A 55,163-nucleotide genomic window follows, 5' to 3' on the forward strand; every position below is an offset into this window, starting at 1 on the left:
GGCATCTGGGTTAGCAGAGCGCATTCGAGCTGCGGACGTCTTAGAGGTCGATGAGGATCAGGCAGAAGCACTCTCAGACTTCCCACGTCGGCTAAAGCTGCTGCACAGCGAAACATTGCCGCACATGTTCAATGGAAATGGCCATCAGGCCATTCCCGCGTACATCGGCACCCTTGAGGTGATCTCAGGTTTGCTGGCGCCACAAATCGGTTGGGTGCCAAGTCCCGAGCACCGGATGATGCCCGCACCTCTTGCTAGGCGTCTGCGTTCATACCACTCAACGCTGGATCAACTGGCGCCAAATGCTGAGCAGCTGCGCCAGCAGATCGCGCAGATCGAGGCGGCTACGGCGGCGGCAGAGAGCCTGCCCACGGACTTACAAGACTTGGCTGACGCTAGGAAGAAGATCGAAAAGTCCGCCACCGAGGCCTCTGAATTGTGGGGCAAGTTGGATGAGCGTGGCCGCGAAATCACGCAACTTCTCGAGAAGGCGAAGAGCCATGAGCAGGCTTCAGCCAAATTGGTGGACCAATGCGAGCAGGCCTATCGCATCACCACTACTAAAGGGCTTGCTGCAGCATTCGACCAGCGTGCGTTCAAGATCGCATTCTCAATGTGGGTTTGGGTGGTAGGACTGCTCGTGGCACTCGTAGCAGCCAACTATCTTGGTGCAGAGCGAATGAAGCTGCTCTCAGCAGCCCTTGAGGGAGATGACCTCAAATGGGGAGTCATATGGATGCATGCCCTGATTTCTGTACTCAGCGTAGGCGCCCCGTTGTGGTTTGCATGGGTGGCAACGAAGCAACTGGCGCAGCGTTTCCGGCTTGCTGAGGATTACGGATTCAAGGCATCCGTTGCAAAGGCTTATGAAGGCTACCGAAAGGAAGCTGCCCGAATCGACCCTGTATTTGAGGCCCGCCTCTTCGGGGCAGCGCTTACCCGCCTCGAGGAGCCCCCGCTGCGCCTGGTGCAGGATGAGATTCATGGCAGCCCGTATCAGGAGCTGATCGGCTCCGAAGCATTTCAGAAGGCGCTGCAGCAGTTTCCCGAATTGCGCGACAAGTTCTTCGAAATTGCGCAGCGCGGAGTGGCAGCTGCGAAGCAGTTAAGCCGTTCGAAAGACGAGCCGCGTCAGGAAACTCCAGGCGCCCCCTGACATGAGCCCCTCGCGTACGGTCCTCCGATATTCCGGGCTTCCGATGCTGCCGTATGCGAGACGCGCGGTGCCCTTGCAAGAACAGGCCATGACCGGATCGTTGAAGCAATAGCACGCCTGCGAGCGCTGAACGGCAACCCGATCAGCAACTCGTGGTGGGCAAGCTGCAGGAAGAGCTGAAGCGGTTTCACACCCCGTCCTCGGATAAGACGAAGCGCACCTTCCTGGAGTACCTTGAAGTGGACGTGAAGGCCGGATGGAGGTGGCTGAACTACGATCATCAGTCGGCGAGGCGCACGCTGGACGAACTCGTCTCCAAGCGCGGGGATGCGGTACACCGTTCCCGGCCGCTCGCAGAGAACGAACGCCGGCCATCTGGTGAAGCGCGAAGAGCTTGAGAAGGCGATCCGCTTCATGAAGGGCTTGGTCGCTGCAAACGAAAAAGCTCTAGCGGAGCCTTGAGCGGGCTGAACGTCTGTGTGGCACCTGCTATCGCCCCAGGCTGGCTCGGAATGACTGCTCATGCCGGGAGCGGACAATGAGGAATGGGATACCCAAGCAATAGCGATTTCACTTTACCCGAAGACGTGATACCTCGAGGCTTCCATGCTCTTGCCCGTTCAGACGCTCGGGTTCTGGTACTGGGGACGCTGCCAGGGGAGCGCTCCCTCGCGTGCAGCGAGTACTACGCCCATCCGCAAAATCGATTCTGGAGCATTGTGGGCGACATCCTGGGATTCGACCCACTCGGGTCGTATGACGCTCGCGTGCAGCATCTTCTCGACCATCGAATCGCACTCTGGGATGTCTGTGCCGCGGCCGAAAGGCCAGGCAGCCTGGACTCCAGCATTCGCTCAGAGACCGTGGCGCCGAATGATTTCTCCTCCTTTTTCGCCGACCACCCCGGGATTGTCCGGGTCTGCTTCAATGGGCAGCACGCAGCTAAGCTGTTCCAGCGACTTGTACGCGAGACTCTTCCTGCCGATTTGCCGTGCGACTGGGTATTGCTGCCCTCCACCAGTCCGGCAAACGCGTCGACACCACTTGAAGAAAAGCGGCGTGCGTGGGCTCAGGCGCTTCTGAGCTGAGCGCGCTGCGACGGCCGATCTAAAGCACTTCGTGGATCTGATAGATCGGCCCGCCAGCCTCGCGGCGGCCGGTGCCGATGGCGATGATCCGGTGCAGCCACTGCAGCCGGGGCGCACCGGTTTCGAACGTGGGCACGATGCGGAAGTAGTAGCTGGCCGGGTCCACGGCCTCGCCCGCGGCCAGGCGCGCCATGACGTCGGCGGGCCCGTGGCGCAGACCGCGGTAGGCCATGTGGATCAGCTCGCCCTCGCGCGTGCGAAGCTGAAGGCGCACGTCGAGCACGAGCACGCCGTCGGGCCGTGCCAGCATCCAGTCGCCCCCGGCCGAGCCCAGCACTTCGCCGCCGAGGCGCTCGCCTTCGAACGTGCCGCCCGCCACCGTAGCGACGCGTCGGCGCCCGGCCGGCGTGTCGCCGACGTCGACGATCTCGGGCACCGAGAAACGCACTTCGAACAGGGGTCGGGTCTGGATCATGGGACTGGCCTCATTCGCAACAGGGGGCGGCCGCGAAACTGTAGTCGCTTTGCGGCCGCGCCGCCGCGACCCCTGCCCGTTCGCGAGCAGGAGCCACGCCGTCATGGCGGTGTCCACGTCGACAGCGCGTCAGTCCGGACGGATGGCGCGGGCCTTGATGACCGCGGCGTAGCGGTCGCTGTCCGCGACCATCGACGCGCGGAACTCGGCCGGCGTACCGAGCGCGGGCTCGGCACCGATCGCGCGGATCTGCTGCGCGATCTGCGGGTTGGCCAGCAGCTTGTTGACCTCGGCATTCACGCGGTCGACCACTTCCTTGGGCGTGCCGGCCGGCGCGAACAGGCCGTGCGTAGTGCCGGCGTCGAAACCCTTCAGGCCCAGTTCGTCCATCGTGGGTGTCTCGGGGAACTGGCTGGACCGCTTGGTGCCCGCCGTGGCCAGCAGCTTGAGCTTGCCGCTCTTGATGTGGGTGACCGACGCGCCCGAGTCGAACGAGTAGTTCACGTTGCCCGCCAGCAGGTCCTGCAGCGCCGGCGTCGTGCCGCGGTACGGGATGTGCACCGTGTGCAGGCCGGCCATCGCCTTGAGCATCTCGCCGGCGATGTGCGGCGAGGTGCCGTTTCCGGCGCTGGAATAGCTCAGCTTGCCCGGGTTGGACTTCGCGTACTTCACGAACTCCTGGAAGTTGGCGTACGGCTGGTCGTTGCGGGTGACCAGGAAGATGTCGATGCGGCCGATGCCGGCGACGGGCACGAAGTCCTTCACCGGGTCGAAGCTCATCTTCGGCATCATGTGCGGCACCATCGTGAACGAGCTGCCCGCCGACACCAGCAGCGTGTAGCCGTCGGGCGCGGACTTGGCCACCGCCTCGGCGCCGATCAGGCCGCTGGCACCGGCCCGGTTGTCGATCACCACGGGCTGGCCGAGCGCCTGCGACAGCGGCGTGCCGATCGCGCGCGCCACCACGTCGGGCGAGCTGCCCGGGGGGAAGTTCACGATCAGCCGGACCGGCTTGCTCGGCCAGGCCTGGGCCATCGACATGGCGGGCGCGAGCGCCGCGAAGGAAGCCGTGAGGGCGATCGCGGCCGCGTGCAGAGCGAAGCGGCGGCGGACCGGCGTGCGCTGCGGGGTGGTGGTTTCGAAGGACATGGAAACGCTCCTGGTGAAGGGATTTGCAATCAAGCGCCGGTGAGGGCGACGGAAGAACCTTGGCTCGGATGGGTTCGCAACTTCTGTGCCGCTGGCAACGCCGTCATGCCGCGATGCCGATGCTCTCGGCCACCGCATTCCACGGCGCGACGTCCGCGTACTTGCTGCGCATGTCGAACAGATTCGCGTCGTGCGGACCGATGGCGCGATCGCCCACGCAGTCCTCGACGACGATGGGACGGAAACCCCACGACATCGCATCCACCACGCTGGCGCGCACGCACCCGCTGGTGGTGCATCCGGCCACGAGAAGGGTGCGCACGCCGCGCGCGGTGAGCCACGGCGCCAGTGCCGTGCCGAAGAAGGCGGAAGGCGCGGTCTTGCGCACCACCAGCTCGCCGGCCATCGGCGCGAGCTGCGGCACGAACTGGCTCGCGTCGGCCTCTTCGTGCAGCACGCGCATGCCGGGGATCTTCTCGCTGAAGACGTTGTGGTCGCTCGCGTCGTCCGCATAGACGATGCGGCTGTGCGCGATGGGCCAGCCCTGCGCGCGCGCGGCGGCCAGCAGCGGCACGCTGGCCTCGATCGCCTGCGCGATGTTGCCGCCGCCCAGCTGCGCCGGGTCGGCGAATCCGCGCACGAAGTCCACCACCAGCAGCCCGAAAGGCGGCTGCCGCCCGAGGGAGCCGCCCAGGCCCTGTCGACGGTAGACCTCCAGGTCCTTCGCGGCCTCCAGATCGCGCCCGCTCATGCTTCGCCTCCCTTGACCATCAGTTCCTCGCACACCCTGCCCTCGCGCACCACGACCAGGTCGTCCAGCATCACGGTGCAGTTGCGCATCGGGATGTCGATGTGGCAGGCCGTCGTGCGGCTGCCGCCCACCTCGTTGTTCGGGCCCAGGGACCACAGGAAGTTGCCGTCGAAGGCGCGCGCATCCATCCCGATGCTGGCCTCGCGGTCGTACAGGCCCAGCGTGCTCCAGCGGGCGCGCTTTTGCAGGCCCCAGCCGATGTGCGACAGCGCGTAGGCCTCCGGGTCGTGGAAGGACTCGACGTAGTCGCGCAGCAGCTCGGCATCGAGCCCGCCTTCGATGGCGCGCACGTAGCCGCCTTCGACCTGCAGGGTGACCGGCGCCTGCACGTAGCACTTCTGCGGCAGCAGGATGTCGCCGCGGTCGAGCACCACGGTGCCGTCGCTGCCGCCTTCGTCGGCCCACGTGAGGATGAAGCCGCTGGGCCAGTGGTCCCAGCGTCCCGGCTGGTCGACCAGGCCGTATTCCTGCACCACCGGGTACTGGCCCAGCGAGCAGGTCAGGTCCGTCCCGGCCCGGGAACGCACGCGCATCGTCTTGCGGCCTTCGAACAGGCGCGCGGCCGACTGCACCCGCTCTTTGTCGGCGAGCGTGGGCACCATGCGCACCAGCACCTCGGGCGGTTCCACCGCCAGCAGGATGCGCGTGCCCGAGGACAGGATGTCGTGCTGCTCGGGCGAGAACAGCAGCGTCATCAGGTCCAGCACGTAGTCGCTCGCCTTCAGGGCGGCGATGGCCGGGCGGTTGCCGGTCAGCGGCGTGGTGCCCAGGTACGCGAGCGGATCGCGGCTGAGGGATTTCTCCGCGTTGACCGACGAGAGGTCGAGGCGGCTCACGCAGGCGCCGCGCGCGCTGGCCGAGGCGATGGCGCAGCGCAGGGTCTGCGGGTGCGTGCTTTCGCTGGTGAGCACGGTCACCATCTGCCCGGCGCGCACGCCCGACAGCGACAGCACCTGGTCCCAGGCGCGGACCAGGTCCGCATCACTCACGGCCATGGGAGCCTCCGTCGAAGGTGCATCCCAGGTGCTCGCCGAGCAGGCGCAAGAACCCCTCCTCGTCGTCCCAGGGGATCATGTGGCCCGCGTTCGCCGCGGTGGCTTGCCGCAGCCCGGGTGCGAGCCGGGCGATCTCGGCCAGGTCCTGCGGCAGGATCACGCCGCCGCGGCCAGCGGCCATCAGCAGGCCGGGCGTGCGCAGCCTGGGCAGGTCGGCATGGATGTCGTCCTCGTGGAAACCGTTGTAGGCCTGGACCACGGCGGCCTCGTCGCAGGTGTGCAGCCATTCGGCGCGCAGCTGCAGCTGCTGCTCGGTCCAGGTGGGCGAGAACGCGCGCAGCCCCTGCGCATCGGTGCCCTGCGTCGCGAGGCGGATGGAGTCCACGTACCACGACAGGGGCGCGGGGTACGGCCGGCGGCCGGGTCCCGTCACCGGCGGGTCCACCAGCAGCAGGTGACCGATGCGTTCGGGGTTGCGCGCGGCGGCGCGGATCGCCACGCGCGCGCCCATGGAGTGCCCGAGCACGATCGCCTCGCGCCACTGCAGCGCGTCCAGCAGGCCGGTCACGTCGGCGGCCATCGCGTCCAGGCTGGCGTCCAGCCCGGGCCGGCTTTCGGACAGGCCGCGGCCGCGGAAGTCGAGCACGTGCACGTCGTAGTGCTGCGCGAGACGTTCCGCCACGAAACCCCAGGTGATCGCCGGGCTGGTGATGCCGGGCAGCAGCAGCAGGCGCTTGCCCTGGCCGCCGTAGCGCAGCAGGTGCAGGCGCACGCCGTTGGCTCGCACTTGCAAGCCGTGGCAGAACCGGGTCATGACGCCACCGCCGCGGAGCGCGCGTACGCGCCGGACAAGAGGGCTCCGGCGTTGGGCACGACCGGGTCGAGCCCCAGTGCGCCGAGCATGCTGTAGACGGTGCACACCGCGGCCGACACCACGGGGATGCCGATTCGGTCCTGCACCGGCTGGATCGACGCCAGCGAGGGCATCTGCACGCAGGCCGAGAGCACCACGGCGTCGCAGTTGGCGGTGTTGAGCTTCCTGGACAGCTCGATCGGCGCGCGCGGGTCGCGGGCGCCGACGGCCAGGTTGTCCTGGATCTCGAGAGAGACCGCGTCCTGCACCTCGAACCCCTCGTTCTCGATGTAGTCCACGACCAGCGCCGTGAGCGGCTTCATGTAGGGCGTGAGCACCGCGATCTTGCGGGCGCCCAGCGTCCGCAGCCCATCGATCAGCGCGCCGGCGCTGGTGACCACGGGCGCCGCCGCGCCGTTCTCCACCGTCAGCGAATGCAGGCGCTGCTCGGACTGCCGGTGGTAGCCGCGGCCCATGCTCATGATGGCGACCAGGCAGGCATAGCCCAGGACATCCACGCGCGCATCGGACAGCTCGAGCGCGCAGCGGCCGGAGTCGCCGTCCATCTTCGCCAGTTCTTCCTTCGTCACGTGCTTCATGCGCATGCGCGAGGAGTGGAAGCTGAAGCGCTCGGGCGCCACGGCCTCGCGGGCGCGCAGCATGGCCGGGATCTCCGTCTCCATGGTGGTGTTGGAACTGGGCACGATCTGGCCGACGCGGAAGTTCTTCATCGCGAGACTCCTCAGGCGGCCAGCGGGGTGTCGAAGCGGCTGGTGCAGGACACCGCGTCGTACTCGTAGATCCATTCGGCGCGGATGCCCACGGCGTTGGGATTGCGTTCCTGCTCGCGCTGGTACTCGAGGTCGCGCTTGCGCTGCTCTTCCGGCGACGACAGGTGGTAGGTCCGGCCGCGTTCGCGCGCCTGCAGCTGCACCCGGCTCGTGCGCGGGCGGCGCTCGGCCTCGTAGGCGGCCAGCGCGGCGGGCACGTCGCTGCGGAAGTGGTCCAGCGCGCAGGCCAGCACGTAGCCGTCCTCGATGGCCATCGCGGCGCCCTGCGACAGGAAGGGCAGCATCGGGTGCGCCGCGTCGCCCAGCAGCGTGGCGTGGCCGACCGACCAGCGGTCCATCGGGTCGCGGTCGAACAGGCCCCACTTGAAGGTCTGGGTGCGGTCCGTGTTCTCGAACAGGCGGATCAGGTTCTCGTGCCAGCCGGCGTAGAACGACAGCAGCTCCTCGGTGGTGCTCGGCTCGGTCCAGCCTTCCTTCACCCAGGCCGGCGACTCGCCCACGGCGACGATGTTCACCGCCGCGCCGCCCTTCACGTAGTAGGTGACGACGTGGGCCTTGGGGCCCATCCAGAAGGAAGCGTCGGGGCTGACGTAGGGCAGCGGGTGCCGGTCCACCGGGACCAGCGCGCGCCAGCACATGTGGCCGGTGTAGCGGGCCTTGTCCGCGCCCCACAGGGCGTCGCGCACCGCCGAGTGGATGCCGTCGGCGCCGACCACCACGTCGGCCAGGTAGCGGGTGCCGTCGTCAAGGACCACGGTCGCGCCGCCCGAAGTGGTTTCCACGCCGGTGCAGCGCACGCCGAAGCGCACCGACTCGGCCGGCAGGCCCGCGCACAGGATCGCGTGCAGGTCGGCGCGGTGCACGTGGTAGAACTCGGCGCCGAACAGGCCCGGGGCCGTGGCCTTCAGCGGCGTGCGGAACAGCTCGGTGGCCGTCTCCCAGTTGCGGCCCACCATCGCCTCGGGCAGGAAGCCCACCCGCGCCAGCTCCTTCTCCAGGCCCAGCGCCTTGAGCACCTTCACGGCGTTGGGCGTGATCTGCACGCCGGCGCCGATCTCGCCGAAGGCCGACGCCCGCTCGAACAGACGGAACTCGATGCCGCGCGCGTGCAGGGCCCGCGCCAGCGTCACACCACCGATGCCGCCGCCGACGATGGCGACGCGCAAGACTTTGCTCATCCAGATCTCCTGAGTTGCCGATGCGGCGGGCGGAAGGCTCGCCGCGTGCCTGCATTGAAACGGAAATTAAACGATCGACCAAATCAATTTAAATGGTCGACCAAATAGTGGGGTTACAGGCCCTGGCCGCGGGGTGCGCGCGCAGGCGCTTGGGTAGACTGGGCGGCTTGCCTGATCCCATGACCGCCCGCCCCAAATCCGCCCCCCGCCCCGCCCCCGTCGCCGCGCCCGTCGGCCGCAGCGGGGTGGCCACCCCGGCCCGCAAACGCGGTTCGGCGCGCACCGGTCCGGGCCGTCCGGAAGGCGAATCCAACCTGCGGGAAAAGATCCTGGACGCGGCCGAGATCACGTTCGCCGAGCTCGGCTACGCCGGCACCACCTTGCGCCTGGTGGCCGACGCCGCCAGCGTGACGCAGGCGCTGATCAGCTACTACTTCGGCTCCAAGCACGGCCTGTTCGAGGCGACTTTCCTGCGCCGGGGCCTGCCGATCTCGCAGCAGCGCACGGCCAACCTCGAGGCCCTGCAGGCGAGCGGCAAGCAGATCCGGTTGCGCGACCTGGTGCAGGCCTTCCTCTCGCCGGTGCTCGCGCTGCGGGCCACGCCGGAAGGCCGCCCCTTCCTGCGCCTGCAGGCGCGGCTGCACACGGAGCCGCCGAGCGTTTCGTACGAGCTGCGCACGCGGGTGTACGACTACTCCACCCGCCAGTACGTGGAAGCGCTCAAGCTCGCCCTGCCCGACCTGCCCGAACAGGACGTCTACTGGCGGATGGCGCTCATGGTCGGCGCCTACATGTACGCCTTCTCGGACACGCACCGCCTGGAGGTGACCGCACCCGGGCTGGTGGACCTGGACGACACCGAGGCGATCCTGGACCAGATCACCGCATTCGTGGTCGCAGGTCTTCAGGCGCCGCCGAGCACGGCCGCTACGGCAGCGGGCTCGCCGCGGCGGGCGGCCTCAGCACGCTGACCACCCTCCACGCGCGGGCCGCCAGCCCGGCGGCCGAGACGCTGGCCCAGACGAGCACGAGGGTGCCGGGGTCGACGAGGTTCATGATCACGGCCGTTCTTTCGGGGGACGGGCGGCAGCGGACCCGAGCGCATGCCCTGCTGTCCTGCACGTGGCGCCGGGCTTCGTGGCGGCCGTCAATCCACCTTCAACCCCGCGTCGCGGATGACCGGGGCCCAGCGGGTGATCTCGTCGCGGGTGATCGCGGCGAGTTCCCCCGGCCCCGCTTTCATGGCGGTCGCGCCCTGCGCGGCGAAGAAGGCTTCCATCTCGGGCAGGGCCTGGACGGACGCGACGGCCTTGCGCATCTGTTCGATGTGCTCCTTGGGTACCCCCTTGGGCGCATACATGGCCACCCACAGCTCGCCGACCAGGCCCGGCACCGTGTCGTTGGCGAGCGGGACATTCGGCAGCGCCGGCGCGCGCTGCAGCGAGGGCACCGCCAGGGCCTTGAGCTGCCCCGACTTCACGAACTGCAGCGAGGCCGGGATGGTGCTGACCATGATGTCGAGGTTGCCGCCGATCACGTCGGTGAGCGCCGGCGCGACGCCCTTGTAGGGCACGTGCGTGATCTGCACGCCCTGCGACTTCTTTGCCATCTCCATCAGCAGGTGCGAGAACGTGCCGTTGCCCGACGAGCCGTAGCTCAGCTTGCCCGGGTCCTTGCGGGCCAGCGCGATCAGTTCGGCCAGCGTGTTGGCGGGGAATTTCGGGTGGACCACGATCGCGTGCTGCACGACGGCGATGCCCGACACCGGTTCGAAGTCGTTGATCGGGTCGAACCCGGTGGACTTGTACAGGCTGGGATTGACCGCCTGGGCGCTGTTGACCGTGACCAGCCACACGCTGCCGTCCTTGGGCGCCGACTTCGCCACCCATGCGGACCCCACGTTGCCGCCCGCGCCCGGCCGGTTCTCCACGACCACGTTGGTTCCCGGCAGGAATTGCGGCAGGCGGGCCGCGACGTTGCGCGCCATGACGTCGTTCGAGCCGCCGGCCGTCTGCGGCACCAGCAGGACGATCGACTTGGGCAGCTGCCCCTGTGCGAACACTGGCACGCTGGTGGCGAGCGGCGCCAGCGCAAGGGCGGCCGCGACGCGGCGGCGCAGAGGATCGATCTGGCTCATGGTTCTGTCTCCTGCTGGCGGGTTGGCGGCGTGACCAGGTGCTGGTCCTGCCCGATCTGCGGCGCCGTGCTGCGGATGCGTCCCGGCGTGCGGGACAGGCGCGGGAACACGTTGTGCATCACGACGCTGCCCAGCTCTGGGTCGGGCACCTCGACCAGCACCTCGCGCTCCCTGACGTGCGGGTGCTGCATCAGTTCGTCGACGTTCAGCACCGGCCCCACGGTCACCTCGTGCCGGCCGAAATGGGCCAGGTTCTCCTGCAGCGTCCGCTGTCCGATGAAGCCGCCGATCAACTCGTCGAGCGCATCGACGTTGGCGATGCGCGCGGCGTTGTCCACGAAGAGCGGATCGCGCGCGAGTTCGGGCCGGCCGATGGCCGCCAGCACCCTTTCGGCCATGCGCTGGGTGGAGCCCGACATCACCATCCAGTGCCCGTCGCTGCACAGGTAGGCGTTGCGCGGCGCGGCATTCTCCGCGCGGTTGCCCAGCCGCCGCGGGCGCCTGCCGGTGTGCTGGTAGATCGCCGCATCGGGGCCGAGCACGCCGATCATCGGCTCCAGCAGCGAGAGGTCGACGACCTGCCCCTCGCCGCCATTGACTTCCACCTCGCGCACGGCCGCGAGCGTGGCGAAGGCGCCCGAGAGGCCGGCGATCATGTCGGCCAGGCCCAGGTTGGGCAGGGCGGGCGGCTTGTCCGGAAAGCCGTTGCGTTCGGCGAAGCCGCTGAACGCCTCGACCAGCGTGCCGAAGCCCGGCCGCTCGGCGTAAGGGCCCGTCTGGCCCCAGCCGGAGATGCGGACGATCACCAGCTTCGGGTTGACGGCGTGCAGGTCGTCGGGACCGAGGCCGAAAGCCTCCATGCCGCCATGGCGGAAGCTCTCGATCACCACCTGCGCCTGCGGCACCAGCTGGAGCAGGGCGTTGCGATCGCCTTCGTCCTTGAGGTCGAGCCGGATGCTCTTCTTGTTGCGGCCGTAGACCTTCCACCACAGGGCCTTGCCGCCGTTCTTCCAGTCGCGAAGGGTGTCGCCCTGCGCGCTTTCCACCTTGATGACTTCGGCGCCGAAGTCGGCCAGCTGCAGCGTGAGCATGTTGCCTGCCATCAGGCGGGACAGGTCCAGCACGCGGATGCCCGCCAGGGGCAGGCGGCTGGTGGCGCTCTCCTTCATGCGGCCTCCTTGCGAGCACGCGCGCGGCGTGCCTGCAGGGCATCGTAGCGCGCGAGGAACCTGCGCGCCTTCACGGCGATCGGCTCGTCGATCATGCGGCCCTCGTGCGCGACGGCGCCCCGGCCCGCGGCCACGGATGCGTCGAAGACCTCCAGCAGGCGGCGCGCCTTATCGGCTTCCTCGGCAGTCCCGCCGAACACCTCGTTGACGATCGGCACCTGCGCCGGATGGATGCAGATGGCTCCGCGCATGCCGATCGCCTTGGCCTGGAGGGCCACCGCGCGGTACGCGGCGGTGTCGGTGAACTCGGCCACGGTGCCGGGCAAGCCCATGGGTTGCAGGCCCGCGGAAGCGGCGGCCAGCGCCAGCATCTGCGCCGGGACCGCCATGCCTTGCGGGGCCGAGGCGATCCCCATGGAGGCGCCGAAGTCCTCGGTGCCGAAGAGCAGGCCGGCCAGCCGGGGCGAGGATTGCGCGATCGCCTGGGCATTGCAGATGGCCAGCGCCGATTCCAGCAGCGCGACCACGCGGACGCTGCCGGCCACGCGCCCCAACCGTGCTTCCAGCGCCCGCATGTCCTCGTCGAGCTGCACGACCTGAGCGGGCGTCTCCACCTTGGGCACCAGCAGGCCGTCGGCGCCCGCGGCGATCGCCGCCTCCAGGTCGGCCGCCAGCAGGTCGGGCTCGTTGTTCACGCGGACATGGATGGGCACGCCCGCGCTTTCCTGCAGTCGAGGCACGAAGGCCGCGAGGTTGGCGCGGGCGGCCGCCTTGGCAGGGCGGGCCACCGCGTCCTCGAGGTCCAGGATCAGCGCGTCGGCACCTCGCTGCCCGGCCTTGGCGAGGAAGCGGTCCGTGTCGGCCGGCACGAACAGCATGGAACAGGGTTCGACAGGGGTGGGGCTCATGCGGCCATTTTGGCGCGCCTTTGCGCTGGCGCCACGAGTTGCCGTCCAGGGGCGAGCGCCGTGGGCAGTCAGCTGACCGGTGGCTCAGCGCGTTGGCCGCGAGACGGCTCAGGTCCTAGTGCGCGACGCTGAGGGCCTGCAGCTGGTCGACTTTCCTCTGTGCATCCACCAGCAGCTTCCTCACCTCCTCGATGGAACTGCGCTTGATGCTCCCGTCCTTCACGAGCGAATCAAGGCTGCGGAGCATGTCCTGCAGCTCATCGCGCTTCTTCACGGCGTCCTGCCACTCGTCCCGTCTTGCCTTGCCTTGTTTCCGAGGATCCATCAGCTGTCCCTGTCAGGTTCCGAACTCCAAACCCTCCCGCACAGCCTTGTTCAGGTGCCCAGCACGGTGCAATGAGGCCTTGGAGATGAACGCTGGGGGCCGCTGGTTTATTCCCTCCGTTCCGGGCGATTCAGGGTCGCGATAGTCGAGCTGGCCTGGAAGCGCTGGTGCGACGTCATCCTGATGGTGAGTCCCGGGAACCTGGACGCATAGGAGAGACACGTCTCCCGTTCCAGAATGCCGGGGTCTGGAGGTCTTTCCATGCTAAAGCTCAACGCGGTGCTGCTGGCTTCGGCCCTTGCGGGATGCAGCACTCCAATCAGTCAAGGCGGCAAGTCCGAGATCGTGTCTGCCGCTAACGAGACGATCCGCATGCGCTGGAATCCGCAACTCACGAACGAGCGCGAGATGCGGTCCGTAGCGATCGCCTTCTGTGGCGGCCGGGATGTCGACGAGCTCCAGTCCTTGCCGGACACCGATGCTTCAAGCGGCCTGCAGGCGAAGACCTGGCGCTGCAAACTGTTCCCCGGGTTCGCTGGCGGTCGGTAGTGGTTCTGTGATTCGGCCTATTGGCTCAGGAGCGAACGCCGTCGCCTGGCACCCCGACGCCGGCTACCACCGGTGCGAGCGGTGTGCCGTCCGCGCCGACGAGTTCTATGCCCACTCCGGGCCCGCCCGTGTCAGTGTCGTCCACGCGGCTCGTTTTCGGCGCCCTCATGGACGGCGCGCGTTCGGCGGCCAGCGATTGCTGCAGCGCGACGCCCGCGGCGACGCCTGCTAGGAAAGTAAACAACCTCATTGCATGCTCCTGGTGACGGCATCATTTAGCCGCCCCGCAGCAGCACTGTGTATCGGACGCAGCCGGGCCGTCTGTAGGAAAAGGCGGTTTCAGAGAGCCGAGCATCACCACCCGGTCGAACGGCGTGAAGTGGCCCACCGTGCGCTTGGAGCGAGAACAGTTTCAAGTCGCTTGGACTGCTTGCCGTGCACGAGCATCTCGATCGACTATAAGAACGGAATGCTGACTTCAGACCAGGTTTGCGAACCGGGTTTTTACCGGTACTACGACGCCGGGGGCCACCCGGTAGTGGTGGTTGAGATTGCTCCCGCTGAGGCGCCGGAGCCGCACCTGGAGGTGCGATTCGAAGGGCGGGAGGAGTGGGTGATGCTCGCCGACCTGTCTGGCAGGTTCGAAGGCCCGCTCAGGAGCGTGGGCGGATCTTGACGACCGTCTTCAAGGCAGGCGGCGGGGTGGCAACCTGCCGGCCATGAACTCCCTGCAGCCCTTGCGAACCCTGGAAGCCGGCGTGCTCGCCGTCGCGTTCCACGAGTCGGGCCCGGCGGACGGCCCGCCGGTGTTCCTCATGCACGGCTTTCCGTACGACATCCATGCGTACGCCGAGGTCGCTCCCGCACTCGCGCAGGCCGGCTGCCGGGTCATCGTTCCCTACCTGCGCGGCTACGGGCCGACGCGGTTCCTGCAGGCGTCCACGCCGCGCTCCGGCGAGCAGGCCGCGCTCGGTGCGGACCTGCTGGCCCTGATGGACGCGTTGGCGGTCCCGCGGGCCGTGCTGGCGGGGTACGACTGGGGCGGGCGCGCCTGCTGCGTCGTGGCGGCCTTGTGGCCACAGCGCTGCGCCGGCCTGGTCTCGTACAACAACTACAACATCTTCGACCACGCGCGGGCGATGGAACCCGACACGCCCGGGAGCGAGCGCCAGCTCTGGTACCAGTACTACTTCCATTCCGAGCGCGGGCGCGAGGGCCTGCGGCGCCACCGGCGTGATCTCGCGCGCCTCTCTGGGAGACCTGGTCGCCGAGCTGGCGGTTCGACGACGCGACGTTCGAGCGCACGGCGGCCGCCTTCGACAACCCGGACTTCGTCGACGTGGTGATCCATTCGTACCGGCACCGCTACAACCTCGTGCCCGGCGACCCGGCCTGCGCCGACATCGAGCGGCAACTGGCGATGCAGCCGCCGATCACGGTGCCGACGATCACCTTCGACGGCGCCGACGACGGCGTGCGCCCGCCCTCGCCCGCCTCCGCGCATGCGCACCGCTTCACCGGAACGCGCGAGCACCACGTGGTGCCCGGCGCGGGCCACAACCTGCCACAGGAAAAGCCGGCAGTGTTCGCGCAGGCTGTGCTGCGGCTGGTGCGCGGGGGCTGAAGGCCGCCGCTCAGCCGCGCGCCTGCCTGGCCAGCTTCATCAGGTTGCTCTCGCTGGTGGTCGCGCCGATGGTGCGGGCCAGCTGCCGGCTGGTGGTGATATAGGCGTGGCCGAGGCGGCTGTCGAAGTAGAGCGAGTCGCCACGCGCCAGCTTGACCACGCGCCCGTCCTCGAAGTGCACCTCCACGGCGCCGCTGAGGACGTACACCCACTCCTCGCCCTCGTGCCGCGCGAAATCGTCCGGCCCCTCGATCCGCCGCGCATGCACCGTCCCGAGGATGGGGCTCATCTGCTTGCCGGCGGCCTGGGTCGCGAGGAATTCGTAGGTGAACGCCAGGCCGCGGTAGACCACGCCCCGGCCGGAGCGCGTCACCACCGGCCCCTGCAGCTGCGCCGGCTCGCGGCCTTCGACGAACATCGTGCCGATGTCCATCTTCAGCGCGTGCGCCAGCGCCGAGAACTTCTCGTAGCTCAGCGCGAGCTGGCCGCGTTCGGCGCGCGAGATGGTGGTGATGGAGATGCCGGAGCGCTGCGCGACTTCCGCCAGGGTCCAGCCGTACTTCTTGCGCGCCGTGCGGAGGCGCCGGCCGAAAGCCTCGCGGTCGGAGGTCGGCGTGGGCGCGGCGGCCGGCGCCGGTGGGCGCGGCGAAGGCTTGCGGGGGGTGGTCGTCTTCATACGGGACTGGCGCGCATTTTGCGTTAACGCAAATCTTTTGACTACCCGGCAGCCGCTCACCAATGGGAGGCAAAGAAAGAATTTGCGTATCCGCAAATCTGGCACTACGATGCCCCGCATGTCGCAACACGCGGACTTCCTCGTCGTCGGCGCGGGCATCGCGGCGGCGTCGGTCGGCTACTGGCTCGCGCCCCACGGGTCCGTGCTGCTGCTCGAGCGGGAGTCGCAGCCCGGCTACCACTCCACCGGGCGGTCCGCCGCGCTCTTCATGGAGAGCTACGGCACCGCGCAGGTGCGTGCGCTCACCATGGCCAGCCGGGCCTTCTTCGAGTCGCCACCCGCCGGCTTCAGCGAGCATCCGGTGCTGGGCGAGCGTGGCGCCATGATGGTCGCGACGCATGGGCAGGAAGAAGCGCTGCACGAGCACTGGGAGATCCTGCGCGGCATGTCCCCAACCGGCCGGCTGTTGAGCGCCGCGCAGGCTTGCGAGCTCACGCCGGTGCTGCGCCCCGGGCTCGTCCTGGGCGCCGTTCACGAGCCCGATGCGATGGACATGGACGTGCACGCCATCCACCAGGGCTTCCTGCGCGGCATCCGCCGGGCCGGCGGCCGCATCCAGCCGGACGCGCAGGTCACGGCCCTGCGCCGTGACGGCGGCGTCTGGCAGGTGCAGGCCGGCGGACAGGCCTACGAGGCGCCTGTCGTGGTCAACGCCGCCGGCGCCTGGTCCGACGTGGTGGGCGCGCTTGCCGGCGCGAAGCCCATCGGCCTGCAGCCGCGCCGCCGCTCGGCCTTCATCTTCGCGCCACCGGCGGGCGTCGATGCCTCGCCCTGGCCGATGACCGCCGGCATCGCCGAGGACTGGTACTTCAAGCCGGACGCCGGGATGCTGCTCGGTTCGCCCGCCAACATCGACCCGGTCGAGCCGCACGACGTGCAGCCGGAAGAGCTGGACGTCGCCGTCGCGATCGACCGCATCCAGACGATGACCACCCTCACCATCCGCCGGCCGACCCGCACCTGGGCCGGGCTGCGCTCCTTCGTGCCCGACGGCGACCTGGTCGGCGGCTGGGACCCGGAGCTGCCCGGCTTCTTCTGGGTCGCCGCGCAAGGCGGCTACGGCATCCAGACCTCGCCGGCCATGGGCGAAGCGTGCGCGGCGCTCGCGCGCGGCGAGCCCCTGACGGCGCGGCTCCAGGGCTTCGGCCTCACCGAAGCCATGCTCGGCCCCCGACGGCTCTTCACCCCCACCGCGGCCGTCGGCCACTAGGAAAGCCCCATGCGCGTCTTCAGCGGCGGCATCGCCACCGAAACCAACACCTTCGCGCCGATGCCCACCGGGCTCGCGTCGTTCCGCGACCGCGGCTACTTCCCGGCCGGCAAGCACCCGGACCACTTCAACTTCTTCGCCGGGCCGCTGTGGGCGGCGCGCCTGCGCGGCAAGGACAGGGGCTGGGATCTCCGGGAAGGGATGATCGCCGCGGCCCAGCCGAGCGGCACCACCACCCGCGCCGCCTACGAGGAACTGCGCGCCGAGCTCCTGGCGGACCTGCGCAACGCCATGCCGGTCGACATGGTGGTCCTGGCCCTGCACGGGGCCATGGTGGCCGACGGCTACGACGATTGCGAGGGCGACCTCCTGATGCGCGTGCGCGAGATCGTCGGGCCCGACGTCGTGGTCGGGGCCGAGCTGGACCCGCACAACCACCTCACCAGCACGATGGTGGAGAACGCCGACGTGCTGGTCTGCTACAAGGAATATCCCCACACCGACGTGCTGGAGCGCGCGCTGGAGCTGGTGGACCTGTGCGCGGCCAAGGCCGAAGGACGCATCAAGCCCGTTGCCGCGGTGGTCGACTGCCAGATGGCGGTGACGATCCACACCTCGCGCCAGCCGGCGCGCGCCTTCGTCGACCGCCTCCAGGCGATGGAAGGCAAGGACGGCGTGCTGTCCGTCTCCATCACGCACGGCTTTCCCTGGGGCGACGTGCCCGACATGGGCACCAAGGTGCTGGTCTACACCGACGGCGACGCCGCCCAGGCCCGGTCGCTCGCCCGGCAGGTGGCCGACGAGCTGATCGTCATGCGGGACCAGCTGCAGCCGCCCAACCCGGGCATCGACGCGGCGCTCGACCAGGCGCTCGCCTTCGAAGGCGGGCCGGTCGTGATCTCCGACGGCGCCGACAACGCCGGCGGCGGGGCCGCCAGCGATGCCACCTTCTTCCTGCAGCGCATGGTGGAGCGCGGCGTCACCAGCGCGGCCATCGGCCCTTTCTGGGACCCGATCGCCGCGCGCATCGCCGGCGAGGCCGGTGAAGGCGCGCGCCTGCACCTGCGCATCGGCGGCAAGGTCAGCCCGCTCTCGGGCGCGCCGCTCGATCTCGAATGCACCGTCAAGCGCGTGGTCCACGAGCACATGCAGACCGGCCTCGCCAACACACCGACGGCGATGGGCGAGAGCGCGCTGGTGGAGCACGACGGCATCGAGATCCTGCTGTGCTCGCTGCGCAACCAGGCGATGGGCACCGACCTCTTCACCGGCATCGGCTGCGACCTCGCGGCCAAGAAGATCATCGTGGTGAAGTCCTCGCAGCACTTCCACGCCTCCTACTCGCAGGTGGCCAGGCACGTCATCTACGCGGCCGCGCCCGGCGCCGTGACGCTGGACCTGACCACCCTGCCCTACCGCAAGATCAAGCGGCCGAAGTGGCCGATCGACGCCTGAAGAAAACCGAAGGAGAACGCCATGCAAAGACGCACCCTCGCCGCACTCGCCCTCGCAGTGGGCGCCACCCTCGGCCTGGCCAGCCCCGCCAGCTTCGCGCAGGGCAAGACCCTGAAGGTGGTGGCGCACGCCGACGTGAAGATCCTCGACCCGACCTTCACCACCGCCTACATCAGCCGCAACTTCGGCTACATGGTGTACGACATGCCGTTCGGGCTGGACGAGAAGGGCGAGCCCAAGCCGCAGATGGTCGAGAAGTACACGACCTCCAAGGACGGCCGGCTGTGGACTTTCACGCTGCGGCCCAACCTCAAGTTCTCCGACGGCAGCCCGGTGCGCGCCGCCGATGCCGTGGCGTCCATGCAGCGCTGGACCTCCAAGGACAGCGTCGGCCGCGCCATGACCGCGATCTCCTCGCCCGAGTGGAAGGCGGTGGACGACAGGACCTTCACGCTCACGCTGAAGGAGCCCTTCGGCATGGTGCTGGAAGGGATGGCCAAGCCGTCCGGCTTCCCGCCGGTGGTGCTGCCCGAGCGGCTCGCCAAGTTGCCGACCACGCAGCCGCTCACCGAGGTGCTGGGCTCCGGTCCCTACATGTTCAAGCGCGACGAGTGGGTGCCCGGCAACAAGGCGGTGTTCGTGAAGAACCCGCACTACGTGCCGCGCGCCGAACCTGCCAACGGCCTGGCGGGCGGCAAGAAGGTCACCTTCGACCGCGTCGAGTGGCTCTACATCCCGGACTCCAACAGCGCCGTGGCCGCGCTGCGCAAGGGCGAGGTCGACCTGATCGAGCAGGTCCCGCCCGACTACATCAACCCCCTGCGCGGCGACGCCAACGTCAAGCTGCTGCCCTCGGGCTCCTGGCAGGGCTGGATGGTGATGAACCAGCTGCACCCGCCGTTCAACAACCCGAAGGTGCGGCAAGCCGTGCTCAAGGCCGTGAACCAGGACAAGTTCATGGCCGCCATGGGCTACCCCAAGGACCTGCGCGTGACCCAATGCGCCACGTTCTTCATCTGCGGCAGCGCGAACGAGACCTTCGCCGGTGCCGAGCCCTGGCGCCAGTCGGACGTGAACAAGGCCAAGCAGCTGCTGGCCGAGTCCGGCTACAAGGGCGAGAAGGTCGTGCTGCTGGTCCCCAGCGACATCACCTACCTCAACGCCGAGGCGCTGATGGCCGCGCAGACCATGCGCAGCATGGGCATGAACGTGGACATGCAGACGTCCGACTGGGCCACCATCGGCGCCCGCCGCGCCCGCAAGGACGCGCCCGACGCCGGCGGCTGGAACATGTACGTCACCGTGGCCGGCAGCTTCGACGCCGACTCGCCGATCACCAACGCGTACCTGAGCGCCGCGTGCGGCACGGCCCTGCCGGGCTGGCCCTGCGACAAGCAGCTGGACGAGCTGCGCACCGCGTGGCTGAAGGAGACCGATCGCGCCAGGCGCAAGCAGCTGCTCGACCAGTTCCACGCCCGCGCCTTCGAGGCCCTGCCCTACATCAACGTCGGCCAGTACTCGCCGGCGATGGCGGTGCGCAAGGAGGTCAGGGGCAGCGAGAAGATGTGGGGCGGCCTGCCCCTGGTCTGGAACCTCGACAAGTAAACCCCGCGCATGGGCTACTTCCTGCGGCGCCTGGCCGCCACCCTGCCGGTGATGGCGGTGGTGGCGGTCGTGGTCTTCCTGCTGATCCACCTCTCGCCCGGCGACCCCGCGGCGCTGATCGCGGGCGACCTCGCCACCACGGAAGACATCGCCCGGCTGCGCGTGGCGCTGGGGCTGGACCAGCCGCTGTGGAAGCAGTTCCTGCTGTGGACCGGGCGCATCCTCACCGGCGACCTGGGCACGTCGATCTTCACCAACGTGCCCGTCACGCAGCTGCTCGCGCAGCGGCTCGAGCCCACGCTGTCGATCGCCTTCATCACGATGGCGCTGGCGATCGTGCTGTCGATCCCCCTGGGCACCCTGGCCGCCTGCAAGGCCGGCGCCTGGATCGACCGCGCGGTGATGGTGTTCTCGGTGCTGGCGTTCTCGGTGCCGGTGTTTCTGGTCGGCTACCTGCTGATCTACGGCTTCGCCATCCAGCTCGGCTGGTTTCCGGTGCAGGGCTACGTGCGCCTGGCCGAAGGCGGGGTCGGCGGCTGGCTGCGCAGCCTGGTCCTGCCCTGCACCAACCTCGCGCTGCTCTACATGGCGCTGCTCACGCGCATGACGCGCGCGACGGTGCTGGAAGTGCTGCAGGAGGACTACATCCGCACGGCCCGCGCCAAGGGCCTGGGCGTGCTCGCCGTGGTCGGCCACGCGCTGCGCAACGCGGCCGTGCCCATCGCCACCACGATCGGCGTGGGCATCGCGCTGCTGATCGGCGGCGTCGTGGTCACCGAGACCGTCTTCGCAATCCCCGGCGTGGGCCGGCTCGTGATCGACTCCGTGCAGCGCCACGACTACCCGGTGATCCAGAGCGTGCTGCTCCTGTCGGCCGGCGTCTATGTCTTCATCAACCTTCTGGTCGACCTGAGCTACCGCTTCTTCGACCCGCGCATCCGCTACTGACCCGAATGTCCGCCGTGCTGCCGCCCACCCCCACCGTGCCGCAGGACGAGGGCTTCGCCCCCGCGCCGCCGCGGCGCTGGCGCTGGCTGCGCAAGAACCCGACGCTGGTGCTCGGGCTCGTGCTGCTGGTCCTGATGGCCGCCCTGGCCCTGGCCGCGCCCTGGATCGCCACGGCCGACCCGCAGGAGATCGATCCTTCCGCGCGCCTGCAGGCGCCCGATGCGCAGCACTACTTCGGCACCGATGCCCTGGGGCGCGACGTGTTCAGCCGCGCCGTGCTGGGGGGGCGCGTCTCGCTCATCGTGGGGCTCTCGGTCGCGGTGCTGGCCTCGGTGCTGGGCGTCGTGCTGGGGCTGGTCGCGGGCTTCGTGCGCTGGGCCGACGGACCGATCATGCGGGTGATGGACGGCCTCATGGCGATCCCGGGCATCCTGCTGGCCATCGCGCTCATGGCCGTGACCCGGGCCAGCCTCACCACCGTCATCGTGGCGATCACGGTGCCGGAGATCCCGCGCGTCGTGCGCCTGGTGCGCTCGCTCGCGCTCACGCTGCGCGAGCAGCTCTTCGTCGAGGCGGCGCATGCGGTGGGCACGCGGTTGCCGGCCATCCTGTCGCGCCACGTCCTGCCGAACATGATCGCACCGCTGGTGGTGCAGGCGACCTTCGTGGCCGCCTCGGCCGTGCTGATCGAGGCGTCGCTCTCCTTCCTGGGCGTGGGCGTGCCGGCGCAGACGCCCAGCTGGGGCAACATGATGGCCGAGGGCCGCAACGTGGTGGCCGTCGCCTTCCACATCATCCTGTACCCCGGCCTCCTGCTGGCGGCGACGGTGCTGGCGATCAACATGGTGGGCGACGGGTTGCGCGACGCCCTCGACCCGCGCCTGGCGAGGCAGCTGTGAGCACGACCGCCCCCCTGCTGGAAGTCGACCGGCTGCGCACGCACTTCGACACGCTGTCCGGCACGGTGCGCTCCGTGGACGGCCTGTCGTTCACGGTGGACGCCGGCCAGACGCTGGGCATCGTGGGGGAATCGGGCTGCGGCAAGAGCGTGACGGCCATGTCCATCCTGCGCCTGGTGCCCACGCCGCCGGGGCGCCATGCCGGCGCCATCCGCTACCGCGGCACGGACCTGCTGTCGCTGTCCGAACGGGAGATGCGCCGCATCCGCGGCGACCGCATCTCCATGATCTTCCAGGAGCCCATGACCTCGCTCAACCCGGTGCTCAGCGTCGGCCGCCAGATCGCCGAGAGCGTGCAGCAGCACCAGAAGCTGAGCCGCGGCCCGGCCATGGAGCGCGCGGTGGAGATGCTGCGGCTGGTGCAGATCCCGGAGCCGGAGCGGCGCTCGCGCGAGTACCCGCACCAGCTTTCGGGCGGCATGCGCCAGCGCGTGATGATCGCCATGGCGCTGGCCTGCCGCCCGGACCTGCTCATCGCCGACGAGCCCACCACGGCGCTGGACGTGACGATCCAGGCCCAGATCCTGGACCTGATCCAGCGGCTGCAGAAGGAGCTGGGCATGGGGATGATCCTCATCACCCACGACCTGGGCGTGGTGGCCGAGACCTGCGACCGCGTGGTCGTGATGTACGCGGGCCGCAAGGTCGAGGAAGCGGCAGTGGTCGAGCTTTTCGAGCGGCCGCTGCATCCGTACACGCGCGCGCTGATGGCCTCGATGCCGGCCATGAACACCCGCGCGACGCGGCTGACGGAGATCCCGGGCATCGTGCCGGCGCTGCACGCGCTGGGGCAAGGCTGCGCGTTCGCGCCGCGCTGCCCGCTGGCGATGGACCGCTGCCGGCAGGAGGCCCCGGTGCTCACCGAACACGGCCACGGGCACGTGGTCGCCTGCCATGCCGTGCAGGCCCAGGGCGAAGGAGTGTCCGCATGAGCCGCGCCCGGTCGCCCGAAGCGGCTCGCACCGCAGTGCGCAGCACGGAGGTTGTCCAATGACCGCGCCGCTGCTGGCCGTCGAGAACCTGCGCAAGCACTACTTCGCGCCCCGGCAGTGGCTGCGCGCGGCCAGGCCGCCGATCCAGGCGGTCGATGGCGTGTCCTTCCAGGTCGCCCGGGGCGAGACGCTCGCACTGGTCGGCGAGTCCGGCTGCGGCAAGACCACGACGGCCAAGTCGGTGATGCGGCTGATCGAGCCGACCTCGGGCTCCGTCAGGCTGGACGGCGAGGAACTCACCACGCTGGACACCGAGGCCATGCGCAAGCGCCGGCGCGACGTGCAGATCATCTTCCAGGACCCGTACGCGTCGCTCAACCCGCGCTGGCGGGCCGGCGACATCGTGGCCGAGCCACTGCGCAACTTCGGCGGCATGACGGCGGCGCAGCGGCGCGAAAGGGTGCAGTGGCTGTTCGCCCGGGTCGGCCTGCGGCCGGAGTCGGCGGCCCGCTACCCGCACGAGTTCTCCGGCGGGCAGCGGCAGCGGCTGGGCATCGCCCGCGCGCTGGCGCTCAATCCCAAGCTGATCGTCTGCGACGAGCCGGTGTCTGCGCTGGACGTCTCGGTGCAGGCGCAGGTGGTGAACCTGCTGATGGACCTGCAGCAGGAGTTCGGCATCGCCTACCTCTTCGTCGCCCACGACCTGGCGGTGGTGCGCCACATCAGCCACCGCGTGGCCGTGATGTACCTCGGGCACATCGTCGAGCTGGCCGACCGGGACACGCTGTTCGCCGCGCCGCGCCACCCCTACACCGAGATCCTGCTGTCCGCGGTGCCCGTCCCCGACCCGCGCACGCCGGCCCGGCGCATCCTGCTGCAGGGCGACCCGCCCAGCCCGGCCAACCCGCCCAGCGGCTGCCGCTTCCACACGCGCTGCCCTCTCGCGCAGGAGGTCTGCCGCCGCGACAAGCCCGAACTCACGCCACGCGAGACGGCGGCCGGCGGCACCCAGTGGGTGGCCTGCCACTTCCGCTGAAAGGAACCCCATGCACTACGACCTGCTGATCCGCCGCGGCACCGTCATCGACGGGACCAAGGCGCCGCGCTTCGAGGCCGACGTCGCCGTGGAGAACGGCCGCATCGCCCGGGTCGGCGACCTTGCGGGGGCGACGGCCGACGTCGTGATCGATGCCGCCGGCCAGGTCGTCGCGCCCGGCTTCATCGATTCGCACACGCACGACGACCAGGCGGTGCTCTCGCGGGCCGACATGAGCTTCAAGGTCTCGCAGGGGGTCACGACCGTGGTGGCCGGCAACTGCGGCATCAGCGCCGCGCCGCTGCGGCAGGACATGGCGCTGCCGATGCCGCTGGACCTGCTGGACGCGCCGCCCGGCCAGCGCTACACCACCTTCCGCGCCTACCTGGAGGCGCTGCGCCACCAGCCCTCTGCCGTGAACGTGGCGGCGCTCGTCGGCCACTCCACGCTGCGGGCCGTGACCATGGAATCGCTGGAGCGCGAGGCCACCGGCGCGGAGATCGCCGCCATGCGCGGGCTGCTCGAGGAGGCGCTGGAGGCCGGCGCCATCGGCCTGTCCACCGGCACCTTCTATCCGCCCGCGGTCAAGGCCACGACCGAGGAGATCATCGAGGTCGGCCGGCCGCTGACGGGCGCCCAGGCGCTCTACGTCACCCACATGCGCGACGAGTCCTCGCGCGTGATGGAGGCGCTGGAGGAAACCTTCCGCATCGGGCGCGAGCTGGGCATCCCGGTGGTGGTGTCGCACCACAAGGTGCAGAACAAGCCCAATTTCGGCCGGTCGCGGGAGACGCTGCCCTTCATCCGCGAGACGATGGGCCGGCAGAAGGTGTGCCTGGACTGCTACCCGTACACCGCCGGCTCCACCATGATCCGCACCGACCGGGGCATGCTGGACGGCCGCGTGCTGATCGCGTCCAGCGAGCCGCACCCGGAATGCGCGGGCCGCGACCTCGGCGACATCGCCCGCGAGTGGGGCGTGCCGGAACCCGAAGCCGCGCGCCGCCTGCAGCCCGGCACGGCGATCTACTTCCTGATGGACGAGGACGACGTGCAGCGCATCCTGGCCTTCGACGAGACCATGGTCGGCTCCGACGGCATCCCGGTCGGCGACAAGCCGCACCCGCGCCTGTGGGGCACCTTCCCGCGCGTGCTGGGCCACTACTCGCGCGACGTGTCGCTCTTCCCGCTGGAAACCGCGGTGTGGAAGATGACGGGCCTGACCGCCCGCAACTTCGGCCTGGCCGGCCGCGGCACCATCGCCGAAGGACAGCACGCCGACCTGGTCGTCTTCGACGCCGCCACGATCCGCGATGCCGCGACCTACGAGAACCCGACCCAGCCGGCCGACGGGATCCACAGCGTGGTCGTGAACGGCACCGTCGCCTGGCAGCAGGGCCGCCACACCGGCGCGCGCTCCGGCCAGGTCATCACCCGCCAGCCGACCACCGCCTGAGGAGCCCCCCATGCCCGCCATCCAGCGCTACCCCACCCCGTTGCCCGTCCCCTTCTCGAAAGCCGTGCGCGCCGGCGACTTCCTCTTCCTGTCCGGCGTGCTGGCCATGGACGCGCAGGCCAACATCATCGAAGGCGACGTGCAGGTCCAGGCCCGCGCCATCCTGGAGCGCATCGCGGCCACCCTCTCCGAGTGCGGCGCCGGCATGGGCCAGGTGGTGAAGGCGACGATCTGGCTGGCCGACCTGGGCGACTTCGCGGCGTTCAACCAGGAGTACGCCAAGCACTGGCCCCAGGGCGGCCTGCCCGCACGCTCTTGCGTGCAGGCGCCGCTGTACAAGGGGGCGAAGGTGGAGATCGAGGTGCAGGCTTACGTCGGCTGAAGCTGCCGGCAGCCTTGCGGCGGTCCGCAGGGCTGCAGATCGCGTTCAGCCGAGCCAGCGCTTGATGCGGCTCGTGAGCGCTTCCCGGCTGATGCCGTAGCGCTCATGGAGCGTGGGCAAGGCGCCCGCGTCCAGGAAGGCGTCCGGCAGGCCGGCCAGTTCGAACCGCGCGGGTTGGACACGGTTGCGCAGCAAGGCGCTGGCCACCGCTTCGCCAAGCCCGCCGACCACCGAATGGTTCTCCGCCACGACCACCAGCCGGTGCTGGTACCGCACCGCCTCGACGATCGCGGCCTCGTCCAGCGGCTTGATGGTCGGGCAATGCAGCACCGCCACGCCGATGTTGTCGGCCGCGAGGTCCTTGGCCACCTCCAGGGCGCGCATGGTCAGGATGCCGCTGGAGATCACGAGCACGTCCGCGCCCTCGCGCAGCATCTTGGCCTTGCCCAGTTCGAACCGGTAGCCCTCGACCTCGTCGAGCACCAGCGGCACGCTGCCGCGCAGGAGGCGCATGTAGACCGGCCCCTTGTGCTCGGCGATCTGCGGCACGGCCTGCTCGATGTCCAGCGCGTCGCAGGGATCGACCACGGTCAGGCCCGGGACGGCACGCATCATCGCGAGGTCCTCGGTCGCCTGGTGGCTGGGCCCGTAGCCCGTGGTCAGGCCCGGCAGGGCACAGCAGATCTTGACGTTCAGGTTCTCCTCGGCGATCACCTGGTGGATGAAGTCGTAGGCGCGCCGCGTGCCGAACACCGCGTAGGTGGTGGCGAAGGGCACCAGGCCCTCCTTGGCCAGGCCGCCGGCGGCGCCCATCAGCAGCTGCTCGGCCATCCCCATCTGGAAGAAGCGCTCGGGATAGGCCTGCGCGAACAGGTGCAGGTCGGTGTACTTGGCCAGGTCCGCCGTGAGGCCTACGACATGCGGCCGGGAAGCGGCGTACTCGACCAGCGCCTTGCCGAACGGCGCGGCCTTCACCCGCTGACCCTCCGAGGCGATCGAGGCGATCATGGCCGAGGTGGTCAGCCGCGGCTTCTTGTCTGCGGTGACGGTGTTCATGCTGCGACTCCTTCGGTGAGGGGCTGGCTCTGGTCCAGGATTTCCAGTGCGCGCTGCCACTCGGGCGGGTCGACGCGGATGAAATGGTTCTTCTCGCGCTGCTCCAGGAAGGGCACGCCCTTGCCCATCAGCGTGTCGAACAGGAGGACGCGCGGCTTGGCCTCCTTGAGCGAGCGCGCGGCATCGAACGCCCGGGCCACGGCGGGCAGGTCGTTGCCGTCGAGACGCTGGACATGCCAGCCGAAGGCCGCCCACTTGTCCGCCAGCGGCTCGAAGCCCAGCACCTTGCCCGACGGGCCGTCGGCCTGCTGGTTGTTGATGTCGACCAGGCACACCAGGTTGTCCAGGCCGTGGTGGGCCGCCGACATCGCGGCCTCCCAGGTCGAGCCTTCGTCGAGCTCGCCGTCGGACATCGAGTTGTAGACGAAGGCCGGGTTCTGCTTCTGCTTCAAGCCCAGCGCCATGCCCACCGCGATCACCAGGCCCTGGCCCAGCGAGCCGCCGGAGATCTCCATGCCGGGCGTGTAGGTGGCCATGCCCGACATCGGCAGGCGGCTGTCATCGCTGCCATAGGTGTCCAGCTCGGACTCGGGAATGATCCCGGCCTCGATCAGCGCGGCGTAGTGCGCGATCGCGTAGTGGCCGTGCGAGAGCAGGAAGCGGTCGCGGCCCTCCCACTCGGGTTCCTGCGGGCGCAGGCTCAGGGCGTGGCGGTAGGCCACCGCCAGCACGTCGGCCCAGCCGAGGGCCTGGCCGATGTAGCCCTGGCCCTGGACCTCGCCCATGCGGACCGCGTAGCGCCGGATGCGCCAGGCCGCAGCGGCCAGCGCGCCGAGTTTCTCGGAAGTGAGAGTCATGGAACTTTCCTTGGGAAGCAGGTGGAGGGATCAGCGCAGGATGCTGGCCGGCACGTACGAGACGAGCGCCAGCACGGTGAACGCGACGAAGTAGAAGGGGCCCAGTTCGCGCACGGTCTGCCCGACCTTGACCTTGGCCAGCGCGCTGGTGATGAAGAGCGTGGTGCCCACCGGCGGCGTGTACAGGCCGATGGCGAGGTTGACGACCATCATGATGCCCAGCTGGATCATGTCCATGCCGATCGCGTTGGCCAGCGGCACGAACACCGGGGTAAGCAGCAGGATGGCGGCCGGCAGGTCGATGAACATGCCCAGGAACAGCATGAGCAGGTTCATCAGCAGGATGATCAGCCACTTCGCGTGGACGTTGGCCTGCACCCACTGGGCCACGCCCTGCGGCATCTGGTCGAACGTCAGCAGCCAGCCGATGGCGGCCGAGGCCATGATGACCAGCAGGACCACGCCCGTGGCGAGGCCGGCGTGCACGATGGCGTCGTTCAGGCGCTTCCAGCCGAGGTCGCGGTAGATCAGGACCGAGACCAGGCCGGCGTACAGCGTCGACAGCACGGCCACTTCGGTCGGCGTCGCGATGCCGAAACGCAGGAAGACCAGGATCAGCACGGGCAGCAGCACGGCCGGCGAGGCATAGGCCATGTGGCGCCTGAAGGCCTGGGTGTCGAACGGCGCCGTGTCGCGCGGGAAGTTCCGGCGACGTCCCACCCACCAGCAAGCGGCCATGAAGCCTCCGCACATCAGCAGCCCCGGCAGCACGCCCGCCACGAAAAGCGACGCGATCGACGCGTTCGAGCTCAGGGCGAACAGGATCAGGGGGATCGACGGCGGAATCAGGATGTCGATCGTGGCCGCGGCCGCCAGCGTGGCCGCCGAGAACGCGGCCGGATAGCCCAGGCGCTTGTGCCAGGGGATCATCAGCGAGCCGATGGCCGAAGCGTCCGCCACCGCCGAGCCGGACACGCCGCCGAACAGGGTGGACGACAGCACGCCGACCTGCGCCGGGCCGCCGTGGAAGCGGCCGATCAATGCCGACAGCACGCCGACCAGCGCCTCGCCGAGCTTGCCGCCCATCATGAGCGTGCCGGTCAGCATGAAGAACGGGATGGCGATGAGGGGGAAGCTCTGGACCTGGGCGACCATCTGCTGCACCAGCAGATCCAGCGGCACCTTGTCGGAGCTGGCCGCGGCGGCGAGCGCCGCGACGAGCAGTGCATGGGCGATGGGCATGGCGGCCACGGCCGCGCCCATGAAGACCAGAAGAATGAGTGCGCTCATGAGGAACTCCTGCGGTGGATCACCAGTGGGCGGCGCGCACTTGCGCTTCCGGATCCGAAGACACTTCCCCGGGGACCGCACGCCACGCGCGCCAGGCATCCCCGAGCGCCAGCACAGCCAGCAGGACCATCCCGCCCAGCACGCATGCGTAGGTGATGGAGCCCGGCAACTGCAGGATGGGCGACTTCTCGTCGTGCACGATCTCCAGCATCCGCCAGGTGGCCACCGACAGCGTGGCGTACAGCCCGGCGACGACCAGCCAGCAAAGCGTCGCCACCACGCGGCGCGCCCGGGCGGGCAGGGTCTCGACGAGGAACGTCGTGGTGATGTGGGCCCCCTGCAGGGCGCCCAGCACCACGCCTGAAACAACCAGCCAGGGGAAGAGCAGCTCAGGCACTTCGCTGGCCCACTGCAGGCTGGCGCCGGTGGCGTAGCGCAGCACGGTGTTGGCCACCAGGATCAGGAAGATCACGGTGAAGGACAGCCACAGCACGGCACGGCAAAGGCCGGCCACGCCGCGCTCGATCGCGGTCGGGTTTTGCATCTCTGGACTCGGTGGGTGGCAGGCCCGGCGGACGCCGGGCCACCGGGATCACTTCGCGCGGGCGGCCGCGACGACCTTCTTCACGTAGGGGCCGATGGGGCCGGAGGCCCACTTGTCGGTCACTTCCGCCGTCGCCTTCTCGAAGGCCGCCTTGTCCGGCGTGCTGACCTGCACACCCTTGGCCTTGAGGTCGGCCAGCAGCTTCTCATCGGCTTCCTGCGACAGCTTGCGCTGCAGCGCCGTGGCCTCGGCAGCGGCTTCCTGCACGGCCTTCTTGTCCGCATCGGACAGCTTGTCCCAGGAGCGCTTGCTCATGAGCAGCGGCGTCATCTGGAACTGGTGGTTGGTGATGGCCAGGTGCTTCTGCACCTCGTACAGCTTGCTGGCGTGGATGTTCACCAGCGGGTTCTCCTGGCCGTCCACCACGCCCTGCTGCAGCGCGACGTACAGCTCGGCGAAGCGGATCTGCTGCGCCTCTGCGCCCAGGGCCTTGGTGATGTCGACCAGCGTGGCGTCGGGCGGCACGCGCATCTTGAGGCCCTTCATGTCCTCGACCTTGGTGATCGGGCGTTTGCTGTTCGTCATCTGGCGGATGCCGTTGTCCCAGGTGCCCAGCAGCACCAGGCCCTTCTCCGCGGAGCGGTCCGCGAGTTCCTTGCCCAGGGGACCGTCGAGCAGCTTGAAGGCGTCCGCGGCGCTGGAGAACATGAAGGGCATGCCGAACGCGGCGTATTCCGGCACCGCGGCGGACACCGCGCCCTGCGAGTTCGCGGACATGTCCAGCGCTCCGGTGCGCAGCGCCGTCACCATCGCGGCGTCATCGCCCAGCTGCGCCGAGGGCGCAACCTGCACCTCGATGCGGCCGCCCGTCTTGGCCTTGAGCACTTCGGCGAACTTCATCGAGGCCACGTGCCTCGGGTTCTCGGGCGCAGCACCGTGGCCGAGCGTGATCTTCGTGGCCTGCGCCTGGGCCGCCAGCGGCAGCAGGGCGGACACCGCCATCGCGGCGAGGGTGCGGGTGAAGGTCTGGCGTTGCATGGTCGCTTGTCTCCTTGTGTGTGATGGGTTGCCGGTCAGTGGATCAACATGCCGCCGTTCACGTCGAGCGTGATGCCGGTGCAATAGGCGGAAAGCTCGCTGCCCAGGAAGACGCAGGCGCCCGCCACGTCCTCGGCGCGGCCCAGGCGCGCCAGCGGGATCGATTCCGAGATCTCCTTCTTGCGCTCGGGGGTCAGCTTGCCCTGCGTGATGTCGGTCTCGATCAGGCCGGGTGTGATGCAGTTGACCCGGATGCCCTCGACGCCGAATTCGCGCGCCATCGCGCGGGCCAGGCCGAGCACGCCGGCCTTGGCCGCCGAGTAGTGGGGGCCGCCGAAGATCCCTCCGCCCCGCTGCGCGGACACCGAGGAGATGCAGACGATGGAGCCTGATTGCTGCTTGCGCATCGCCGGCAGCACGGCCTGGGACATGTAGAGCGTGCCGCGCAGGCTGACGTCCAGGATGCGGTCGTAGTCGGCGCCCGTGATGTCCAGCGTCTTGACCGGCTGGGTGATGCCGGCGTTGTTGACCAGGATGTCGATGCGGCCCAGGGCCTCCACCACCTTGGCGGCGGCCGCGTCGCACGAAGCCTTGTCCGTGACGTCGGCCACCAGGCCGATATGGCCGCCGCCGAGCCGGGCCGCTGCGCCAGCCGGTTCGGCCCGGGCCAGGTCCAGGATCGCCACCCGCGCGCCCTGCGCCGCCATCTGGCGCGCGGTCGCGAAGCCCAGCCCATTGATTCCGGCGCCGCCGGTGATGACGGCGACCTTGTCCTTGAGAAGCATCTGCTGTGTCTCCATGAAAGTGGAACTCCTGAACGAGCCGCGATCATGGTTTCGCAGGGGCAGTACAACAAGCGAAGTCTCTTCAGCCTAAGATGACGATCCGTCATCTGACCTCCGGGTTGACCCGATGCCTGCCGTCCCTCCCGCCCCCAATCTCCTGGCGTTCGAGGCCGTCGCCCGCCGCCGCAGCTTTGCCCTGGCCGCCGCCGAGCTGCACCTGACGGCTTCCGCCATCAGCCACCAGGTGGCGCGCCTGGAAACGCACCTGGGCGTGCGGCTCTTCGAGCGCAGCGCCCACGGCGTGCGCCTGAGCGCGGCCGGGGAGCAATACCTGATGAGGGTGGGCGGCGCGCTGGCGGCCATCGCCGCCGCCACCGAGGACCTTCGCCAGGGCGTGGGCAACAGCCTGTACGTGCATTCCGCGCCGAGCATCGCCAGCCTCTGGCTGATGCCCCGGCTTCGCGGCTTCGCGCAAGCGTGCCCCGGCATCGCGCTGAACCTGTCCGCCGCGCACACGCTGAGCGACTTCGCCCTGGGCCAGGCGGACATCGATATCCGCTACGGCGTGCCGCAGTGGGGCGACCTGGTCGTCGAGCCCCTGTTCGAGGAGAAGATCGTTCCTCTCGCCAGCCCCGGTTTCATCCGGGAGCACCGGCTCAAGCGGCCGGACCAGCTGGTGGAAGTTCCGCTCATCCAGAGCAACGTCAGCGTCGTGCAGTGGCCGGACTGGTTCTCGGCGTTCACCAACAAGCGCGCGCCGGATCGCTTCCCGGTGCGCTTCGACCGGGCGCAGATGTCACTCGACGCGGCGACGCAGGGGCTGGGCGTCGCGCTCGAGAGCACGACCGTCGGCGGCCTGCACCTGGCCGAGGGGAAGCTGAGGCCCGTGTTCAGCCTCGACAGGGCCATCCGCGTGAAGGCGCACTTTGCCGTCTATCCGGCCCGGCACGCCAAGCGTCCCGCGGTCGAGGCCTTCCTGTCCTGGCTGCACGGGGAGGCCGCCAGGACGAAGCCCGCCGCACGGACTTGAGGCCTGTCGAGGCTTTCCGGCTCATGCCGCCAGCGGCAGGTCCACCTCGTCCCCCATGGGAACCGCGTAGGCCAGCGGCGCCAGCGCGGCCTCGATGCGCTGGCGCTGCTCCTGGCCGACGAGGCCGAACAGCACCTGCTGGAAGCGCGGCTCCATGGCACCGGAGACGATGTACTGCCACCGGTAGGCCTTGAGCATCTTCTCGTGGACCTGGACGCGCTGCATCGAGGTGAATGGCGATGACGCCACGCTGGTGAAATAGGTGGCGTCGGCCGCGGCCTGGGCCTGCAGGATGCCGTCGATCGCGCCCACCAGTTCGATCAGCTCGCCCACGGCGGCCGACCGCTGCGCGGGGTCCAGCCGGGCGTCTTCGCGCCGCAACTCCATCTCGTCGAGGATCGCGTGCTGCGACTCCTCGCGCCAGTGGAACAGGAACACGTCCTTCCAGAGCTCCGACAGCCCGGCCTGCGGCCCGATGCTGGCGCGGTAGTGGGCCTGCGACATCAGCTCGATGTCCAGCGTGAGGGCCAGCACCGCCCAGGTGCTCTTGCCCAGCACCACCTGCGCGACTTCGTTGGCAGCGGCCGTCTGGACGTAGCCGGCGGGCATGTCCTGCGCCATCTGCGACTCGAGCCGGCGGAACAGCTCCTGGTGCTTGATCTCCTCGTCACTCATCCGCACCAGCGCCTCGAGGGCGACCTGGTCCCCGAAGCAGTGGTCGCGGCTGACGTCCAGGACCTTGGCGTTGATGAAGCGCTCGACCAACCCGAACATGTAGGCGTAGGTGCGGCCCTGCACCTGGCTGAACAGCCGCGCGTCGGCCGCGCCCAGGAAGGGGAGTTCCCGGACGAGCGACAGCCCGTCGGGCATGAAGGTCTTGGCATGGTCGAAGCGCCGGCCGCGGATGACGTCGCGCTCGATCTCCCATCGCACGCGCTTGGAGACTTCGATGACCCGGGCATAGCGCTCGGTGCTGGTGGGGGTGTTCATGGTGCATTCCTTTCGCAGTCGTGGAGGTTCCGGCCCACTCCCACTTGCGGGACAGGCCGGCCGGCAGTCTGGAAAACGCCGGTAACCGGCACGCTTCGGGCGATGGCGCGTGTGTTGCCGTTCCGTATCCGCCACGCGAACGGGCCCGGCGTATCCGGTGTCGATGACACGTCGGAAACACGCCCATACAGGGCGAAAACGCGGGTTCAACAAACTGCGGAGCGCGCGATACAGCGGTGGCCAAGACTTGTCCCAACCAGGAGTTGCGACATGGACCCGAACCCCGGCAACCGCTCCTTCGTCACGGCTGATCTTTCGGTGGAGTCCATCCGGCTGGCGGTCCACATCGCCCAGTGCGAGTGCGTCTGCCAGCTTCACCTGACCGTCTGCCTCCTGACCGATGCCGGAGAGCGGGCCGGCCTCCAGCCCTTCCTGTACGAACCCGGCACGCCGGCCTGAGCACGGCCGACTCAGCCACCCAGGGCTGTCAAGAGGGGAAGCTCTTGGTTGATGGATCAACGTTGCTACATCAACATTGATCCATCAACCAGGAGATGCAGCTTGCACGCTCTCTCGTTCATGGCACTCCCTCGCGGCGGGGTCCGCACCACTCCGCTGCCGCCGCTCCCCTCGACATCGCCCAGGCTCGTGCGATCCCCTTCCTGAACGAGCCGAATCCCCCGCCCGCCATCGGTACACCACTAGGAGACACCATGCACCAGCGACGCAACTTCCTGAGGACCTGTGCTGCCGCCACCCTTGCGCTGCCGATGTTCGGCGCGATGGCCCAGCAGCCCGTGACGACGTTGAAGTTCCACACGTTCATGGCGCCCACGTCGAACGTGTGGACGATCATGCTCAAGCCCTGGATGGAGAAGGTCGAGAAGGAATCGGGCGGCCGCATCAAGTTCGAGGCCTACCCGGCGATGCAGCTGGGCGGAACGCCTCCGCAGCTGTATGACCAGGCCCGCGACGGCGTGGCCGACATCGTGTGGACGCTGCCGGGCTACACGGCGGGCCGGTTCGTGCGCACCGAGGCCTTCGAGCTGCCCTTCATGATCCCCGAGGCGGAATCGGCCTCGCGCGCTTTCTGGGAGTACATCCAGGGGTACGCGCCCGAAGAGTTCCAGGACACCAAGGTGCTGGCGCTCCACGTGCACGGGCGCGGCGTCCTGCACACCAACAAGATGCTGCGCGCTCCCGCCGACATGAAGGGCATGAAGGTTCGCGCTCCGAACCGGCAGGTCACCAAGCTGCTGAGTGCCTACGGCGCGATTCCGGTCGGAATGCCGCTGCCCGCCGTTCCCGACGCGCTGTCCAAGGGAACGATCGACGGCGTCGCCACGCCCTGGGACGTCGTCCCTTCCGTCAAGGTGCACGAGCTCACCAAGTTCTCCACGGAGTTCCCGCGCAGCGCGCCGGCGCTCTACACCGGCACCTTCGTCATGGCCATGAACCGGGCGAAGTACGAGTCGCTGGCGCCGGACCTCAAGAAGGTGATCGACGCGAACTCCGGCATCGACACTTCCGCGCTGTTCGGCAAGATCACCCAGGACAGCGACGCGATCGGGGTGAAGGCCGCCATGGATCGGGGCAACACCATCCACACCTTGTCGCAGGCCGATGCCGCGGAGTTCATCAAGCTGGCCGCGCCCGTCGAGGCCGACTGGGTGGCGGACATGACCAAGCGGGGCCACGACGGCAAGAAGCTGCTCGGGGCGGCCAAGTCCCTGATCGCCAAGCACGGCAAGTGACGGCGCCGCCCATCCCCGGCACACACAGGAGTAGAGAAGCATGTTCATCCTGAACACCTGGTACATCGCCGCCTGGGGCAGCGAGATCGCCGACAAGCCCCTGGGGCGGCGGATCTGCAACGAACCCATCGTCTTCTTCCGCGACCAATCGACCGGAAAGGTCGCCGCGCTGGAGGACAAGTGCTGCCACCGCGCGGCCCCCCTGTCCATGGGGGTGGTCGTCGAGGCCGGACTGCAATGCGGCTACCACGGCGTCGTGCACGACTGCAGCGGCCGGTGCGTCCACATCCCGGGCCAGGAAAAGATCCCGGCCCGCGCGAAGGTGCGCGCCTACCCGGTCGTGGAGAAGAACGAGTTCGTGTGGGTCTGGATGGGAGCGCCCGAGCTCGCGGACGAGTCCCGGATCGTCGACTACCCGTACAACGACGACCACGCCAACTGGCCGCACCACAAGGGCTTCTATCACATCAAGGCCAACTACATGCTGATGGTGGACAACCTGATGGACCTGACCCACCTGGGTTATGTCCACGGTTCGACCATCGGCGGCAACCCGCAGACGCACGTGCAGGCGCTGATGGACGTGAAGAAGACGGACGACAGCCTGAGCTACGTGCGCTGGATGCTCAACTCCATCCCTCCGCCCACTTACCTGGCCGCCGTGCCGTTCAAGGGTCGCGTGGATCGCTGGCAGGAGTTCGATTTCGCGCCGCCCAGCAACGTGCTGCAGTGGAGCGGCGCGGTCGACGCGGGGACCGGCGCACGGGAGCACGGCAACCGCACCGGCGGGTTCTCCCTGCGCATCTTCCACGGGCTCACGCCGGAGACGGAATCGACCTGCTTCTACTTCTACGCGCCGGCGAACGGCTATCGCCAGGACGACCCGGTGGCGACCAAGGAGCTGATGGAGCACATCTCCCACGCCTTCCTGGAGGACAAGCTGATCTGCGAAGGGCAGCAGCAGCGCATCGACGAGCTGGGCGAGAAGGGGCTGATCGACATCGTCTCCGACGTCACGCGCGTCCAGTTGCGAAGGATCATCCAGCGCATGGGCGATCGCGAACGCCTCCAGGGCGAGGCCGCCCCCGCGGCACGGCCCGCGGTCCCCGAGGCTTCGGCCGCGGCCAGCTGACGGCGGCCGACGAGTTGCGCCATGACCAGGACCATCGACGTTCGCGTCACCCGCCGCCGCCAGGAGGCGGAGGGTGTGTGCGCGATCGAGCTGCAGGATGTGGCGGGGCGTGAGCTCCCCGCCTTCACGTCCGGAGCCCACGTCGACCTGGTCGTGCGCGACGGCCTCGTTCGCCAGTACTCGCTGTGCAGCTCGCCGCAGGAACGCAGCCGCTACGAGATCGGCGTGCTGCGCTGCCCCCGCTCGCGCGGCGGGTCGGCGGCCGTCCACGAGACCTTGCACGAGGGCGCGATTGCCCAGATCAGCGAGCCGCGCAACCTGTTCCCGCTGGTCCCGGCCCGCCGGAGCCTGCTCCTGGCGGGCGGGATCGGCATCACGCCGATCCTGTCCATGGCCGGTACGCTGCATGGCTCGGGAGCGCAGTTCGGGCTCCACTACAGCGCGCGCTCGCCCGCGCGCGCGGCTTTCCGTGAACGACTCCTGCGAGCACCGTTCTCGGACCGTGTCCGCTTTCATTTCAGCGACGGCGGGAACGAGCACAAGCTCGATCCCGCGGCCCTGCTCGCGCAGTGCGAGCGGGACACCCACCTCTACGTCTGCGGCCCGGCGGGCTACCTGGAGGCCATCACCTCCTGCGCGCGCCAGCTCGGATTCGGCGATGCCCAGATCCACCTGGAGCGGTTCGCGCCGGAGTCCGCGGCCAGCGCCGATGGCTCCGCTTTCGAACTGCAGATCGCCAGCAGCGGGCGGCGCTTGAGCGTCCCGCCGGGACGGACCGCACTGGAAGTCCTCACCGAAGCCGGCATCGACGTACCCATGTCGTGCGAGCAGGGGATCTGCGGCACCTGCCTGACGCGCGTTGTCGCCGGAGTGCCGGACCACCGCGACACCTTCCTCACCGACCAGGAACACGCACGGAACGACCAGATGGCGGTCTGCTGCTCCCGGGCGCGCAGTCCCGTGATCGTGCTCGACCTGTGACGCGCCCCTTCTTCCGCTTCAACTTCCCACCATTCCTTTTGCCAGGAGAGATCGAATGAGCACCACGCAACACCAGCCGAACCACCGCGTCATGCACACGATGATCCGCGTTCGCGACCTGGACGCGTCCCTGGACTTCTACACCCGCCTGCTGGGCATGAAGGTACTGCGCCGCAAGGACTATCCGGAAGGCCGCTTCTCGCTCGCCTTCGTGGGATACGGCGCGGAGATCGACCACGCGGTGATCGAACTGACGCACAACTGGGACCAGGACAAGCCGTACGAGGTCGGCAGCGGCTATGGCCACATCGCCATCGCGGTGGACGACATCTACGCCACCTGCGCCGACCTGAAGGAGAAGGGCGCGAAGCTCACGCGCGAGCCGGGCCCGATGAAGAACGACACCTTGCACCTGGCCTTCCTGCAGGATCCGGACGGCTACAAGATCGAGCTGATCGATTCCAAGACGGTCGCCGCCTGAGGAGGGACATTCGCATGATCACCTTCTACACGTACCCCGGGCCCAACAGCCGCAAGGCGCAGATCATGCTGGAGGAGTCCGGTGAAGCGTACGAGACGCGCACCGTCGACATCACCAAGGGCGAGCAGTTCGATCCCGCCTACCTGCGCATCTCCCCCAACAACAAGATCCCCGCCATCGTCGACCACACGCCCTCCGGCGACGTGCCGGTCTTCGAGACGGCGGCGATCCTGATCTACCTGGCCGAGAAGACAAGGCGCCTGCTCCCTGCCGCCGGCCCCGGCCGCATCGACGTGATGGCCTGGCTCGTCTGGGGCACCGGTGGGGTCGGCGGCACCCTGCCGCAACTGCACCACTACGCGGACCTGCCGGAACGCGTGCCGGGGACCGTGGAGCGCTTCGCCACCGAGGCCGTCCGCCTGTTCAACGTGCTGGAGCGCCGGCTCAAGGACCGGGAGTACATCTGCGGGGACTACTCCATCGCCGACATTCCCACCTTCTGCTCCGCCGCAGGCTGGCTGGGCCGCGTGCGGGAGCTTTCGGACGGCAAGCTGGGCGAGACCCCGGCCATCGACCGCTGGCTCAAGGCGGTGGCCTCGCGTCCTGCCGTCAAGCGCGTGGGGTGATCATGAGCACCGCCCCCACCACCCCCCGGGCCACGCCCTTCACGCCACGAGCGGACCAGAAAATCCTGGCGCGCATCGAACGCCGCGTGGCCGAGTTCGAATGGCCCAAGGTCCCCGCCGGCGCCGGCTGGGAGCTGGGGACCGACCCGGCGACGCTGCAGGCCGTCGTCGAGCACTGGATCAAGCGGTTCGACTGGCGCGCCGAGGAAGAGAAGCTGAACCGGCTTCCGAACTTCCTCGCGCGGGTTGGCGGGATCGACCTTCATTTCATCCACCTGCGCGCCGCCGCCAACCAGGATCGCCCGCCGATCCTGCTGCTGCATGGATGGCCGGGCAGCATCTTCGAGTACGTCGAGGTGGCCTCCCGGCTCTCCGAGGGCCCCCAGGCGCGGGATGTGGTCGTGGTGTCCCTCCCCGGTGTGGGCTGGTCCGGTGCTCCGGAGAAGCTGATGGGTCCGCGCGCCATGGCGGCGCTGATGCACCAGCTCCTGACGGAGGTGCTCGGCTACCGCCGCTACTACGCCCACGGAGCCGACTGGGGCTCGATCATCTCGGCCTGGCTCGGCTTCGACCACCCGGACGCCTGCACCGGCGTGCACATGACGATGGCCAGTCCCCGCTTCATCGCCGGCGCGGCCACCGCCCCCGAGGAGCAGCAATGGCTGGCCGGTTTCCGCGAGCGCTTCGAGGACGACGGGGCGTATTTCCGGCTGCAGACCTCGAGGCCGCTGACCGCGGGCTACGCCCTGTCGGACAACCCGGTGGGCCTGCTCGCGTGGATGCTCGAGAAGTTCGCAGCCTGGGGCGACCCGGCGGCCGGTGACAAGCGCGATCTCTACCAGGCGCCGGAGAAAGCCGCGCTCGTGATCCGCAACGCCATGCTGTACCTCGCCACCGGCAGCGTGGCGACCTCGATGTGGATCTACCGCGGCCTGGCGACGGAAGGCCCACCGGGCTATCCCGGCGGCAAGCGCGTCGAGGTTCCGGTGGCTTTCGCCGCCACCCGCGACCCCGTGTTCGTCCCCCCGCCACGCAGCCTGCTGGAGAAGGCGTACAACGTCACGCGCTGGACCGAATTGCCGGCGGGCGGGCACTTCCCGGGGTACGACGTGCCGCAGCTGCTGGCCGACGACATCGCGGCGTTCGCTGGCGGAACATGAACGATCTCGACGATCGCCAGCCTGTAAAGTACCTCCCAGTCCACGAGATCGACAGGGAGATGCAGATGCCACGGCCGGCGGCGAAACGCCCGGAAACCTCGCGCAGGAAGAACGAGAAGCGCGAGGTTCTCAATCTCTCCCACTACGTCACCTACTTCTTCACGGTCCTCGCCAACAAGCTTTCGACGGGCGCCTCCCGCCTTTACCTGAAGCGCTTCGGCATCGGGATCATCGAGTGGCGGATCATGGCGATGCTGGCGATCGAGCCGGGCATCCCGCCGGCCCGCATCACCCAGGTCATCGGCCTGGACAAGGGCGCCGTCAGCCGCGAGTCGCGCCGGCTCGAGGAGCGGGGCTACCTGGTGCTCGAGGACGTCGACGACAACCCGCGCCGCAAGAGGCTTTCGCTGACGCCCCTGGGCTACGAGCTGCACGACCAGATCATCCAGGTCGCGCTGGAGCGCGAACGCAGGCTGCTGTCGGACCTGTCAGAGGACGAGGTCGAAGTGCTGGTGGACCTGCTGGCCCGCACGACGGCCAAGATCCCCTACGTCAATGAGTACGACCCGGGTTCGACCGCCGCGGTGAAGACCTCCCCGGCCCGGCAGCGGAAGAACACGGCCCTTCGCTAGCGCGCCTTCGGCGCGCTCCCCGCTCTCATCCCACAAGGAGTGCGCATGAAGATCATCGTCGCAGGCGCCGGCATCGGCGGCCTCGCTGCTGCCCTGGCCCTGCTCCGAAGGGGCATCGACGTCGTCGTGCTCGAGCAGGCCTCGGCGCTGCGCGAGGTGGGCGCCGGCCTGCAGCTCAGCGCCAACGCCACGCGGATCCTGTTCCGCCTGGGGCTCGAGGACGCGATCATGGCGAAGGCCTCCGAGCCGAAGGGCAAGCAGGTCCGGCTCTGGAGCACGGGCCAGCGCTGGAAGCTGTTCGACCTGGCCGCCGCGTCTCGCCAGCGCTGGGGCGCCCCCTACATCACGATGCACCGAGCCGATCTCCATGCCGTGCTCGCGGCGGCCGTGCAGGCGGCCGACCCCCAGGCCATCCGGCTCGGAGCCCGTGTGCAGGAGGTGCAGCAGGACGACAACGGGGTGCGCGTGCGGACGGGATCGGGCGAAGTGTTCGAAGGCAGTGCGCTCATCGGGAGCGACGGGGTGCACTCCCTCGTGCGGCGCCAGCACTTCGGCGCGGACCAGCCCGCCTACTCCGGCATCCTCGCCTGGCGCGGCGTCATCGAGGCACGGCAACTTCCCCCCGGCCTGCGCGAACCCTACGGCTGCAACTGGGTGGGACCCGGGGCCCACGTCGTCCACTATCCGCTGCGCAACGACACGCTGATCAACTTCGTCGGTTGCGTGGAGAGCAAGGCTTGGGAAGTGGAGTCCTGGTCCGCCCGGGGCAGCCGTGACGAATGCCTGCGGGACTTCACGGGATGGCATGAAGACGTGCAGACCCTCATCCGCGCGATCGAGACCCCCTTCAAATGGGCGCTCATGGTCCGGGAGCCCATGCGGTCCTGGACCCGTGGACGCATCGCGCTGCTCGGGGACGCATGCCATCCCACGCTGCCCTTCCTGGCGCAGGGCGCGGCGATGGCCATCGAAGACGGCTACGTGCTGGCGCAGTGCCTTGGCCGGACGGGCGAGGACGTTGGCGCTCTCCTGGCCCGCTATGAAACCGCCCGCATCGAGCGGACGACGCGGATGGTGCGAGGCTCCAACGAGAACGCCAAGCGGTTCCACAACCGCGAGTTGGCGAACGCGCAGGGCGCGCAGGCGTACGTGGACCGCGAGTGGAGCGAGGACAAGGTGATGGAGCGCTACGACTGGCTGTTCCGCTACGACCCGGAGCAGGCGCTCGCATGAGCTGCCGGCCTGACCTCCGCCCCCGCCGGACACGCCCCTGACCCTCCGCCGCTTGTTGCCATGCCCCTCATGAAACTCACCACGGGGCGGATCTACTTCCGCCTCGAGGGCGAGCCCGGCCTTCCGGTGCTCGCCCTGCTCCACCCGATCGGCGCCGACCACAGCCTCTGGGACCAGGTCGTGCCGCTGCTGCTGCCCACCCACCAGGTCCTGCGTCCCGACCTGCGCGGTCACGGCGGCAGCGACACGGAGCCCGGCGACCGCTCGCTGGACCAGTTCGTCGGCGATGTCATCGACCTGTGCGGGGCTCTCGGCATCTCCTCGCTGCACCTGTGCGGGATCTCCCTGGGCGGTTTCGTGGCGGCTTCGGTGGCCAAGCGCCGGCCGGAGCTCGTCCGCTCTCTCACGCTGTGCAGCACGGCCGTGAAGCTGCTGCCTCCGCCGGGCGGCTGGGACGGCCGCGCGGCTGCGGTGCGCGCCCAGGGCATGGCGTTCCTGGCCGACGGCATGGTCCAGCGGATGGTCAGCCCCGGGCACCGGCAAGAAGCGGCCGTGGGCACGCTGCGCACGGTGTTCGTCCGGACGGACCCGGAAGGCTACGCGGGCGCATGTGCCGTGCTGGGCGAGGCCGACCTCTCGCAGATTGCGCCAGGGGTGGCGGCTGCGACCCTGATCGTGACGGGTGAGCAGGACGCACTCGTTCCCGCCGACGCCGGCAAGGCATTGCTCTCGCATCTTGCCCAAGCCGAGCATGTGAGCCTGCCCTGCGGACATTTCCCCCCCATCGAAGTTCCCGCTGCCTTCGCCCGGGAGCTCCTGCGCTGGACCGGCCAGCGCACGGGCGTCGGCGACTGCTAGAGTCCAACGTACAGACAGCACCCAAGGAGGGGCGCGAAATGGCCGAAGACTCACGAGGCAACCGCTCCGGCACGGGGGCCGCCAGCATCCTTCCCCACATCGCGGCGGAAGCGGCCGATCCGAAGAAGTGGCGGGCGACGCAGACCGTCCTGGTCGTGGACGACATGGACGGGCAGCGGTATGCGATGGCCCGCAGGCTCAAGGAGGATGGCTTCAAGACCATCGAAGCCGCCTGTGGACGCGACGCCATCGCGATGGCTGCGGCCGCGACAGCCGTGGTGCTGGACGTCAACCTGCCCGACATCAATGGCGTCGAGGTCTGCCGCGCGCTGAAAGCTGCGCGGCCCTCCCTGCCGGTGGTCCTGGTCTCGGCGGTGTACGACGGCGAGCTGCACCGGATAGCGGCAGCCACGGCAGGCGCGGACGCCTACCTTGCACCGCCGCCCACTTCGCCCAGCCTCACCGCAACGATCGACCGCCTTCTTCAATGAAGGCCAGGGTCCTGTCAAAACGATGGCTTCCATCCAACCGTCCCACGGAGACTTCATGCTGACCCGCCGTTGCATCACCCTGGCCGCCATCGCCCTGGCGGCCACCCTGCCACTGGGCGCAGCGGCCCAGGCCTTCCCGCCGACGCGGCCCATCTCCCTGCTGGTCGGCTTCGCGCCCGGGGGCGCGGCCGATGCTGCCGCGCGCCTGATCGCGAAGAAGCTCTCCGAGAACATCGGCCAGAGCGTGGTGGTCGAGAACAAGGGCGGTGCAGGGGGCAACATCGCGCACCAGCAGGCCGCGGCCGGCCCCGCCGACGGGACGCTGCTGCTGCTCGGCTCCGTGGGGCCGCTCACGATCGCGCCGCACATGGGCAAGCTGCCGTACGACCCGTTCAAGGATCTCGCCCCCGTGTCCGGCGCGGTGTTCTTCCCCAACCTGCTGGTCGTGCACCCCTCGTCGGGCATCAGGAACATGCAGGACTTCGTGGCGGCGGCGAAGAAGGCTCCCAACAGCGTCTCGTACGCCTCCACCGGCCGGGGCTCCGCGTCCCACCTGGCGGGCGAGCTGTTCGCCGCGCGCACCGGCACCGAGATGCTGCACGTGCCCTACAAGGGCGGCGCACCGGCGATGAACGACCTGCTCGCCGGCCGCTTCACGGGCTACTTCTCGGCGCCCCCGACCTCGCTTCCGCAAGTGGAAGCGGGCAAGCTGGTCCCGCTGGCGACCACGGGGCCCACCCGGCCGGCCTACATGCCCAACATCCCCACCGTGGCGGAATCCGGCCTGCCGGGTTTCGAGGCCCTGAACTGGTACGCGTTCGTGGCGTCCTCCAAGGTCCCCGCGCCGATCCTGGACCGCTACAACACCGAGATCGTCAAGGTCCTGAACGACCCCGGGGTGCGGGACGCACTGACGAAGCTCGGCCTCACGCCCCACCCCACCACGCGCCCCGAACTGCTGGACTTCATGCAGAAGGAATCCACCAAGTGGGCGCAGATCATCCGGGACCGGAAGATCACGGCCGAATAAGCAAAGGACCCGGGAGAGCGGCCATGGCGCAATCGACTCCAGGCCCCGCGGATGGCGGGAGCGACCGCGGCAGGCGTGCGGCAAACATCACGTCGATCAGTGCCGTGACGCTGGCGACCCACGACATGGCGCGGGCGGTTCGGTTCTACGCCGCGCTGGGCTTCGCGTTGCGCTACGGCGGGGCCTCCGCGGCCTTCAGCAGCTTCAGTGCCGGCAACGGCTGCCTCAACCTCACGACCGAGGGCAGCGAGCGCAGCTGGTCCTGGTGGGGCCGGATCGTCTTCCATGTCGCGGATGTCGACCTGCTCCACGCCCAGGCCCTGGCCGCCGGCCTGCAGCCCCAGGCACCGCCGCACGACGCCACGTGGGGCGAGCGCTACTTCCACATCACCGATCCCGACGGGCACGAACTGAGCTTCGCGACGCCCATCCCGTAGCGGCAGCCGAGCTACACGGCCGATACACAGACAGCCTCCGCCGACACGGCACGATTACATCGTTCCGGCAGAGTCTCCCTGAGCTTGACGCTCCATCGATGAAGGAGAACACCATGTCGGACCAGATCGTCTCCACCTTGCAGCAAGGCTTGCGCGGGCGTGTCATGGGGCCGGACGACGCCGACTACGACGCCGTGCGGGCCCTCTACAACGGCATGATCGACAAGAAGCCGCGCGTGATCGCCCGCTGCGTCGATGCGGCGGACGTCATCGCCGCGGTCAACCACGGCCGCGACCAGGGCCTGCTGATCGCGATCCGCGGGGGCGGACACAACGGGCCGGGCCTGGGCAGCTGCGATGGCGGCCTGATGATCGACCTGTCCTTGATGAAGAGCGTGCGGGTGGACCCCCAGGCCAGGACGGTGCGGGTGGACCCCGGTTGCACGTCGGGTGACGTGGACCACGCAACCCACGCTTTCGGCCTCGCCGTGCCGTTCGGCATCGTCTCGACCACCGGCGTGGCCGGGCTGGCGCTCGGCGGCGGCACCGGCTACCTCACGCGCCAGCATGGGCTGACCAGCGACAACCTGCTCGAAGTGGACATGGTGCTGGCCGACGGCAGGTTCGTGACGGCCAGCGAGCGCGAGCATCCCGACCTGTTCTGGGCCGTGCGGGGCGGCGGCGGCAACTTCGGCGTCGTGACCAGCTTCCTGTTCAAGGCACATCCGGTCCGCATGGTCTATGCGGGGCCGGTCTTCTGGGAGGCCACGCACGCGAAGGAAGTGATGAGCGCCTACCGCGACTTCCTGCCCACCGCGCCGGAAGAGCTGGGCGTGTTCGTCGGGCTCAAGACGGTTCCGCCCATGGACCCGTTCCCCAAGGACTACTGGGGACGCCGCGCCTGCGCCGTCATCGGCAGCTACAACGGCAGCGCGGCCGAAGGCGAGAAGATCATGGCCCGGCTGCTGAAGGGGCTGCCGCCGCCCATCTTCAACTGGATGAGCGAGATGCCCTTCCCGGCGATCAACTCGCTGTTCGATCCCTTCTTCCCGAAGGGCCTCCAGTGGTACTGGAAGGGTGACTTCGTCAAGACCTTGTCCGGCTCGGCCATCGACACGCACATCGCGCAGGCCGCCGCCGCGCCCAGCGACCTGTGCCTGATGCACCTGTACCCGATCGAGGGAGCGGTCAAGCGCGTCGCCAAGGACGCCACGGCGTGGAGCACCCGCGACGCGACCTGGTCGATGGTGATCGCGGGGATCGATCCGGACCCGAAGAAGGCGCAGGCGCTGAAAGACTGGGGACGCGCCTACTGGAAGGCCGTCCACCCGTTCAACCTCGAGGGGGCCTACGTCAACTTCATGATGGACGACGAGGCGGACGGCCGCGTGCAGGCCACCTACGGCGACAACTACGCGCGGCTGGCGTCCCTCAAGGCGAAGTACGACCCGAAGAACCTTTTCCGGGTGAACCAGAACATCAGGCCGGGCCAGCCCGGGTCGTAGTCGCCCAGGAGACGCAGGCCGCGCCTCCAGCCTTGCTCCGGCTCGGGACCGCCCGGTCCCGGACCGGGCTCGACCCCGACATGGCGATGCGAACCGTTGCCGTGGCCCGGAACCCATTGGCTGAACGCTAGCCGCAGGGCGACATGCATGTAGGCACCTGTCCTACTCGGCGTTGCGATGGGAAAAAAGAACATGGCCCGCATGACGCACAAGGTCAACGATGGGAAGGGGATGCGCGGCGACATCGGGCGTTATCAGCTGCAGCGCGTCTGCGCCACCGACGGGGCGGCGACCGTCCACGAAGCCATCGACACGGAATCCCGGGAGCGCGTCGCCGTCCGGCGGTGGCCCGTGGATCCCGCGCTGTCGGCCGACGCGCGCGAGCGCATTCGCGCCACCGCCCTGCAGGCGGCCGGATTGCAGCATCCGTGCATCGTCGAGCTGCACGATTTCGGCTGGGACGGGGACGGCGCGTATGCGGTGACGGCGTTCGTGGAAGGCGAGGCGCTGGGGCAGTATCTGGCCCGGGCGGGGCGGCTGCCTGCGCTGCAGGGCCTGTCGCTGTCGCTGCAACTGCTGGCCGCGCTCGCCGCCGCGCATGAACGCGGCCTGGTTCACTCCGCACTGAATCCCCAGCACGTGCTGATGGCCCGCAACGGCCAGCTGAAGATCGCCGGATTCGGCTGGTTGGCCGCCGCGGCTTCGGCCGGCCGCCGGCCCGGCGTGTTCGACGTGCCGGCGTACATGGCGCCCGAGCAGATCCTCGGGCAGCCGGCGGACTGCCGCGCGGACATCTACTCGGCCGCGATCGTGGCCTACGAACTCCTCACCGGCTCCTGGCCCTACCAAGCGCATGCGGCGCCGCGCCCTGCTCGTGCGCTGAGGTGCGAGCTTCCGGCGGCTCTGGATGCGGTGTTCGAACGTGCGCAGGCGCGCGACCCGGAGGCGCGCCACCGCAACGCCGCCGAGCTCGCGGCGGCTTTGCAGGCCGCGTTCGACATGCCTGTAGAGGAACGCGCGGTCGTTCCCGTGCGACGCCAGCGCGTGGCGCCGGCGCCGGTGGCGGTGGCGGTTGCGGTTGCGCCCGCGCCTGGATCCGAAGAGGCCGAAAGCGGGAAACCCGCGGCCGTCCGCCACCGCCCCCGCCGCGCCGGCGTGGCGCTGATCGCCGGCCTCGCGACCGCCGTCGTGCTGGGCGGGATGTTCGTGGGCGCGGGCGGGGGCGTGGAAAGAACGCGCACGGCGCTGGCCGCGCTGGACCAGGAGGCGGCTCCCGCTCCCGCTCCCGCTCCGGCTCCGGCTGCAGCTGCGGCAGCGGCTGCGGCACCGACGCCGATGACCTCGCCCGCACCGTCACCGTTGGCCGCCACGCCTGCGGCGCCGCCGGCCTTGCCGGCCGTCCATGCCGTGCCGGCCACGACTTCGATCGAAGCGCCGGAACCCGCCCAGGCCAGCGCGAATATGCAGCCCGTGCGCGGCACCGTCCCCGTTGCCGCAACCGCCCCGTCCGCCGAACCGCGCCCGCGCAGGACCATCGAACGGCCAGTCGAGCCGGGCGTGCGCGAGATCGTCGTCGCCGAGCCGATCGAAACACCGCCGCGCGAGGCGGCCGCCGAACCGGCGCCTCCGCAACCGCCCGCGCCCCGGCCGCGCGAGACCGTCGAGCGACCCGCCCCTCAGCGCACGGCCGCCACCGAACCGCAGGATCGGCCTGAACGGCCCGATCGGTCCTCCCGCGCGACAGTCGCAATGGCGGCGCCGCCCTCGCCCTCGCCGCTCAACGTGTGCCGGCAGGAGTTCTCGATGGCGCGCGAACTCTGCGTCGCCTACGAATGCGCGAGCTCCGAGTACCGCCACCACCCGGTGTGCGTGCGCATGCACGCGGACGCCATCGTCCGGCACAAGCTGACCCAGCGAAACGGGCCCTAGGAGCCCGGCCGGGCGCGCCGCGAACCCGTTGGGCAACCGCCGGGCAGTCGTCGAAGCGGACCGTACTAGGGTGGTTGCCGGAATGCGCGCATCATCCGACGCTCCGTCCCCAGCCCATGGGGGTTCACATTGCCGCTTCGAGCAGCTCTACCTCCCGATGCAGCTCATCACGACGTTCCTGTTCGTCGAGTTCCTGATCCGCGTGACGATCGGGATCATGGCGGGCGCGATGATGGTCATGACGAACGCCGGCATCACCGGCATCGTGCCGCTGACGATCTGCGTCATGTCCATGCTGCTGCTCTGGATGGAGTCCGTGCTGGGCCTGTGCGTCGGCTGCGAGATCCACGGCTTGATGGTCAGGCTGGGCTGGGTGCAGAAGGACAGCGCTTTCGAGATCTGCGCCCACGGCGCCTGCGAAGTGCCGCCGCGCTGAGCACCCAGGACGCCGGGCTCGCCGCGGCCGTCGGATTCGCAGCAGGGCTCATGGCACTTCTCCCTCCCGGCCAGGTGCCGCCGCTGCGCGGTCACCTTCCGGACGCAACAGCGCATACAGCGCAAGAATCCCCAGCAGGAGGCCCCCTGCCAATGCAGGGGCGTGCCAGTCGCTGCTGGCCACCCGCAGGCCCACCAGCAGCAGGCAGACGGCGGTCCCCGCGGCCGGCACCCAGCGCGGGATTTCGAACCGGCCCGCCGGCTCGCTCTCGCGTCCCATGAGGATGAACAGGGCGCCGTTCACGACGGCGAAGACGGCCAGCAGCAACAGCACCGAGGCCGAGGCCAGGTTCGCAACGCTTCCGAGCAATCCCAGCGGCAGCAGGATCGCCAGGAGCACGATGGCTGCGAGGTACGGGGTCCGCCTGCGTGGGTGCACGTGGCCCAGCGCTCGCGGCAGGAGCCCCTGGCCCGCCATGCCGTAGACCAGGCGGGAACTCGTGACGTAGTTGACCAGCGCCGTGTTGGCGACGGCGAACAGGGTCACCGCGGTGAAGACCCAGGGCGCGATGGCCGGCGCGGCGCGCGCGACCACCTCCGTCAGCGGCCCGGGCGCTTGCGACAGTTCGCGCCAGGGCACGACCGAAACCGCCGTGACGGCCACCGCCACGTAGATCGACGCGCCGATGAGCATCGCGGTCACCAGCGCAACGGGAATGGTGCGCTGCGGATCGCGGCATTCCTCGGCAACGTTCAGGGTGTCTTCGAACCCGATGAACGCGAAGAACGTCAGCACCGCTCCCTGCATCACGAGCAAGGCCGTGGCGTCGCCGCCGTGCAGGTCCGGGATCTCCAGCAGGTCGACCGATCCCCAATAGGGGATGCCCACCGCGATGACCAGCAGCAGACCCGCGGCCTCGACCAGGGTGAAGGCGACATTCACCCACATCGATTCCCTGATGCCGCGCAGGACCAGGGCCGCCATGACGAGCAGGAAACCGGCGCCCATGGCCCACACCGGCAGCGAAGCAGGACCGAGCAGGACGGCGAGGTTCCGGGCGAACACCTGCGACTGCGTGGCGACGGAGGCCAGGCCCGAGCAGACCACCGCCAGCCCCACGACGAAGCTCAGGAGCGGCATGCCGTAGGCCTTCTGGGCCACGAATGCAGCACCGGCGGCCCGCGGATAGCGCGAGCCCAGCGACGCGTACGACAACGCGGTCAGCAGCGCCGCCACCATGGCGACGAGGAACGACGCCCAGACGGCGTTTCCGACCTGGCCGGCCGCCTGGCCGATCAACCCGTAGATGCCCGAGCCCAGCATGCTGCCGAGCCCGTAGAGCGTGAGCTGGAACGGTCCGATCGAACGGATCAGCGCCGGGGCGGGTGGCCTGGCCCCCGTGTCAGACGGTCCGAGGGAGACTGCCACGTGACCCTCAGGCTTGGACGATCACTTTCAGGGCGCGGGTGTCCGCGGCCCGGCTGAAGGTGTCGTAGGCCTCCAGCATCTGCGTCAGCTTGAAGCGGTGGGTGATCAACTGTCCGGCGTCGATCCGTCTGGCCTGAACCGTCTTGAGCAGCATGGGGAGCGCTAGCATGGTTGATGTCTTTGGATGGGTAATTCGATAGGGGCCGCCGTAGTCGTCGCCCTCACCGTCGGCATCGCAGGCTGGAGCAGCCTCTGGTCAGTCGCCGGCGCGGCCCGAGATGCGGTTGCGCGGCAAGCTCAAGGTGAAGACGCAACCGGTGCCGGGCAGATCGCGCGCAGTGAGGGTTCCGCCGTCCAGCTCCACGCTGTCGCGGGCGATGGTCAGCCCCAGCCCGAGACCCGAACGGTCCGTGCTGCGTTGTGTGAAAGGGGTGAACATCCGCTCGATGCTTCCCTGCGGCAGCCCCCCGCAATGGTCACTGACTTCAATGCGAACCAGGGAGCCGTACGCGGATGCACTCAACGTGACCTCGCTGCCGGGCGCGGTGAACTTGATGGCGTTCTGCAACAGGTTGGCGATGGCTCCCATGATCCTGTCGCGGTCGGCACTGATCTCGATCGCCGCGTCGACTGGCGCGACGGTCAGTGCGCACCCGGTCGCCTGCGCATGGAGGGTTGCGGCCGAGGCCGCGTCGGCCACCAGCGCCTGGACGCTGAGCACCGTGCGTTGACCCAGGGCCGTGGTCCGGACCTCGCTGAGCGCCCCGTTGATCAGCCGCGCCATGGCGTGCAACGCCCGCTTCAGGACGGCACCCGTGGCGCCGGAGATCGGCAGGCTTCCGGCCTCCAGGGCCGCCAGCGCGAGCGTTCCAGACGACAGCGAATTGCGCAGCTCGTGGGCGAGGAAGCCGATCCTTGCCTCGACCGCGCGGTCCTGGTCGAGGGCGCGGGAAGCATCGCGCTGGAAGCTGAATTCGGTCACCGCGTCGGCAATGGCGTTGTCCAGGCAGCGGTTCAACGTCCGGAATTCATCGACGCCGAACGGCGCATCGCGTTCGACCGCGAGGTCGGTGATGGCCTGGCAGAGGTCTCCGTAGTCGTGGACCACTTGATCGACCGTGAACCCCAGCTCGAGCAGCTGCCTGCCGTGGGCAGTGGCACCGACGCCCATTTCCGACAGGTTGAAACTGTTGCCGCCTGCCGCACCCGAAATCACCAAGCTTTGGGCGTCATCGCCCCCCTCCTCGGCCACCAGCGTGCGCTGGAGCTGTTCGAGAAAGAGCGGGATCCCGTTCCTCAACTGGGCCTGGGTCGCAGACCGGTGCGGCCGCCGTGCGACCTTGGCCTTGCAGCGATCCAGCAGTTCGTCGCGGTTGTTGGAGATGAAGTCGTGCATCATGGCAATGCCCCTGAAAAGATGGCGCGCTCAGGCACGGACGGCCCCTGCGATGCTTGGCCCCTCCTGGAGCGTGATTGCTCCGCCTGTCCCGAGGCACGACAGTGGCCAGGTTGAGGGGGGACCTTCGACACTACTCGCTTTTCGAGCCCTGCGCGGCCGAGGCGTCGCATCACCCCGCCCTGTCGAGCGCAATCAGGCGACCGCTACCATGCTGCCGTGGACCCGGACTCGGCGCTTGACAGGAATCCAGCACTTTCTTGGGCGCTTGCCGTTGTCGCCCCCAGTGCTGCTACTGCCGCGAGCCATGTGTTGGATGGCGCGCTCTCCTTGGCTGGCTTGGCCATGATCTACATGGTCGCGGTAGCGGCATCCTCGGCCATCCTGCCGCGAGGGCCTGCCGCTTTGTCAGCGTTGCTGTCGGTCACCGCGCTGAACATAGGCTTCGTTCCTCCCAGGGGGTCGCTAACCGTCAGCGAACCCGAGTATTGGTGGATCCTGGCAGCGCTACTTGGCCTCTCGTTGGGACTCGGAGCCTTGGTGAGATCGCTCCGCAGCAAGCGTGCAGATGCCGAGACGGGCCGCTCGCGGGCATCGCAGCAGCACCGCTTGAGCGAAGCAATGGCCGCTGCCGATGGAACCGAGCTCCTCGCGCGGACCGCAGCCAGGTGCATGCGGGAAGTGACGGCAAGACCCTGTGCAATCTACCTGCGCCGGCCCGAGGGGGACGGCCTGCTGATGTATGCAGACCCCGAAGCAGAGCAGTTCGACGATCGCGCGGCGGCATGGGCGATCGACAATGGTCGCTCCGTAGGCGCCGGCTCCCTGAACTGGCCGGAACTTGCGGTCTGGTGTGCTCCATTCGCGCGCGTGCGCGCTGCCGGTGCCGTGCAAGTCCAGACCGGCGCAGGCCAAGGCCCCACACCACCGGAGGCCGAGCATTGGTCGGCGCTGGCCCGGCAGGCGGGGCTTGCCATCGAACGCGAGCGGGCCTCTGTCGCCGCGGCGCACGCGGAGCAAAGCGCCAAGGCGGAGGCGGCGCGCAATACGCTCCTCGCCTCCCTGTCCCACGACTTGCGCACGCCGCTCGCGGGCATCGTGGGCAGCGCGAGCGCTTTGCGCTCCCAAGGCGCCGACCTTACGGAGCTTCAGCGGGCCACGCTCTTGGACAACCTCGAGCACGAAGCGCGGGACCTGGCTCTCATGGCCGACAACATCCTGCAGACCGCCCGGCTCTCCCAGCCGCAGATCGATCTGGCCACGCAGTGGGAGTCGGTCGACGACGTGATGGGTGCCGCCGTGACGCGCGTGCGCAGGCGCTGGCCCGGCGCTTCCATCCAGCTGAAGGTTCCGCGGGACCTGCCGCTGGTGAAGGTCGAAGCCGGCCTGCTCGCGCAGGCGGTTGCCAACCTCGTCGATAACGCGGTGCGCCATGGCGGCGACCCTCCCCGGGTCGTGGTGCAGGCGGGCCGTACCGACGAAGGCATCTTCATCGCCGTGAGGGACCACGGGCGCGGACTTCCCCCCGGGAATGCCGCCGAGCTCTTCCAGCGCTGGCGCCGCGGACAGGCCAGCCACGCGGGGGGCTCGGGGTTGGGGCTCGCGATCTGCCAGCTGGCGGCCGAGGCGCACGGCGGTTCCGTCAGCGCAAAGGATTGCGCTGTCGGGGCGGAGTTCCGGATGGACCTGCCGGCTTCGGAAAAGCTGGAGGGCGCCGCGTGAGCGCGTCCTCGATCCTGGTGCTGGAAGACGAGGCGGGAATCTCCCGATTCGTGTGCGCGAGCCTGAGCGCAGCCGGCATGGCGCCCCGCGCCGCCGGCTGCGTCGCGCAAGCCGAGAGGGAGCTGGCCGCGGCCCCCGCCGACCTCCTCATCGTCGACCTTGGACTTCCAGATGAAGACGGCATCTCCTTCATCTCCCGGTTGCGCCGGTCCAACCAGGTGCCGGTGCTCGTGCTCTCGGCCCGGTCCCAGGAAGCGGACAAGATCAGGGCGCTCGATGCGGGAGCAGACGATTACCTGGCCAAGCCCTTCGGGGTAGGCGAGTTGCTGGCCAGGGTGCGGGCGATGCTGCGGCGCGCCGGCGCACCGCCAAGATCGACCCAGACCGTCAGCGTCGGCGGCCTCGAGTTCGACCGGGCGGCCCGGGAGCTCAGACTGGACGGGGAACTCGTTCGGCTCACGCCGCGCGAGATGGCGCTCTTCGAGGCGCTCGCGAGGTCCCCTGGCAAGGTTTTCACCCATCGGCAGCTGCTGGCGCAAGTCTGGGGCGCAGAGCAGGTCGATCAGCTGCACTACCTGCGCATCTACATGGGACACCTGCGCGCCAAGATCGAGGCGGACCCGGCGGAGCCCCGGTACCTCCTCACCGAACTCGGCGTCGGCTACCGCCTGGCAGACGAATAGGCGCTCCACCGACCGGCCGCGGGCTCGGGGACGTTTATGCGCTTTTTATGCGGTCCGGGCGACAAACGCCCCGCGTTGGCCCGCGAGGTCCGCGAAAGGTCCTCGTGGGTGCCAGCGCAACAGGACCACGCGTGCAGAACAACAGATCTTCCTTGGCCGCCCTCACCCTGGGCGCCTTCGGCGTTGTCTATGGCGACATCGGCACCAGCGTGCTCTACGCCCTCAAGGAGGTGTTCGGAACCGGACACGTGCCCTTCACGCCTGCCAACGTGTACGGCGTGCTGTCCCTCTTCTTCTGGACCATCACGGTCATCGTCTCGCTGAAGTACGTCTCGCTCGTGCTCCGGGCGGACAACAACGGCGAAGGAGGGCTCGTGGCCATGCTTGCCCTGGCGTCCCAGTCCGTGAAGGACAGGCCGAAACTGCGCGCCATCCTCCTGCTCATCGGCATCTTCGGCACCTGCCTCTTCTATGGGGATGGCGTCATCACGCCTGCCATCTCCGTCCTTTCCGCCGTCGAGGGCCTGGAGGTCGTCGCGCCGCGCTTCAAGGACTGGGTCATCCCCCTCACCATAGCGATCCTCTTCGGCCTCTTCGCCGTGCAAAAGCGCGGCACCAGCGGCATCGGCCGCTTCTTCGGCCCCATCACGCTCGTGTGGTTCCTGACACTCGCGGCGCTGGGCATCTGGCAGATCGCCGACCACCCCGAGATCCTCACCGCGCTCAGTCCGCACCACGCGCTGCGGTTCATGCTCGTCAACCCCGGCACAACGTTCATCATCCTGGGCGCGGTGGTCCTGTGCGTCACGGGCGCCGAGGCGCTTTACGCGGACCTGGGGCACTTCGGCAAGACGCCGATCCGCCTCGCCTGGTTTACCGTGGTGATGCCGTCGCTGACCCTCAACTACTTCGGGCAGGGAGCGCTCCTCCTGTCCAACCCCGAGGCGGTGAAGAACCCGTTCTACATGATGGCTCCCGATTGGGCGCTGCTTCCACTGGTGGGGCTGGCCACCGTGGCAACGGTCATTGCTTCGCAGGCCCTCATCACGGGTGCGTTCAGCGTGACCAAGCAGGCCATCCAGCTGGGCTACCTGCCCCGGCTCCAGATTCGCCACACCAGTGTGCGTGAGATCGGGCAAATCTACCTGCCCGCAGTGAACTGGGGGCTCTTCGTCGCCATCGTCATGGCCGTGGTCCTCTTCCGGTCTTCGAGCAATCTGGCGGCGGCCTACGGCATCGCGGTGACGCTCGACATGCTGATCACGACGGTGCTCACCTTCTTCGTCATCCGCTACGGGTGGGGCTACCCCCTCGCGCTCTGCATCGCGGCGACAGGCTTCTTCTTCGTCGTCGACATCGTGTTCCTCAGCTCCAACCTGCTCAAGTTCGTGGACGGCGGCTGGTTCCCGCTGGCGATCGGCGCCGCAATCTTCACACTCATGACCACCTGGAAATCAGGCCGGCAGATCCTGCACGACAAGCTGCGGGAGCAATCCCTGGAGCTCGAGCCGTTCCTGCAGAGCGTATTCGACGCGCCCCCTGCCCGCGTGGAAGGAACAGCCGTCTTCCTCACCGCGGACATCGGCACGGTGCCGAACGCCCTGCTCCACAACCTGAAGCACAACAAGGTCCTCCACGAGCACAACGTTTTCGTGACGGTGCAGGCCCACGAGGTTCCGTGGATCCAGATCGACAAGCGCGCCGAGGTCAAGTCGCTGGGCAACCATTGCTG

Annotated in this window: 56 protein-coding genes and 1 pseudogene (2 of these 57 cut by a window edge); 35 read left to right on the forward strand and 22 right to left on the reverse strand. The window is 69.0% G+C overall.

The window, feature by feature from the left end; translation table 11 throughout:
* The 3 genes from ASG30_RS08995 to ASG30_RS22100 form a co-directional block, all read left to right on the forward strand.
* Positions 1-1,156, forward strand: partial view of a hypothetical protein gene (locus ASG30_RS08995; protein ID WP_156385467.1) — the 3' portion only. The gene continues 143 nt to the left of window position 1, outside the view; the window shows 1,156 of its 1,299 coding nt (coding positions 144-1,299); its start codon lies off the left edge, out of view; the stop codon is at positions 1,154-1,156.
* A gap of 155 nt (positions 1,157-1,311) precedes the next feature.
* Entirely contained in the window at positions 1,312-1,554 is a 243-nt protein-coding gene (locus ASG30_RS22480; RefSeq protein WP_156385468.1) for a hypothetical protein, read from the forward strand.
* A gap of 147 nt (positions 1,555-1,701) precedes the next feature.
* The gene (locus ASG30_RS22100; RefSeq protein ID WP_082521990.1) at positions 1,702-2,244 is read left to right on the forward strand and encodes a DNA-deoxyinosine glycosylase; all 543 of its coding nucleotides are present in this window, start codon (positions 1,702-1,704) and stop codon (positions 2,242-2,244) included.
* Positions 2,245-2,263: 19 nt separating this feature from the next.
* Here ASG30_RS22100 and ASG30_RS09000 read toward each other — a convergent pair whose 3' ends face one another.
* From ASG30_RS09000 to ASG30_RS09030, 7 genes are all read right to left on the reverse strand, one after another.
* The gene (locus tag ASG30_RS09000; RefSeq protein ID WP_055895101.1) at positions 2,264-2,719 is read right to left on the reverse strand and encodes a DUF3237 domain-containing protein; all 456 of its coding nucleotides are present in this window, start codon (positions 2,717-2,719) and stop codon (positions 2,264-2,266) included.
* A 129-nt stretch (positions 2,720-2,848) separates the two neighbouring features.
* Positions 2,849-3,868: a Bug family tripartite tricarboxylate transporter substrate binding protein gene (locus ASG30_RS09005; protein ID WP_055895103.1), complete on the reverse strand. Its 1,020-nt coding sequence runs from the start codon at positions 3,866-3,868 to the stop codon at positions 2,849-2,851.
* 103 nt (positions 3,869-3,971) lie between these two features.
* Positions 3,972-4,619 carry an isochorismatase family protein gene (locus ASG30_RS09010; protein WP_055895104.1) on the reverse strand — a complete coding sequence of 216 codons (648 nt, stop codon included), beginning with the start codon at positions 4,617-4,619 and terminating at the stop codon, positions 3,972-3,974.
* Positions 4,616-5,674, reverse strand: a complete 1,059-nt coding sequence (locus tag ASG30_RS09015; RefSeq protein WP_055895107.1) for a hypothetical protein — start codon at positions 5,672-5,674, stop codon at positions 4,616-4,618. Before ASG30_RS09015 ends, ASG30_RS09010 begins: the two co-directional genes overlap by 4 nt.
* Positions 5,661-6,488: an alpha/beta fold hydrolase gene (locus ASG30_RS09020; protein ID WP_055895109.1), complete on the reverse strand. Its 828-nt coding sequence runs from the start codon at positions 6,486-6,488 to the stop codon at positions 5,661-5,663. The genes ASG30_RS09015 and ASG30_RS09020 overlap by 14 nt, the downstream gene beginning before the upstream one ends.
* On the reverse strand, positions 6,485-7,258 hold the full coding sequence (locus ASG30_RS09025; RefSeq protein WP_055895110.1) for a maleate cis-trans isomerase family protein: 774 nt from the start codon (positions 7,256-7,258) through the stop codon (positions 6,485-6,487). The genes ASG30_RS09020 and ASG30_RS09025 overlap by 4 nt, the downstream gene beginning before the upstream one ends.
* Positions 7,259-7,269: 11 nt before the next feature.
* On the reverse strand, positions 7,270-8,496 hold the full coding sequence (locus tag ASG30_RS09030) for an FAD-dependent monooxygenase (RefSeq protein ID WP_055895111.1): 1,227 nt from the start codon (positions 8,494-8,496) through the stop codon (positions 7,270-7,272).
* Between the two features lie 179 nt (positions 8,497-8,675).
* On the opposite strand from ASG30_RS09030, the gene ASG30_RS09035 reads away from it, so the two are divergent.
* Complete coding sequence (locus ASG30_RS09035) at positions 8,676-9,467, forward strand: TetR/AcrR family transcriptional regulator (protein WP_082521991.1); 792 nt, start codon at positions 8,676-8,678, stop codon at positions 9,465-9,467.
* 176 nt (positions 9,468-9,643) lie between these two features.
* Here ASG30_RS09035 and ASG30_RS09040 read toward each other — a convergent pair whose 3' ends face one another.
* From ASG30_RS09040 to ASG30_RS23095, 4 genes are all read right to left on the reverse strand, one after another.
* Entirely contained in the window at positions 9,644-10,633 is a 990-nt protein-coding gene (locus ASG30_RS09040) for a Bug family tripartite tricarboxylate transporter substrate binding protein (RefSeq protein WP_055895113.1), read from the reverse strand.
* Positions 10,630-11,802, reverse strand: coding sequence for a CaiB/BaiF CoA transferase family protein (locus tag ASG30_RS09045; protein WP_055895115.1), 1,173 nt, complete (start codon positions 11,800-11,802; stop codon positions 10,630-10,632). The genes ASG30_RS09040 and ASG30_RS09045 overlap by 4 nt, the downstream gene beginning before the upstream one ends.
* Positions 11,799-12,710: an HpcH/HpaI aldolase/citrate lyase family protein gene (locus ASG30_RS09050; RefSeq protein WP_082521992.1), complete on the reverse strand. Its 912-nt coding sequence runs from the start codon at positions 12,708-12,710 to the stop codon at positions 11,799-11,801. The genes ASG30_RS09045 and ASG30_RS09050 overlap by 4 nt, the downstream gene beginning before the upstream one ends.
* A 115-nt stretch (positions 12,711-12,825) precedes the next feature.
* Complete coding sequence (locus ASG30_RS23095; RefSeq protein ID WP_268793572.1) at positions 12,826-12,957, reverse strand: hypothetical protein; 132 nt, start codon at positions 12,955-12,957, stop codon at positions 12,826-12,828.
* Positions 12,958-13,296: 339 nt separating this feature from the next.
* On the opposite strand from ASG30_RS23095, the gene ASG30_RS09055 reads away from it, so the two are divergent.
* Positions 13,297-13,584: a hypothetical protein gene (locus ASG30_RS09055; protein ID WP_055895118.1), complete on the forward strand. Its 288-nt coding sequence runs from the start codon at positions 13,297-13,299 to the stop codon at positions 13,582-13,584.
* A gap of 719 nt (positions 13,585-14,303) precedes the next feature.
* Positions 14,304-15,208 (forward strand): annotated as a pseudogene (locus tag ASG30_RS09070) (alpha/beta fold hydrolase).
* Positions 15,209-15,218: 10 nt separating this feature from the next.
* Here the strand turns inward: ASG30_RS09070 and ASG30_RS09075 are convergent.
* A complete protein-coding gene (locus ASG30_RS09075; protein WP_055895124.1) occupies positions 15,219-15,884 on the reverse strand; it encodes a helix-turn-helix domain-containing protein in 666 nt (221 codons plus the stop codon).
* Positions 15,885-16,002: 118 nt separating this feature from the next.
* Between ASG30_RS09075 and ASG30_RS09080 the strand changes: the two genes are divergently transcribed.
* Genes ASG30_RS09080 through ASG30_RS09120 form a run of 9 tightly spaced genes read left to right on the forward strand, consistent with a single transcriptional unit; the run spans position 16,003 to position 25,927 of the window.
* Positions 16,003-17,154: an NAD(P)/FAD-dependent oxidoreductase gene (locus ASG30_RS09080; protein WP_082522032.1), complete on the forward strand. Its 1,152-nt coding sequence runs from the start codon at positions 16,003-16,005 to the stop codon at positions 17,152-17,154.
* A 9-nt stretch (positions 17,155-17,163) separates the two neighbouring features.
* Positions 17,164-18,609: a M81 family metallopeptidase gene (locus tag ASG30_RS09085; RefSeq protein ID WP_055895127.1), complete on the forward strand. Its 1,446-nt coding sequence runs from the start codon at positions 17,164-17,166 to the stop codon at positions 18,607-18,609.
* Between the two features lie 21 nt (positions 18,610-18,630).
* Entirely contained in the window at positions 18,631-20,214 is a 1,584-nt protein-coding gene (locus ASG30_RS09090; RefSeq protein WP_055895129.1) for an ABC transporter substrate-binding protein, read from the forward strand.
* A 9-nt stretch (positions 20,215-20,223) separates the two neighbouring features.
* Entirely contained in the window at positions 20,224-21,162 is a 939-nt protein-coding gene (locus ASG30_RS09095) for an ABC transporter permease (protein ID WP_055895130.1), read from the forward strand.
* 5 nt (positions 21,163-21,167) lie between these two features.
* On the forward strand, positions 21,168-22,061 hold the full coding sequence (locus ASG30_RS09100) for an ABC transporter permease (protein WP_055895132.1): 894 nt from the start codon (positions 21,168-21,170) through the stop codon (positions 22,059-22,061).
* Positions 22,058-23,053 (forward strand): ABC transporter ATP-binding protein, encoded by a 996-nt coding sequence (locus tag ASG30_RS09105; RefSeq protein WP_055895134.1) that lies wholly within the window; start codon positions 22,058-22,060, stop codon positions 23,051-23,053. Before ASG30_RS09100 ends, ASG30_RS09105 begins: the two co-directional genes overlap by 4 nt.
* Positions 23,054-23,111: 58 nt before the next feature.
* Positions 23,112-24,089 (forward strand): ABC transporter ATP-binding protein, encoded by a 978-nt coding sequence (locus ASG30_RS09110; RefSeq protein WP_055895135.1) that lies wholly within the window; start codon positions 23,112-23,114, stop codon positions 24,087-24,089.
* Positions 24,090-24,099: 10 nt separating this feature from the next.
* Positions 24,100-25,545, forward strand: coding sequence for an N-acyl-D-amino-acid deacylase family protein (locus ASG30_RS09115; protein WP_055895137.1), 1,446 nt, complete (start codon positions 24,100-24,102; stop codon positions 25,543-25,545).
* Between the two features lie 10 nt (positions 25,546-25,555).
* Positions 25,556-25,927: a RidA family protein gene (locus ASG30_RS09120; protein WP_055895139.1), complete on the forward strand. Its 372-nt coding sequence runs from the start codon at positions 25,556-25,558 to the stop codon at positions 25,925-25,927.
* 45 nt (positions 25,928-25,972) lie between these two features.
* Here ASG30_RS09120 and ASG30_RS09125 read toward each other — a convergent pair whose 3' ends face one another.
* Genes ASG30_RS09125 through ASG30_RS09150 form a run of 6 tightly spaced genes read right to left on the reverse strand, consistent with a single transcriptional unit; the run spans position 25,973 to position 31,497 of the window.
* Positions 25,973-26,983, reverse strand: coding sequence for a transketolase family protein (locus ASG30_RS09125; protein WP_055895142.1), 1,011 nt, complete (start codon positions 26,981-26,983; stop codon positions 25,973-25,975).
* Positions 26,980-27,840: a transketolase gene (locus ASG30_RS09130; protein WP_055895143.1), complete on the reverse strand. Its 861-nt coding sequence runs from the start codon at positions 27,838-27,840 to the stop codon at positions 26,980-26,982. Before ASG30_RS09130 ends, ASG30_RS09125 begins: the two co-directional genes overlap by 4 nt.
* Before the next feature lie 30 nt (positions 27,841-27,870).
* The gene (locus tag ASG30_RS09135; protein WP_055895145.1) at positions 27,871-29,130 is read right to left on the reverse strand and encodes a TRAP transporter large permease; all 1,260 of its coding nucleotides are present in this window, start codon (positions 29,128-29,130) and stop codon (positions 27,871-27,873) included.
* Between the two features lie 19 nt (positions 29,131-29,149).
* Complete coding sequence (locus ASG30_RS09140; RefSeq protein ID WP_055895147.1) at positions 29,150-29,674, reverse strand: TRAP transporter small permease; 525 nt, start codon at positions 29,672-29,674, stop codon at positions 29,150-29,152.
* Positions 29,675-29,722: 48 nt separating this feature from the next.
* The gene (locus ASG30_RS09145) at positions 29,723-30,712 is read right to left on the reverse strand and encodes a TRAP transporter substrate-binding protein (RefSeq protein ID WP_055895149.1); all 990 of its coding nucleotides are present in this window, start codon (positions 30,710-30,712) and stop codon (positions 29,723-29,725) included.
* A gap of 35 nt (positions 30,713-30,747) precedes the next feature.
* Positions 30,748-31,497, reverse strand: a complete 750-nt coding sequence (locus ASG30_RS09150) for an SDR family NAD(P)-dependent oxidoreductase (RefSeq protein WP_055895855.1) — start codon at positions 31,495-31,497, stop codon at positions 30,748-30,750.
* Between the two features lie 127 nt (positions 31,498-31,624).
* On the opposite strand from ASG30_RS09150, the gene ASG30_RS09155 reads away from it, so the two are divergent.
* Entirely contained in the window at positions 31,625-32,527 is a 903-nt protein-coding gene (locus tag ASG30_RS09155) for a LysR substrate-binding domain-containing protein (protein ID WP_055895150.1), read from the forward strand.
* Positions 32,528-32,548: 21 nt separating this feature from the next.
* Here ASG30_RS09155 and ASG30_RS09160 read toward each other — a convergent pair whose 3' ends face one another.
* Positions 32,549-33,517 carry a hypothetical protein gene (locus tag ASG30_RS09160; RefSeq protein WP_055895152.1) on the reverse strand — a complete coding sequence of 323 codons (969 nt, stop codon included), beginning with the start codon at positions 33,515-33,517 and terminating at the stop codon, positions 32,549-32,551.
* Positions 33,518-33,787: 270 nt separating this feature from the next.
* On the opposite strand from ASG30_RS09160, the gene ASG30_RS09165 reads away from it, so the two are divergent.
* The 16 genes from ASG30_RS09165 (at position 33,788) to ASG30_RS09240 (ending at position 48,202) form a co-directional block, all read left to right on the forward strand.
* Positions 33,788-33,976, forward strand: a complete 189-nt coding sequence (locus tag ASG30_RS09165) for a hypothetical protein (RefSeq protein ID WP_055895154.1) — start codon at positions 33,788-33,790, stop codon at positions 33,974-33,976.
* Positions 33,977-34,230: 254 nt separating this feature from the next.
* A complete protein-coding gene (locus ASG30_RS09170) occupies positions 34,231-35,271 on the forward strand; it encodes a TRAP transporter substrate-binding protein (protein ID WP_055895156.1) in 1,041 nt (346 codons plus the stop codon).
* Between the two features lie 40 nt (positions 35,272-35,311).
* A complete protein-coding gene (locus ASG30_RS09175) occupies positions 35,312-36,403 on the forward strand; it encodes an aromatic ring-hydroxylating dioxygenase subunit alpha (RefSeq protein WP_055895158.1) in 1,092 nt (363 codons plus the stop codon).
* A 21-nt stretch (positions 36,404-36,424) separates the two neighbouring features.
* The gene (locus ASG30_RS09180) at positions 36,425-37,384 is read left to right on the forward strand and encodes a PDR/VanB family oxidoreductase (protein ID WP_055895160.1); all 960 of its coding nucleotides are present in this window, start codon (positions 36,425-36,427) and stop codon (positions 37,382-37,384) included.
* 55 nt (positions 37,385-37,439) lie between these two features.
* A complete protein-coding gene (gene gloA, locus ASG30_RS09185; RefSeq protein ID WP_055895162.1) occupies positions 37,440-37,865 on the forward strand; it encodes a lactoylglutathione lyase in 426 nt (141 codons plus the stop codon).
* Between the two features lie 14 nt (positions 37,866-37,879).
* Positions 37,880-38,491, forward strand: coding sequence for a glutathione S-transferase family protein (locus tag ASG30_RS09190; RefSeq protein WP_055895166.1), 612 nt, complete (start codon positions 37,880-37,882; stop codon positions 38,489-38,491).
* A gap of 2 nt (positions 38,492-38,493) precedes the next feature.
* Positions 38,494-39,651 (forward strand): epoxide hydrolase family protein, encoded by a 1,158-nt coding sequence (locus ASG30_RS09195; RefSeq protein WP_156385469.1) that lies wholly within the window; start codon positions 38,494-38,496, stop codon positions 39,649-39,651.
* A complete protein-coding gene (locus tag ASG30_RS09200; RefSeq protein ID WP_235579762.1) occupies positions 39,648-40,283 on the forward strand; it encodes a MarR family winged helix-turn-helix transcriptional regulator in 636 nt (211 codons plus the stop codon). The genes ASG30_RS09195 and ASG30_RS09200 overlap by 4 nt, the downstream gene beginning before the upstream one ends.
* Before the next feature lie 45 nt (positions 40,284-40,328).
* Positions 40,329-41,516 carry an FAD-dependent monooxygenase gene (locus tag ASG30_RS09205; RefSeq protein ID WP_055895168.1) on the forward strand — a complete coding sequence of 396 codons (1,188 nt, stop codon included), beginning with the start codon at positions 40,329-40,331 and terminating at the stop codon, positions 41,514-41,516.
* Between the two features lie 69 nt (positions 41,517-41,585).
* Positions 41,586-42,374 (forward strand): alpha/beta fold hydrolase, encoded by a 789-nt coding sequence (locus ASG30_RS09210; protein ID WP_055895170.1) that lies wholly within the window; start codon positions 41,586-41,588, stop codon positions 42,372-42,374.
* Between the two features lie 38 nt (positions 42,375-42,412).
* Positions 42,413-42,865: a response regulator transcription factor gene (locus ASG30_RS09215; RefSeq protein WP_055895172.1), complete on the forward strand. Its 453-nt coding sequence runs from the start codon at positions 42,413-42,415 to the stop codon at positions 42,863-42,865.
* 55 nt (positions 42,866-42,920) lie between these two features.
* Complete coding sequence (locus tag ASG30_RS09220) at positions 42,921-43,895, forward strand: Bug family tripartite tricarboxylate transporter substrate binding protein (protein ID WP_055895174.1); 975 nt, start codon at positions 42,921-42,923, stop codon at positions 43,893-43,895.
* Between the two features lie 104 nt (positions 43,896-43,999).
* Positions 44,000-44,332: a VOC family protein gene (locus tag ASG30_RS09225; RefSeq protein WP_442965678.1), complete on the forward strand. Its 333-nt coding sequence runs from the start codon at positions 44,000-44,002 to the stop codon at positions 44,330-44,332.
* Between the two features lie 113 nt (positions 44,333-44,445).
* A complete protein-coding gene (locus ASG30_RS09230; protein ID WP_055895864.1) occupies positions 44,446-45,837 on the forward strand; it encodes an FAD-binding oxidoreductase in 1,392 nt (463 codons plus the stop codon).
* Positions 45,838-46,038: 201 nt separating this feature from the next.
* On the forward strand, positions 46,039-47,766 hold the full coding sequence (locus tag ASG30_RS09235; protein WP_055895175.1) for a serine/threonine-protein kinase: 1,728 nt from the start codon (positions 46,039-46,041) through the stop codon (positions 47,764-47,766).
* A 157-nt stretch (positions 47,767-47,923) separates the two neighbouring features.
* Positions 47,924-48,202 (forward strand): DUF4395 family protein, encoded by a 279-nt coding sequence (locus ASG30_RS09240; RefSeq protein ID WP_055895178.1) that lies wholly within the window; start codon positions 47,924-47,926, stop codon positions 48,200-48,202.
* 48 nt (positions 48,203-48,250) lie between these two features.
* Here ASG30_RS09240 and ASG30_RS09245 read toward each other — a convergent pair whose 3' ends face one another.
* From ASG30_RS09245 to ASG30_RS09250, 3 genes are all read right to left on the reverse strand, one after another.
* Positions 48,251-49,630 carry an APC family permease gene (locus tag ASG30_RS09245; RefSeq protein WP_055895180.1) on the reverse strand — a complete coding sequence of 460 codons (1,380 nt, stop codon included), beginning with the start codon at positions 49,628-49,630 and terminating at the stop codon, positions 48,251-48,253.
* Positions 49,631-49,637: 7 nt separating this feature from the next.
* Positions 49,638-49,784 (reverse strand): hypothetical protein, encoded by a 147-nt coding sequence (locus ASG30_RS22485; RefSeq protein WP_442965679.1) that lies wholly within the window; start codon positions 49,782-49,784, stop codon positions 49,638-49,640.
* 102 nt (positions 49,785-49,886) lie between these two features.
* Positions 49,887-51,029 carry a sensor histidine kinase gene (locus ASG30_RS09250; protein ID WP_327212919.1) on the reverse strand — a complete coding sequence of 381 codons (1,143 nt, stop codon included), beginning with the start codon at positions 51,027-51,029 and terminating at the stop codon, positions 49,887-49,889.
* Between the two features lie 216 nt (positions 51,030-51,245).
* Between ASG30_RS09250 and ASG30_RS09255 the strand changes: the two genes are divergently transcribed.
* The 3 genes from ASG30_RS09255 to ASG30_RS09265 form a co-directional block, all read left to right on the forward strand.
* Complete coding sequence (locus ASG30_RS09255) at positions 51,246-52,748, forward strand: ATP-binding protein (RefSeq protein ID WP_082521998.1); 1,503 nt, start codon at positions 51,246-51,248, stop codon at positions 52,746-52,748.
* Positions 52,745-53,431 carry a response regulator gene (locus tag ASG30_RS09260; protein ID WP_055895185.1) on the forward strand — a complete coding sequence of 229 codons (687 nt, stop codon included), beginning with the start codon at positions 52,745-52,747 and terminating at the stop codon, positions 53,429-53,431. Before ASG30_RS09255 ends, ASG30_RS09260 begins: the two co-directional genes overlap by 4 nt.
* A gap of 131 nt (positions 53,432-53,562) precedes the next feature.
* Positions 53,563-55,163 carry the 5' portion of a potassium transporter Kup gene (locus ASG30_RS09265; RefSeq protein ID WP_055895187.1) on the forward strand. 268 nt of this gene lie beyond the right edge of the window, so only the first 1,601 of its 1,869 coding nucleotides appear in the window; it begins with the start codon at positions 53,563-53,565; the stop codon falls past the right edge of the window.

The organism is Ramlibacter sp. Leaf400, from assembly GCF_001424545.1.
GTDB lineage: Bacteria > Pseudomonadota > Gammaproteobacteria > Burkholderiales > Burkholderiaceae_C > Ramlibacter.

Excerpts from the sequence above, each read along its gene's own strand:
- ASG30_RS09020 (WP_055895109.1), bottom strand. The coding sequence starts at position 6,488 with ATGACCCGGTTCTGCCACGGCTTGCAAGTGCGAGCCAACGGCGTGCGC.
- ASG30_RS09210 (WP_055895170.1), top strand. The coding sequence starts at position 41,586 with ATGAAACTCACCACGGGGCGGATCTACTTCCGCCTCGAGGGCGAGCCC.
- ASG30_RS09220 (WP_055895174.1), top strand. The coding sequence starts at position 42,921 with ATGCTGACCCGCCGTTGCATCACCCTGGCCGCCATCGCCCTGGCGGCC.
- ASG30_RS09120 (WP_055895139.1), top strand. The coding sequence starts at position 25,556 with ATGCCCGCCATCCAGCGCTACCCCACCCCGTTGCCCGTCCCCTTCTCG.
- ASG30_RS09095 (WP_055895130.1), top strand. The coding sequence starts at position 20,224 with ATGGGCTACTTCCTGCGGCGCCTGGCCGCCACCCTGCCGGTGATGGCG.
- ASG30_RS09115 (WP_055895137.1), top strand. The coding sequence starts at position 24,100 with ATGCACTACGACCTGCTGATCCGCCGCGGCACCGTCATCGACGGGACC.
- ASG30_RS09075 (WP_055895124.1), bottom strand. The coding sequence starts at position 15,884 with ATGAAGACGACCACCCCCCGCAAGCCTTCGCCGCGCCCACCGGCGCCG.
- ASG30_RS22485 (WP_442965679.1), bottom strand. The coding sequence starts at position 49,784 with ATGCTGCTCAAGACGGTTCAGGCCAGACGGATCGACGCCGGACAGTTG.
- ASG30_RS09055 (WP_055895118.1), top strand. The coding sequence starts at position 13,297 with ATGCTAAAGCTCAACGCGGTGCTGCTGGCTTCGGCCCTTGCGGGATGC.
- ASG30_RS09010 (WP_055895104.1), bottom strand. The coding sequence starts at position 4,619 with ATGAGCGGGCGCGATCTGGAGGCCGCGAAGGACCTGGAGGTCTACCGT.
- gloA (WP_055895162.1), top strand. The coding sequence starts at position 37,440 with ATGAGCACCACGCAACACCAGCCGAACCACCGCGTCATGCACACGATG.
- ASG30_RS09250 (WP_327212919.1), bottom strand. The coding sequence starts at position 51,029 with ATGATGCACGACTTCATCTCCAACAACCGCGACGAACTGCTGGATCGC.
- ASG30_RS09135 (WP_055895145.1), bottom strand. The coding sequence starts at position 29,130 with ATGAGCGCACTCATTCTTCTGGTCTTCATGGGCGCGGCCGTGGCCGCC.
- ASG30_RS09090 (WP_055895129.1), top strand. The coding sequence starts at position 18,631 with ATGCAAAGACGCACCCTCGCCGCACTCGCCCTCGCAGTGGGCGCCACC.
- ASG30_RS09170 (WP_055895156.1), top strand. The coding sequence starts at position 34,231 with ATGCACCAGCGACGCAACTTCCTGAGGACCTGTGCTGCCGCCACCCTT.
- ASG30_RS09215 (WP_055895172.1), top strand. The coding sequence starts at position 42,413 with ATGGCCGAAGACTCACGAGGCAACCGCTCCGGCACGGGGGCCGCCAGC.
- ASG30_RS09240 (WP_055895178.1), top strand. The coding sequence starts at position 47,924 with ATGCAGCTCATCACGACGTTCCTGTTCGTCGAGTTCCTGATCCGCGTG.
- ASG30_RS09190 (WP_055895166.1), top strand. The coding sequence starts at position 37,880 with ATGATCACCTTCTACACGTACCCCGGGCCCAACAGCCGCAAGGCGCAG.
- ASG30_RS09040 (WP_055895113.1), bottom strand. The coding sequence starts at position 10,633 with ATGAGCCAGATCGATCCTCTGCGCCGCCGCGTCGCGGCCGCCCTTGCG.
- ASG30_RS09125 (WP_055895142.1), bottom strand. The coding sequence starts at position 26,983 with ATGAACACCGTCACCGCAGACAAGAAGCCGCGGCTGACCACCTCGGCC.
- ASG30_RS09045 (WP_055895115.1), bottom strand. The coding sequence starts at position 11,802 with ATGAAGGAGAGCGCCACCAGCCGCCTGCCCCTGGCGGGCATCCGCGTG.
- ASG30_RS09200 (WP_235579762.1), top strand. The coding sequence starts at position 39,648 with ATGAACGATCTCGACGATCGCCAGCCTGTAAAGTACCTCCCAGTCCAC.
- ASG30_RS09080 (WP_082522032.1), top strand. The coding sequence starts at position 16,003 with ATGTCGCAACACGCGGACTTCCTCGTCGTCGGCGCGGGCATCGCGGCG.
- ASG30_RS09150 (WP_055895855.1), bottom strand. The coding sequence starts at position 31,497 with ATGCTTCTCAAGGACAAGGTCGCCGTCATCACCGGCGGCGCCGGAATC.
- ASG30_RS09140 (WP_055895147.1), bottom strand. The coding sequence starts at position 29,674 with ATGCAAAACCCGACCGCGATCGAGCGCGGCGTGGCCGGCCTTTGCCGT.
- ASG30_RS09145 (WP_055895149.1), bottom strand. The coding sequence starts at position 30,712 with ATGCAACGCCAGACCTTCACCCGCACCCTCGCCGCGATGGCGGTGTCC.
- ASG30_RS09205 (WP_055895168.1), top strand. The coding sequence starts at position 40,329 with ATGAAGATCATCGTCGCAGGCGCCGGCATCGGCGGCCTCGCTGCTGCC.
- ASG30_RS09025 (WP_055895110.1), bottom strand. The coding sequence starts at position 7,258 with ATGAAGAACTTCCGCGTCGGCCAGATCGTGCCCAGTTCCAACACCACC.
- ASG30_RS09160 (WP_055895152.1), bottom strand. The coding sequence starts at position 33,517 with ATGAACACCCCCACCAGCACCGAGCGCTATGCCCGGGTCATCGAAGTC.
- ASG30_RS09110 (WP_055895135.1), top strand. The coding sequence starts at position 23,112 with ATGACCGCGCCGCTGCTGGCCGTCGAGAACCTGCGCAAGCACTACTTC.
- ASG30_RS09230 (WP_055895864.1), top strand. The coding sequence starts at position 44,446 with ATGTCGGACCAGATCGTCTCCACCTTGCAGCAAGGCTTGCGCGGGCGT.
- ASG30_RS22100 (WP_082521990.1), top strand. The coding sequence starts at position 1,702 with ATGGGATACCCAAGCAATAGCGATTTCACTTTACCCGAAGACGTGATA.
- ASG30_RS09235 (WP_055895175.1), top strand. The coding sequence starts at position 46,039 with ATGACGCACAAGGTCAACGATGGGAAGGGGATGCGCGGCGACATCGGG.
- ASG30_RS09130 (WP_055895143.1), bottom strand. The coding sequence starts at position 27,840 with ATGACTCTCACTTCCGAGAAACTCGGCGCGCTGGCCGCTGCGGCCTGG.
- ASG30_RS09165 (WP_055895154.1), top strand. The coding sequence starts at position 33,788 with ATGGACCCGAACCCCGGCAACCGCTCCTTCGTCACGGCTGATCTTTCG.
- ASG30_RS09030 (WP_055895111.1), bottom strand. The coding sequence starts at position 8,496 with ATGAGCAAAGTCTTGCGCGTCGCCATCGTCGGCGGCGGCATCGGTGGT.
- ASG30_RS09015 (WP_055895107.1), bottom strand. The coding sequence starts at position 5,674 with ATGGCCGTGAGTGATGCGGACCTGGTCCGCGCCTGGGACCAGGTGCTG.
- ASG30_RS09100 (WP_055895132.1), top strand. The coding sequence starts at position 21,168 with ATGTCCGCCGTGCTGCCGCCCACCCCCACCGTGCCGCAGGACGAGGGC.
- ASG30_RS09155 (WP_055895150.1), top strand. The coding sequence starts at position 31,625 with ATGCCTGCCGTCCCTCCCGCCCCCAATCTCCTGGCGTTCGAGGCCGTC.
- ASG30_RS23095 (WP_268793572.1), bottom strand. The coding sequence starts at position 12,957 with ATGCTCCGCAGCCTTGATTCGCTCGTGAAGGACGGGAGCATCAAGCGC.
- ASG30_RS09085 (WP_055895127.1), top strand. The coding sequence starts at position 17,164 with ATGCGCGTCTTCAGCGGCGGCATCGCCACCGAAACCAACACCTTCGCG.
- ASG30_RS09035 (WP_082521991.1), top strand. The coding sequence starts at position 8,676 with ATGACCGCCCGCCCCAAATCCGCCCCCCGCCCCGCCCCCGTCGCCGCG.
- ASG30_RS09000 (WP_055895101.1), bottom strand. The coding sequence starts at position 2,719 with ATGATCCAGACCCGACCCCTGTTCGAAGTGCGTTTCTCGGTGCCCGAG.
- ASG30_RS09005 (WP_055895103.1), bottom strand. The coding sequence starts at position 3,868 with ATGTCCTTCGAAACCACCACCCCGCAGCGCACGCCGGTCCGCCGCCGC.
- ASG30_RS09195 (WP_156385469.1), top strand. The coding sequence starts at position 38,494 with ATGAGCACCGCCCCCACCACCCCCCGGGCCACGCCCTTCACGCCACGA.
- ASG30_RS09050 (WP_082521992.1), bottom strand. The coding sequence starts at position 12,710 with ATGAGCCCCACCCCTGTCGAACCCTGTTCCATGCTGTTCGTGCCGGCC.
- ASG30_RS09175 (WP_055895158.1), top strand. The coding sequence starts at position 35,312 with ATGTTCATCCTGAACACCTGGTACATCGCCGCCTGGGGCAGCGAGATC.
- ASG30_RS09180 (WP_055895160.1), top strand. The coding sequence starts at position 36,425 with ATGACCAGGACCATCGACGTTCGCGTCACCCGCCGCCGCCAGGAGGCG.